Below are 50238 nucleotides of genomic sequence, written 5' to 3' on the forward strand. Positions count from 1 at the left end.
AATTCCGACCTATAACTTTGCGGTTGTGGTGGACGATTACAAGATGCGGATCAGCCACGTGCTGCGCGGCGAGGATCATATCTCCAATACCCCGCGCCAGCTGATGATTTATGAGGCGCTCGGCTGGGAGCCGCCGCTGTTCGGCCACATGACGCTGATCGTGAACGAACAGCGCAAAAAGCTGAGCAAGCGGGATGAATCGATTATCCAGTTCATCGAACAGTATGATCAGCTCGGTTATTTGCCGGAGGCGCTGTTTAACTTTATCGCGCTGCTCGGCTGGTCGCCGGAAGGGGAACAGGAAATCTTCACCCGTGAGGAGCTGGTCCAAGCATTCGATGCGGCGCGGCTAAGCAAAAGCCCGGCGGTATTCGATACGCAGAAGCTGGCTTGGATGAACAACGAGTATTTGAAGCAGGCGGAGCTGCCGCGTGTTGCAGCGTTATGCTTAACCCATCTGCAGCGTGAGGGCGTTGTGCCGCAGACGCTTGATGCGGCCGGTCACCAGTGGGTGAATGAGCTGGTTGCCCTGCATCAGGAGAAATTGCGCTGCGCGGCTGATATAGTACCGCTTACGGCATTGTTTTTCCAGGATGAGGTGCGGGATGAGGAAGAAGCGCAGACAGTGCTCGCTGAAGAACAGGTGCCTGCCGTACTAAGCGCTTTTCTGGGGCAGACGGAAGCGGCCGACGAGGAAGGCTTTACAGTGGATGGCATCAAAGCGATGATTAAAGCGGTACAACAGGAAACCGGCTTCAAAGGCAAACAGCTGTTCATGCCGATTCGGGCTGCGCTGACAGGACAGACGCATGGCTCGGATCTGAACCAGACGATCCGTTTGCTCGGCCGTCCAAAGGTCATCAGCAGGTTAAAGGCTAGGCTTGCGAGATAAGGTCGCCCGAATCTTGTCATCCGAATGGCAAACAGGTATACTATGGGTAAAATTAATCTCGTTAATCTATAAAAGGCTTTGATCAGGAGAAGTACGTTTACAAGGGATTCTCAGAGAGGACAACCGACACGCGAACCCTGCCAGATAAGGTTTAATGTGTCAGGCTGGAAGTTGTTCAATCCCCGAAGCGGAAATTGCACCTGGGAGCCGTGCTCCGATCCGATGGATATTCCATGGCAATGTTTTTCATTGTGATGGGAATCATGAGGGGTAGGCGGCAACGTATGGCTCGCGTTACGGGCTTAAGAGGATAAGGTTACAGCTGGTCTTGTTTCGTCATTCAATCGATGAAATGGGAGCGGGCTGCATTTCCTATCTAAGCAGAGTGGGACCACGATCGATACGTCTCTGCAGCCGATGGCTGCGGAGGCGTTTTTTATTCCTATAAACGGCATTTTAAGAAGTGAGGGGGATGGACAATGCTCGGGCACATCAAATCGGATATTCAAGCCGTATTCGAAAATGACCCTGCGGCACGCAATAAATTTGAGGTGATCTTCACGTACTCGGGATTGCATGCCATTTGGGCTCATCGGATCGCCCACGCCTTTTTTCGCCGCAGGTGGTTTGCGTTAGCCCGCATCATTTCGCAGATTAGCCGGTTTTTTACGGGGATCGAGATTCATCCGGGCGCGAAAATCGGCAAAAGGCTGTTCATCGACCACGGTATGGGCGTAGTCATCGGTGAGACGTGCGAGATTGGGGACGATGTCGTCATTTATCAAGGCGTTACGTTAGGCGGGACAGGGAAGGAAAAGGGCAAGCGCCACCCGACGATCGGCAATAATGTGGTCATTGCATCCGGCGCAAAGGTACTGGGATCATTCAAGGTAGGGGACAATTCGAATATCGGCGCGAACTCCGTCGTGCTGCGTGAAGTGACGCCCAACAGTACGGTGGTCGGCATTCCGGGCAGAATCGTGAAGAAAGACGGCAAGCGGGTGGAGGATCGTCTGGATCATACCCAGCTGCCCGATCCGGTAATCGAGACATTCAGGCACATGCAGAAGGAAATCAATGAGCTCAGAGCGGAGCTGGAAAAAATCAAACAGCCCGTAGGCAGTGGAGGCGAAACAGGAAAATGAAGGTGCAGATCTACAATACGCTGACCCGAGAGAAGGAAGAGTTTGTTCCGCAGCAGCCGGGAAAAGTGAAAATGTATGTATGCGGCCCGACGGTATACGATTATATTCATATCGGGAACGCAAGGCCGATGATCTTCTTTGATGTGGTCCGGCGGTATTTGGAAACAAAGGGGTATGAGGTTCAGTACATTGTCAATTTCACGGATGTGGATGACAAGCTGATCCGCAAAGCGGAGCAGATGGGAACGACCGTACCGGATGTAGCGGATACGTTCATCGATGCATTTAACGAGGATATTGAAGGACTGGGCGTAGGAAAAGCGACGATGAATCCGCGCGTGACGGATCATATCGAGGAGATTGTTGCTTTTATCGGCGGTCTGGTCGATAAGGGATACGCTTATCCGAGCGGTGGCGATGTTTATTTCCGGACCGCCAAGTTTGAGGAGTACGGCAAGCTGTCACATCAAAATATGCAGGAGCTGCAGCTTGGCATCCGGATCGAAATCGATGAGCGCAAAGAGCATCCACAGGATTTTGTGCTGTGGAAAGGCGCGAAGCCGGGTGAGATTAAGTGGGACAGTCCGTGGGGAGCAGGACGCCCTGGATGGCATATCGAATGCTCGGCGATGGCGCGCAAATATTTGGGTGATACGCTGGACATTCACGGCGGCGGACATGATTTGCAGTTTCCGCATCATGAGTGCGAGGTGGCGCAATCCGAATCGTTAACCGGCCATCCGCTCGCTAATTACTGGATGCATAACGGATATATTCATATAAACAATGAGAAAATGTCCAAGTCGCTGGGTAACGGCATAAGGGTGAAAGATCTGCTGGTTAGAGTAAAGCCCGCCGCTGTCCGTTATTTCATGCTTGCGACGCATTACCGCAGCCCGCTCAATTTTAACGATGAGACGATCGCCCAAGCGGAGAATAGCGTGGAGCGCATCCGCAACTGTGAAGCGAATCTGCGGCATCGGCTGCAGGCGTTAGGCGATAAGGCGGTAGAAGATGCAACATCTGCCCCTGTTGAACTAGCCGATCGAATTGCGGAAATCCGCGATTTGTTCCATGCGAAGATGAGTGATGATTTTAATACACCGGATGCCATTACGGCGGTATTCGAGCTGGTGAGTGAAGCGAATCAATATCTGAACCGCGAGGTAACACAGGCACAGAGCTTGCAGGCCTTGATCGGCTTGCTGCGGGAGATGGATGAGGTGCTTGGCCTTCTGCCGGCGCAGGCAGAAGAAGAGCTGCCGGGCGAAGAGGTGGACCGGTTGATCGAAGAGCGCATAGAGGCGCGCAAGACAAAAAATTGGGCGCGGGCGGACGAGATCCGCGATCTGTTGGCCGAAAAGGGAATTATACTGGAAGATACGCCGCAGGGAATTCGTTGGAGGCGTAAATGAGCGAAGAAGCGGGACTGTGGTTTCATGCGCCGGCAAAGGATCCGCAGCAGCTGAACCCTGTAGTGCTGGCCTATATAGGGGATGCGGTGTTTGAGCTGCTCGTCCGGCAGTACTTGGTTTCGCAGCCTAATCACAAGCTGCATCATCTGCACCGGCAAGCGACCTCCTGGGTATCGGCGAGGGCGCAATGCGCACTGCTGCAGCGATGGCAGCCGCTGTTGACGGAAGAGGAAGCTGATATTGTACGGCGAGGACGCAACGCCAAATCAGGCGCTCCGCCGAAAAACGCTGATATTCAGCAATACAGGCAGGCTACCGCGCTGGAGTGTTTGGTCGGCTATTTGTATTATCAGGGGCGGAGCGATCGACTGCGGGAACTGCTGGCTATCGCTTTCGAAGATGGTAACGGACAAGATTCAGAATGAGAAGTAAAGTGAGGAGGGCGCAAGATGACAGAACAGGAAAATCAAGAAGAATGGATTGCAGGTAAGCACCCTGTGTTGGAGGCGCTTCGTTCCGGCAGAGAGATCAACAAAATATGGATTGCCGATAACGCACAAAAGAATTTGACCCTTCCTATCGTAAATGAAGCGAAAAAGCTGGGCATCATCGTGCAATTCGTCGACAAGCGCAAGCTGGACCAAATGGCGGCCGGCGTCCAGCATCAAGGCGTTGTCGCCCAAGCGGCGGCTTATCGTTACGCTGAGGTGGATGAGATAATCGCGCTCGCCCGTTCAAAGGGAGAAGAGCCGTTCTTGCTGCTGCTCGATGAGATTGAGGATCCGCATAACTTGGGTTCGATCTTGCGTACGGCGGAATGCACGGGCGTTCATGGTGTGATTATCCCTAAGCGCCGTTCCGCTTCATTGACGGCAACGGTTTCCAAAACCTCGGCCGGCGCGGCGGAGCATGTGCTGGTTGCCCGGGTGACTAACTTGGCGCAGACGATTGAACGTTTGAAAGAGGACGGAATTTGGATCGCAGGAGCGGATGTTGCGGCCAAGCAGGATGTGTACAAATCTAACTTTAATATGCCGCTTGCCGTTGTGATCGGCAACGAAAGCAAAGGGATGGGAAGATTGATTCGCGAGAAATGCGATTTCCTCGTGAAGCTGCCGATGCTTGGCAAGCTGAATTCTTTAAATGCTTCCGTAGCGGCAGGCGTATTGATGTACGAGGTGGTTCGTCAGCGGTTAGGCAGCGGTAATTCTTCGGCAGCAAAATCGGGAGCCGATTCGGCCATGAGCCGGAGTGAATAACCGATGCAACGCCGTGAGGATGTGCTTCTGGTAGATGGCTATAATATGATCGGAGCGTGGCCGGAGCTCGAGCGGTTAAAAGAAACAGGGTTGGAAGAGGCTCGCGACCGGCTGCTCGATCAGCTGGCGGATTACCAGGGGTTTACGGGGATGCAGGTGTTTGTCATTTTTGATGCTCATCAGGTCCCGGGGCTGGGAGCCACGTATAAGCAGCACAAATTGACTGTCGTTTATACGAAGGAGAAAGAAACGGCCGATGAGTGTATTGAACGGCTTGTCGCCCAGCTCACCCGGAGAAGGCGGAATATTTATGTCGCAACCTCGGATCTTGTGGAACAGCATGTCGCTTTTGGCAAAGGGGCGCTGCGGATTTCCGCAAGGGAGCTGCTGATCGATATTGAGCAGAACCGTAAAGATATTGAACAAACGGTCAAAAACGATCAAAGCGGCAAACGAAACTCATTAGATAATGTAGTGAGTCTGGATGTTTGGACCCGATTGGAAAAAATGCGGCGCGGCAATAAATAAAAGGGCAGAAGCACGCTGGAGGGCTAGGACGTCGCGTGAGTGTTATTTAAGGTGACATCTTCTTGACGCTACACTGGCAGTAGGTTACAATTTTTCTATATAAAAGAGGTCAGGACGCCCAGACGCTTGTTGACGGTGCTAGGTTACATAATGTATACTGAGCCTATGTTTAATGATAGAGATTGGAACAGAGCAATGTACGCCTTGCAGGCCGGAGGGATAGTTCGTGAGCATCGACCTCAGAGATTTGAGTATGCACGAATATGACTGCAAAACGGACGAGGATGTCGTTGAGGCGGTGCGTGATGGGGATGGCGAAGCGCTGGAGTACTTGATCAACAAGTACAAGAACTTTGTGCGTGCCAAAGCCCGCTCTTATTTTTTAATCGGAGCAGACCGTGAAGACATTGTGCAGGAAGGCATGATTGGCCTGTACAAATCGATCCGTGATTTTAAAGGGGACAAGCTGGCCTCGTTTAAAGCCTTTGCTGAATTGTGTATTACGAGACAGATTATCACAGCGATTAAGACAGCTACCAGACAAAAGCATATTCCTCTTAATTCATACGTCTCTCTGGACAAGCCGATTTACGATGAAGATTCGGACCGGACGCTGCTTGATGTCATATGCGGATCCCGTGTTTCTGATCCCGAAGAACTGATTATCAACCAAGAAGAGTTTGTGGGTTTGGAAGACAAGATGGGTGAAATTCTTAGCGATCTTGAGCGGAAAGTCCTCATGCTTTATTTGGATGGCAGATCTTATCAAGAGATTGCAGTAGATTTGGATCGCCATGTGAAATCGATTGATAACGCGCTGCAGCGAGTTAAACGTAAGCTTGAACGTTATCTTGAAGTTCGGGACGTAAGCGGATAGTAGTGTTGATGTTTGATAAACGGTTATCTTGAATCATACAGCGGAAGGCTCGGAAGCGAGTCTTTTTTTATTTTTCGCCGGTATAGTGAGTGCGGTTTGAGAGTAGAAGGAAATGGATACAATGAGACTATGACTTTTTCGTTGACATGAAATATTGCTTGTGATAAAGTATTTTAGGTAGCTCAAAATATGCATATGTTTTGAATGAGTTATTGAATCTGCGCGATTCAACATAAACGTTTATGCAACAAGTATGCAACAAGCAGTCATGCAATGAAACGGTTAGTTCGGGAGGTGTACTTCAATGCGGGTTATTATCACGTTGGCTTGCACAAACTGCAAACAAAGAAATTATACGACCAACAAGAACAAACGGAATCACCCCGACCGCATCGAGATGAAGAAGTTCTGCAAGTTCTGTAACGAGCATACTCCTCATCGCGAGACTCGTTAGTTTATTGGAGGTGTGGACGTGGCATTTTTGGCTAGAATGAAACAAGGCTTCGGCTCTACATTTGCCTTCTTTGCCGACAGCTGGGCGGAACTGAAAAAAGTCCGCTGGCCAAACCGTAAAGAGTTGACAAGCTATACGATTGTCGTTCTGGTGACGATTGTGTTTGTGACGCTTTACTTCTGGCTTCTTGACATCGGGATCTCCGAATTGGTCGAACTGATTGTTTAAGAAGGGTCCAAAGGTGGCTTGTTATGGAAAAAAGATGGTATGTCGTTCACACGTATTCCGGTTATGAGAACAAGGTAAAGACGAATCTGGAAAAACGCGTTGAATCCATGGGCATGGAAGACAAGATCTTCCGCGTGCTCGTCCCTATGGAAGAAGAAGTGGTGAACAAGGATGGTAAGAAGAAGACCGTCATGCGTAAAGTTTACCCCGGCTACGTCCTTGTGGAAATGGTGCAAACCGATGATTCGTGGTACGTTGTTCGCAATACACCTGGAGTAACAGGGTTTGTTGGATCCACAGGTTCTGGCTCGAAGCCTACGGCTTTGCTGCCTGATGAAGTGGAACAAATTCTGAAGCACATGGGCATGGAAGAACCGAAACCGGTGATCGATTTCGATTTGAAGGAGACGGTTCGTGTCAAAGTGGGTCCTTTCGCCAACTTTGTCGGTACGATTGAAGAGATTCTGCTCGACAAAAGCAAGCTTAAGGTCCACGTTAACATGTTTGGAAGGGAAACCCCGCTTGAGCTGGATTATACTCAGGTGGAAAAGATATAATATCCGGTTTTCTAATATCGCAGCACAGGCTGTTCTGCGATGGTGGGAGGGAGCTAATCCCGTCTGACCACACTTTGGGGCAAGGAGGTGTGCAACATGGCAAAAAAGGTCATCAAGATGGTAAAACTGCAAGTGCCAGCAGGTAAAGCGAACCCGGCTCCGCCGATCGGTCCTGCACTCGGTCAAGCAGGCGTAAACATCATGGCGTTCTGTAAAGAGTTCAATGCTCGTACAGCGGACCAAGCGGGTTTGATTATCCCGGTCGTTATTTCGGTATTTGAAGACCGTTCTTTTACGTTCGAGACGAAAACACCGCCGGCAGCTGTTCTTCTTCGCGTAGCGGCAGGAATCGAAAAAGGTTCCGGAGAGCCGAACAAGAAGAAGGTCGCTTCGGTTTCCCGTGCGAAAGTGCGTGAGATCGCTGAGCAAAAGATGCCCGATCTGAATGCAGCGTCGGTTGAAGCAGCAATGCTTATGATCGAAGGTACTGCTCGCAGTATGGGTGTTACAATCACTGAGTAATCAACATTTGGTTTGAAACGGGCGCGGTATCACAGGTGTCCGGGCTCATGGACAAATTTGTTCATGCAGCGTGGGAGGATCATCCGCTAGGAGGATTTTCCGTTATGACCACACAAGGAGGAGAACAACGTGGCAAAACATGGTAAAAAGTATCAAGAAGCCGCGAAGCTGTTTGACAGCGAAGCGACATATGAGCCTTTGGAAGCCATTGAATTGGTGAAAAAAGCCGCATCTGCAAAATTCGACGAGTCCGTTGAAGTAGCAGTGCGTTTGGGTGTAGACCCTCGTAAACAAGATCAAGCGGTACGCGGTGTGGTAGTATTGCCGCACGGTACTGGTAAAACAAAACGCGTCCTCGTTTTTGCGAAAGGTGAAAAAGCGAAGGAAGCGGAAGCTGCTGGAGCGGATTTTGTCGGCGATGCTGACATGATCAACAAAATTCAGCAAGGCTGGTTTGAATTCGACGTTTGCGTAGCGACGCCGGATATGATGGCGGAAGTCGGTAAGCTTGGCCGTATTCTCGGGGGTAAAGGTTTGATGCCAAACCCTAAAGCCGGTACAGTAACGTTTGATGTTACTAAAGCTGTGCAAGAGATCAAAGCCGGTAAGATCGAATACCGTCTGGACAAAGCAGGTCAAATCCATGCGCCAATTGGTAAAGTATCCTTCGGTGCTGAACAATTGAACGAAAACCTTCGTTCTTTGGTTGACGCATTGAACCGGGCTAAGCCAGCTGCTGCAAAAGGGGTTTACCTGAAAAACATTGCTGTTTCTTCGACAATGGGACCAAGCGCCCGTGTTAACACAGCGGTTTACCGTTAATAGAAACGCAATTCGAAATCGAATATGCATGCCGTAGACAGTAGGTGCCATATGCGCTTAATTTCCTACCGAGGTGTTATGATATAATGTTTATTATACCGCTGCGTACATACGCGTCGGATAGATGAACGATCATGGCCTTCGCTCGGTTGCGGAGGCCTTTCTCATGCATCGGGAACGGAAGAAAGTCTTTATACGGGGTGTAGAACATTTTATAGGAGGTGTAAAGTTTGGCTAACGCAAAGATCATCCAAGACAAAGAGCAGGCTGTTTCTGAGATCGTGTCGAAACTGCGTGAGAGCAACTGCACAATCGTTGCGGATTACCGCGGATTGAACGTTGCGCAAGTAACGGAACTTCGTAAACAACTGCGTGAAGCGGGCATTGAGTTTCAAGTTTTGAAAAACTCTCTGATTCGTCGCGCAACTGAAGCTACTGAGCTGACACAACTTGATGAAGTGTTAACTGGCCCGACTGCCATTGCTTTCGGTAAAGAGGATGTTGTCGCTCCGGCGAAAATTCTTAGCGCATTCGCGAAAAAGAATGAAGCTTTGAAAGTCAAAGGCGGCGTCCTTGAAGGTCAAGTTGTTGGGGTAGAACAAATCAAAGCGCTGGCAGATCTGCCGTCCCGCGAAGGTTTGTTGTCCATGCTCCTCAGCGTACTTCAAGCTCCTGTACGCAACTTCGCGCTTGCAGTTAAAGCTGTTTCTGAGAAACAAGAGCAAGAAGCATAATTACACGATTACAAAATACAAACTACAATTTATGGAGGTTTAACCATGAGTAAAGAGCAAATCTTAGAAGCCATTAAAGGCATGAACGTTCTTGAGTTGAACGAATTGGTAAAAGCAATCGAAGAGGAATTCGGCGTAACTGCTGCAGCTCCAGTAGCTGTTGTTGCAGGCGGCGGCGCTGCAGAAGTTGCAGAGCAAAGCGAATTCGACGTTATCTTGACAAGCGCTGGCGGATCCAAAATCAACGTTATCAAAGTTGTTCGCGAGATCACTGGCCTTGGCTTGAAAGAAGCAAAAGATCTGGTTGACGGCGCGCCGAAACCAATCAAAGAAAAAGTAGCTAAAGAAGAAGCAGAAGCAGTAAAAGCTAAGCTTGAAGAAGCTGGCGCATCTGTAGAAGTGAAGTAATTTACAGATTAACCTTGCAAACCCCTTGAAGCGTTGCTTCAAGGGGTTTGCTTACGCTTATCTATAGGTTGATTGTACTTTATTCGTTAATGAAGGATGGAGGGAAATGATGTCAGACCACTACTACACTCGCAAACCGGAGACCCAGCATAATCGGCAAATCCATGAAATGGAGCTGAGAGGCACACGTTATCGTTTTGTGACGGATGCAGGCGTTTTCTCCAAATCGGGCATCGATTATGGAAGCCGCGTGCTTATTGATGCGCTCGAATTGCCAAAGGCGGCGCGGATTCTTGATGTTGGTTGCGGTTACGGACCGCTTGGTATCGTGTCGGCAAAGCTGGTGCCGCAAGGCAAAGTGACGATGATTGACATCAATGAACGTGCAGTAGAATTGGCTCGTGAGAATGCTGCGTTAAACGGGGTTCATAATGTGGAAATCATCCAGAGTGATTTGTTCGAAGCGGTACAGGGCCGAAAGTTTGATGTCATCATTACGAATCCGCCGATCCGAGCCGGTAAAGCGGTTGTGCATCAAATCTTCGAAGAAGGAGCTGCAATGCTCGGTCCCGGGGGGGCGATGTGGGTGGTCATTCAAAAAAAGCAGGGAGCACCATCTGCAGAGGCAAAGCTTGAATCGTTGTTTGAGCGAGTGGTCGAGGTGAAGAAAGACAAAGGCTACCGTATTTTTCGGGCAGAGAAGTAGGCGTTAGAAAAACGGCAATCGATTGTTGACTTGGAATCTCTGATGTGTTATTATTATAAAATGTCAGCATTAAACTGGGCCCAATCTCTTTAGTTCATTAAAATGTCAAGTATTATTTTTACATGCATTTTATGCATAAAAAATAACCATTGACGTATAATGCTTAGATTTTGGGCAAAATTACTTGATATGAGAAGATGTGGCCGAGATCGGCTGCGCCGACCGCTAGGAACATGCTCTTTTTTCGATACTCTTCGATAAGGGCTTTTCTTTATTGAAATATAAGAAAGTATATGATTAGTAATTGTACTGACTTATATTTCTACACGAAATGCGCTAACTCCTTCTGGAGATAGCAAAAGATGTTTACGCTTGAAACAGCTAACTGTTATATTTAAGCGTTGAAGCAGACATGAGGGGTGAGGTAAAGTTGGCAGGACAACTTGTTCAGTATGGCCGACGCACGCGTAGAAGCTACGCTCGCATTAACGAGGTGCTCGAGGTTCCAAACCTAATCGAAATCCAACAAAAGTCGTATGAAAAGTTTTTGGAGCGAGACCTGCTTGAATTGTTCCAAGACATTTCACCGATTCAGGATTTCACGGGCAATCTGTCGCTTGAGTTTATTGATTATAGCTTAGGCGAACCGAAATATTCGGTTGACGAGTCGAAGGAACGCGACGTGACGTATGCTGCTCCATTACGAGTAAAGGTGCGGCTCATCAACAAAGAAACCGGAGAAGTGAAGGAACAAGAAGTTTTCATGGGCGACTTCCCGCTGATGACCGAAACTGGCACATTCATTATAAATGGAGCGGAACGGGTTATCGTCAGCCAATTGGTGCGCTCACCCAGTGTATATTTCAGCACGAAGGTCGATAAGAACGGGAAGAAAACATACACAGCTACGGTTATTCCGAACCGTGGTGCTTGGCTTGAGCTGGAGACGGACGCGAAGGATATTATCTACGTCCGCATTGACCGTACCCGGAAGATTCCGGTAACGGTGCTTCTGCGTGCGCTTGGTTTTGGCACTGATGCCGAAATTCTTGATCTGCTCGGTCATGATGAGTATATCCGCAACACGCTTGATAAAGACAATACAGACTCCACGGAGAAGGCGCTGATCGAAATTTATGAGCGTCTGCGTCCAGGCGAGCCGCCGACATTGGATAATGCGAAGAGCCTGTTAGTTGCGCGATTCTTCGATCCAAAGCGCTATGATTTGGCCAACGTTGGCCGTTACAAAATAAATAAAAAACTTCACATTAAGAACCGTCTGTTCAATCAACGTCTTGCTGAGACGCTGGTCGATCCAAGCACAGGAGAGATCCTGGCGGAGAGCGGACAAATGATTGATCGTCGCCTGTTAGACGAGATTCTTCCGCTGCTTGAGACAAACGTCGGTTATAAGACGTATCATGTAGCTGGCGGTGTAATGGATGCTAGTAGTATTCCTCTACAAACGATCAGTGTATTCTCACCGGACGAAGACGGAAAAGTTATCAAAGTAATTTCTAACGGCTTGATTGACAAGGCGGTTAAACACATTACGCCTGCGGACATCATCGCCTCGATTAACTACTTCATCAACTTGCTGCATGGTGTTGGCAGCACGGATGATATTGACCACTTGGGTAACCGCCGCTTGCGTTCTGTCGGTGAATTGCTGCAGAACCAGTTCCGTATCGGTTTATCCCGAATGGAGCGCGTTGTACGCGAGAGAATGTCCATTCAAGACGCAAATGCGATCACACCGCAGGCGCTTATTAATATTCGCCCGGTTATCGCTTCAATTAAAGAGTTCTTCGGAAGCTCACAGCTGTCCCAGTTTATGGATCAGACGAACCCGCTTGCCGAGCTGACGCACAAACGCCGTTTGTCCGCACTAGGACCCGGTGGTTTGACGCGGGAGCGCGCAGGCTTTGAGGTTCGTGACGTTCATAACTCTCACTATGGACGGATGTGTCCAATCGAGACGCCTGAGGGACCGAATATCGGATTGATCAACTCCTTGTCCACGTTTGCGCGTATTAATGAGTATGGATTCATTGAGGCGCCTTATCGCTGGGTTGATCCGAAAACAGCTATTGTCACTGAGCAAATCTCTTATCTTACTGCGGATGAAGAGGATAACTATGTTATCGCACAAGCGAATGCGGAGCTGAACTCGGAAGGTAGGTTTGCCGAAGAAAGTGTTATCGTTCGTTACAACAAACAGAAGGATAACATTCTGACGATGCCGAGCGACCGTGTTGATTATATGGACGTATCTCCAAAACAGGTTGTATCGGTTGCGACTGCGCTGATCCCGTTCTTGGAGAACGATGACTCCAACCGCGCGCTGATGGGTTCCAACATGCAGCGGCAGGCGGTGCCGCTTCTTATTCCGAAAGCGCCGCTTGTTGGTACAGGTATGGAACACAAATCGGCAAAAGACTCGGGTGTTTGTATCGTTACGAAGCATGATGGAATTGTTGAACGCGTAACCGCAAATGAAATTCAGGTGCGTCGTGTGGAAACAATCGACGGCAAACAAGTAACCGGAGATCTGGTGAAACACAAGCTGCACAAATTTATGCGTTCTAACCAAGGTACGTGTATTAACCAACGTCCAATCATTCGCAAAGGCGAATTCGTGCCGAAAGGAACGATTCTTGCCGATGGTCCATCCACTGAGATGGGTGAGCTGGCGCTGGGCCGCAACGTTGTGGTTGCGTTTATGACTTGGGAAGGCTACAACTACGAGGATGCGATCCTGCTTAGCGAGAAACTCGTTAAAGAGGATGTATACACTTCGATTCATATCGAGGAGTATGAGTCCGAAGCGCGTGATACGAAGCTTGGACCGGAAGAAATTACCCGTGATATTCCAAATGTTGGCGAAGAAGCGCTGAAGAACTTGGATGAGCGCGGTATTATCCGTGTCGGTGCTGAAATCGGCGCAGGCGATATTCTCGTTGGTAAAGTAACACCGAAGGGCGTAACCGAATTGACGGCGGAAGAGCGTTTGCTGCATGCCATCTTCGGGGAGAAAGCCCGCGAAGTTCGCGATACATCGCTGCGCGTGCCGCATGGTACCGACGGTATCGTCGTTGATGTGAAAGTATTTACGCGTGAGAACGGCGATGAGCTGCCGCCAGGCGTTAACCAATTGGTTCGTGTCTATATCGCTCAAAAACGGAAAATCTCCGAGGGCGACAAAATGGCAGGACGCCATGGTAACAAAGGGGTAATCGCACGTATTCTTCCGGAAGAAGATATGCCTTTCCTGCCGGATGGCACACCGGTCGAAGTTGTTCTTAATCCGCTCGGCGTTCCGTCACGAATGAACATCGGACAGGTGCTGGAAGTCCACTTGGGTATGGCTTGTAAACATCTTGGCATTCATGCCGCTACACCGGTATTTGACGGTGCGCGCGAGTATGATGTGTTTGATACGATGGAAGAAGCTGGCATGCAGCGTAATGGTAAGACGATTCTTTACGATGGAAGAACCGGGGAATCGTTCGAACGTGAAGTTACGGTCGGCGTTATGTATATGATTAAATTGGCTCACATGGTTGACGATAAAATCCATGCTCGTTCCACTGGTCCTTACTCACTCGTTACACAGCAGCCTCTTGGCGGTAAAGCGCAATTTGGCGGGCAGCGTTTCGGCGAGATGGAGGTTTGGGCACTCGAGGCATACGGTGCAGCCTACACGCTGCAAGAGATTCTTACCGTTAAGTCTGACGATGTTGTTGGTCGTGTGAAAACGTACGAATCGATCGTCAAAGGCGAGAACGTGCCAGAACCTGGTGTTCCTGAATCGTTCAAGGTTCTTATCAAAGAACTGCAGAGCTTAGGTATGGACGTCAAGATCCTTACTGAGAACGAAGAAGAGATCGAAATGAAAGAAATGGACGATGAGGACGATGGAACCAGCGATAAGCTGAACCTCAACCTGGAAGGCGCGGAAGTAGGCGCGGAGTAACGATCGAAAGTAGATCTAAATTGACTGACACAGACTTAAGGAGGGTTGCTCCTTGTTGGACGTAAACAACTTTGAGTATATGAAGATCGGATTGGCCTCCCCGGACAAGATTCGTTCATGGTCCCGCGGAGAAGTGAAGAAACCGGAAACGATCAACTACCGTACGTTGAAACCAGAAAAAGAAGGCTTGTTCTGCGAGAAGATTTTCGGGCCGACGAAAGACTGGGAATGTCATTGCGGTAAATACAAGCGTGTTCGTTACAAAGGTGTGGTTTGTGACCGCTGCGGCGTTGAGGTAACTCGCGCTAAGGTTCGTCGTGAACGTATGGGTCACATCGAACTCGCAGCTCCGGTCTCGCATATCTGGTATTTCAAAGGCATTCCAAGCCGTATGGGCTTGGCGCTTGATATGTCCCCTCGTTCGCTCGAGGAGATCATTTACTTTGCATCCTATGTTGTAACGGATCCCGGCGATACGCCTTTGGAGAAGAAACAGCTTCTTTCCGAGAAAGAATACCGCAGCTACCGTGAAAAATACGGCTACGGTTTCCATGCCGGAATGGGTGCGGAAGCAGTCAAACGCCTTCTGCAGGATATCGACGTTGAGCGTGAGCTCGATATGCTGAAGGAAGAGCTTCGTACAGCACAAGGACAAAGACGTAACCGGGCAATTAAACGGCTTGAAGTCATCGAGGCTTTCCGCAACTCCGGCAATGAGCCGGAGTGGATGATCCTTGATGTGCTTCCGGTCATTCCGCCGGAGCTTCGTCCAATGGTTCAGCTTGATGGCGGACGTTTTGCGACATCTGACCTCAATGACCTGTACCGCCGTGTTATTAACCGTAACAACCGTCTCAAACGGCTGCTTGATCTTGGCGCGCCGGACATCATCGTTCAGAATGAGAAACGGATGCTTCAAGAAGCGGTTGATGCTTTGATCGATAACGGCCGCCGTGGCCGTCCTGTTACCGGTCCCGGGAACCGTCCGCTCAAATCGCTCAGCCATATGCTGAAAGGTAAGCAAGGACGTTTCCGTCAGAACCTGCTCGGTAAACGTGTTGACTACTCAGGCCGTTCTGTTATCGTAGTCGGACCAAGCCTGAAAATGTACCAATGCGGTCTTCCGAAGGAAATGGCGCTTGAACTGTTTAAGCCTTTCGTGATGAAGGAGCTTGTCAACAAAGGGCTTGCTCACAATATCAAGAGCGCCAAACGCAAAGTAGAACGGGTTAGCCCTGAGGTTTGGGATGTTCTTGAAGAAGTGATCAAGGAGCATCCGGTTCTGCTGAACCGTGCCCCTACGCTTCACCGTCTGGGTATCCAAGCTTTCGAACCGATCCTTGTTGAAGGACGCGCCATTAAACTTCACCCGCTCGTATGTACAGCTTACAACGCTGACTTCGACGGTGACCAAATGGCGGTACACGTACCTTTGTCGGCAGAAGCACAAGCGGAAGCCCGTCTGTTGATGCTTGCTTCGGGTAACATCTTGAATCCGAAAGACGGCAAACCGGTTGTTACTCCGTCTCAGGATATGGTTCTTGGAAGCTTCTACTTGACGATGGATAACAACGAAGCTAAAGGCAGCGGATCGGTGTTTGCGAACGTTAACGAAGCGATCTCCGCATACCAACGCGGTATTGTTTCGCTGCATGCCCGGATTGTCATTCCTGTCAAAGTGTTGAACAAGAAGACGTTCACAGAAGAACAACAAAAATCACTGCTGGTGACGACTGTCGGTAAGGTCATCTTCAATGAGATCTTCCCGGATACGTTCCCGTACATCAACGAGGCAACAAAAGCCAACTTGATCAACGGCACACCGGATAAATATTTTGTCTATGAAAAAGGTACCGATCTGCAAAAGTTCTTGAATGAAATTTCAATAGCCGGTGCAGTCGGCAAGGAATATCTCGGTCAAATCATTGCTGAGTGTTTCCGCCAGTACCATACAACACAAACATCGGTTATTTTGGATAAAATCAAGCAGCTTGGTTTTACCTACTCGACCAAAGCGGGTATTACAATTGCGGTCGACGATGTTATCGTTCCACAAGAGAAAATTAAAATTCTTGAGGAATCCGATGAGAAGGTTAAAGTGGTTACGAATCAGTACCGTCGCGGTCTGATTACGAACGACGAGCGTTATGACCGTGTTATCGGGATCTGGAGTAAAGCGAAGGATCAAATTACCGATATCCTCATGAAATCGATGGATCGTTACAACTCCATCATGCTCATGGTCGATTCCAAAGCGCGGGGTAACAAATCGCAGATCACACAGCTTGGCGGGATGCGCGGTCTGATGGCGAATCCATCGGGTCGGATCATCGAGTTGCCGATCAAATCGAACTTCCGTGAAGGCCTGACCGTATTGGAGTACTTCATCTCCACTCACGGTGCGCGGAAAGGTTTGGCGGATACAGCCCTTCGTACAGCGGACTCTGGATACTTGACCCGCCGTCTGGTCGACGTTGCGCAGGATGTCATCGTTCGCGAAGACGATTGCGGAACGGATAAAGGCTTTACCGTCAGCAAAATCCAAGATGGTAAAGAGGTTATCGAGGATCTGTACGATCGTATTGAAGGTCGTTACTCCTTTGAGACGGTTCGTCATCCGCAGACAGGTGAAGTTCTGGTTAACCGTAACGAATTGATTGATTCGAACAAAGCGGACGCCATTATTGAAGCTGGTGTTGAGAAGCTGCAGATCCGTTCTGTGCTCAGCTGCCGTGCTCGTCATGGGGTTTGTAAGATCTGTTACGGCCGTAACCTTGCTACTGGCAAACACGTGGAGATCGGTGAAGCAGTTGGTATTATCGCCGCCCAATCGATCGGTGAGCCGGGAACACAGCTTACAATGCGTACATTCCATACCGGCGGCGTTGCCGGAGACGATATTACGCAAGGTCTTCCGCGGATTCAAGAGCTCTTCGAAGCCCGGAATCCGAAAGGACAGGCGATTATCTCCGAGCTTGACGGGGTCATTAAAGAAATCCGTGAAGCGAAGGATCGCCGTGAGATCGAAGTGCAGGGAGAAGCGGAATCGAAAGTCTACGCTGTCACATACGGTTCCCGTATCCGTGTAACGGTAGGCCAGCATATTGAAGCCGGCGACGAGCTGACTGATGGTTCGATCGATCCGAAGGATATGCTTCGCATTAAAGGTATCCGCGGCGTTCAGAACTATATTCTTCAGGAAGTTCAACGCGTTTACCGGAATCAAGGCGTTGAGATTAACGATAAACACATCGAAGTTATGATCAAGCAGATGCTTCGTAAAATCCGGATTGTGGATGCGGGCGAAACGGTCTTGCTGCCGGGCGCATTTGTTGATATTCATGAATATGAATCAGCAAACCGCGATGCCATCTTCGCGGATAAAGAACCGGCAGTGGCTAAGCCTGTACTGCTCGGGATCACGAAAGCATCGCTTGAAACCGACTCCTTCTTGTCGGCAGCTTCCTTCCAAGAAACGACGCGTGTTCTTACGGACGCGGCTATTAAAGGGAAGGTTGACCAATTGCTCGGCTTGAAAGAGAACGTCATTATTGGTAAGCTGATTCCTGCAGGTACCGGGATGAACCGTTATCGCAGCATCCGCTTTGCCGGCTTCGAGGATGAACAGCAATTGAGCGATGAAGAGCAGCTGGAGACAGTTGAATCGTAATTAAATAAACAGAGTAGGGGATGTGGGTAAGGCTCACGTATGCTTGCCAACATCCCGTTTCTGTTTTGAAATATCTTTCTAACAAGATTATTTGATCAATTCACGGAATCAAAGCACATTTCATCTTGACATTATAGGGTATGAGGTGCTAATATATCGAAGTGTGCCTAAATGCTTGGATCCTGTGCTTGTTTTACTATATTAGAAGGATGAGATTCCATGCCATTTAAGATCGGCACGAAACAGACGACAAAGATGGTTGAGCAGCGTAAAGCAACGCTTGTCTACGTCGCTGAAGATGCAGATCCACGGATCACGGACAAGATTGTCCAGCAATGCAACAAAGCTGGCATTGATGTAACCTGGGTCGACACGATGAAGAACCTCGGGATTACCTGCGGGATTGACATCGGGGCAGCCATGGCTGCATTGGTTCCTGATGAAGAATAAGTAAATTCGTTTTTACCGGTAGGCTGAAAGTCGATTGGTAGAAACTTTTGTTTGTTTCTTTATGAACCGCCTGGATCTGTGGGCTTAGATTTTGGGTAAGGGCTACTACGCAAGACAGTTATGGGAAGGGGGTGGCAGCATGCCAACAATTAATCAGCTAGTTCGCAAAGGCCGTGAGGCTAAAGTGGTCAAGTCGAAATCTCCTGCACTGCAAAGAGGCTTCAACGCGTTGAAACGCGAAGAAACCGGTCAAAGCTCCCCGCAAAAACGTGGTGTTTGCACTCGTGTAGGTACGATGACGCCGAAAAAACCGAACTCCGCTCTGCGGAAATATGCGCGTGTACGTTTGACGAACCGCGTAGAGGTTACGGCTTACATCGGAGGGATTGGACACAACCTGCAAGAGCACAGCGTGGTATTGGTACGTGGCGGTCGGGTAAAAGATCTTCCGGGTGTACGTTACCACATCGTACGCGGTGCGCTTGATACTGCAGGCGTGAACAACCGTAAACAAGCTCGTTCCAAATACGGTACGAAGCGTCCGAAAGAGAAAAAGTAATTCATCATAAGGGTAAATGACTTATGAACGACAATGACTATTAGAAGAAAGGGGGATTTCCTCAATGCCACGTAAAGGTCCAGTAACAAAACGTGATGTATTACCGGATCCGGTATACAGCAGCAAATTGGTAACACGTTTGATCAACCGTATTATGATCGACGGTAAACGCGGTGTAGCTCAAACCATTCTTTATGATGCGTTCAATGTAATCCAAGAGCGTACGGGTAAAGATCCTATGGAAGTGTTTGAAGCCGCGATTAAAAATATTATGCCTGTTCTTGAAGTTAAAGCTCGCCGTGTCGGTGGTGCGAACTATCAAGTACCGATCGAGGTTAAACCAGAACGCCGTACGTCGCTTGGTCTCCGTTGGCTCGTGAACTATTCACGTAACCGCGGCGAGAAAACGATGGAAGAGCGTTTGGCAGCCGAGATCATCGATGCTTCCAACAACACAGGCGCATCGGTTAAGAAACGCGAAGATACACACAAAATGGCGGAAGCGAACAAAGCGTTTGCACATTACCGCTGGTAGGATTTAAAATACGAAAGGAGACAAATTCATGGCTAGAGAATTCTCCTTGAAAGATACGCGCAATATTGGTATCATGGCGCATATTGATGCCGGTAAAACGACGACTACCGAGCGGATCCTGTTCTACACAGGCCGTACCCACAAAATCGGTGAAGTGCACGAAGGTGCAGCAACGATGGACTGGATGGAGCAGGAACAAGAGCGCGGAATTACGATTACTTCCGCTGCTACGACTGCTCAATGGAAAGGTCACCGCATCAACATCATCGATACTCCGGGTCACGTTGACTTCACTGTTGAAGTTGAACGTTCCCTACGCGTATTGGACGGGGCCGTTGGGGTTTTCAGTGCGAAAGAGGGCGTAGAGCCGCAGTCTGAGACCGTATGGCGTCAGGCTGACCGCTATGGCGTACCGCGTATCGCATACGTCAACAAGATGGACATCATTGGCGCAGACTTCTTGAATGTTATCAAGAGCATGCGTGAGCGTCTTCAGGCTAATGCTGTTGCGATCCAACTCCCGATCGGCGCCGAGAATGATTTCATCGGTCTGATCGATATCGTTGACCGCGTAGCTTACAAGTACAAGGACGATCTTGGTAAAGATCCAGAGCAAATTGAAATTCCTGACGAGTATAAAGAGCAAGTTGAAGAACTTCGCTTGGAGCTCGTTGAGAAAGTCGCTGAACTGGACGAAGAGCTTACAATGAAATATCTTGAAGGAGAAGAAATCTCCGTACAAGAAATCAAAGCAGCTCTCCGTAAGGGCGTTTGTGATGTTAAGATTTTCCCTGTGGTATGTGGATCTTCTTATCGTAACAAAGGCGTTCAGATGGTTCTCGACGCAGTTGTTGATTACCTTCCATCTCCGATCGACGTACCTGACATTAAAGGTGTGCTTGAGGATGGAACGGAAACGATCCGTAAATCTGCTGATGATCAACCATTTGCAGCATTGGCGTTCAAAATTGCAACTGACCCGTTTGTTGGTAAATTGACGTTCTTCCGTGTGTATTCCGGCGTTCTGTCTTCCGGTTCTTACGTTCTTAATGCCACTAAAGGCAAACGTGAGCGCGTAGGCCGTATTCTCCAGATGCATGCGAACAGCCGTCAAGAGATTTCCGAGGTTTATGCAGGTGATATCGCTGCTGCGGTCGGTCTGAAAGACACGATTACAGGCGACACGCTTTGCGATGAAAAGAACCCGGTTATTCTCGAATCCATGAACTTCCCTGAGCCGGTTATCCAAATCGCAATTGAGCCGAAGACGAAAGCCGACCAGGACAAAATGGGTGTTGCACTTTCCAAGCTTTCTGAGGAAGATCCGACTTTCCGTGCCTACACTGATGAAGAAACAGGACAAACGATCATCGCTGGTATGGGTGAGCTTCACCTTGAAATCATCGTTGACCGTATGGTTCGTGAATTCAAAGTAGAAACGAATGTTGGTAAACCACAGGTTGCTTACCGTGAAACATTTAAAACTGCTGCTAAGGTTGAAGGTAAGTTCGTTCGCCAATCCGGTGGCCGTGGTCAATATGGTCATTGCTGGGTCGAGTTCGAACCGCAAGAGCCAGGTGCAGGGTTCGTATTTGAAAACAAAATCGTCGGTGGCGTAGTACCTCGTGAGTACATCCCTGCTGTTCAAGCTGGTATTGAAGAGTCGATGAAGAACGGCGTTATCGCTGGCTTCCCGCTCGTTGATATCAAAGCTAGAATCGTTGACGGATCCTACCATGATGTCGACTCCTCGGAGATGGCGTTTAAAATTGCCGGATCGATGGCGCTTAAAGCGGCTAAGGACAAATGTAACCCTGTTCTGCTTGAGCCAATCATGAAGGTAGAAGTTACAGTTCCAGAAGAGTACATGGGCGATGTTATGGGTATGTTGAACTCCCGTCGTGGTCGCATTGAAGGTATGGATTCCCGTGCAGGTGCACAAATTATCCGTGCTAAGGTGCCTTTGGCTGAGATGTTCGGTTACTCCACAACACTCCGTTCCGGTACACAAGGACGCGGTGTATTCGCAATGGAGCTTTCTCATTACGAAGAAGTTCCTAAATCGATCTCTGAAGAGATCATCTCCAAGACTAAAGGCGCTTAATTATAACGCAATTGAACCTTGGAATAACATTTTGCATTTGGCCAGACGTCGCTTGCTTACAAGCAGCGCTGTCGGGCCCACACATATAATTTCCTAATATTAAGGAGGAATAAGTTCAATGGCTAAGGCAAAATTTGAACGTAACAAACCGCACGTTAATATCGGTACAATTGGTCACGTTGACCATGGTAAAACAACTCTGACTGCTGCCATCACAACCGTTCTTTCCAAAAAATACGGCGGCGCAGCAATCGCATTCGACCAAATCGATAAAGCACCAGAAGAGCGCGAGCGTGGTATCACAATCTCCACTGCACACGTAGAGTACGAAACTCCTAACCGTCACTATGCACACGTTGACTGCCCAGGTCACGCCGACTATGTTAAAAACATGATCACTGGTGCAGCACAAATGGATGGAGCAATCCTGGTTGTATCCGCAGCTGACGGCCCAATGCCGCAAACTCGCGAGCACATCTTGCTTTCCAAGCAAGTAGGCGTTCCTTACATCGTAGTATTCTTGAACAAATGCGACATGGTTGAAGACGAAGAGTTGCTTGAACTGGTTGAGATGGAAGTTCGCGACCTTCTGAACGAGTATGAGTTCCCAGGCGATGACACTCCAATCATCCGTGGTGCAGCTCGTGAAGCTCTTACAAACCCAGACGGTCCTTGGGCCGACAAAATCGTTGAGTTGTTCGAGCAAGTTGACCAATACATCCCAACTCCAGAGCGTGACACTGACAAGCCTTTCCTTATGCCTGTCGAGGACGTGTTCACAATCACAGGTCGTGGTACAGTTGCTACAGGTCGCGTAGAGCGCGGTGTAGTTAAAGTCGGCGACGAAGTTGAAATCATCGGTTTGCAAGAAGAAACTCGCAAATCCGTATGTACTGGTGTAGAAATGTTCCGTAAATTGCTTGACTCCGCTCAAGCAGGGGACAACATCGGCGCATTGCTTCGTGGTGTTGAGCGTAAAGACATCGAGCGTGGCCAAGTTATTGCGAAACCAGGTTCCGTTAAACCGCACACTAACTTCACAGCTCAAATCTACGTTTTGACTAAAGAAGAGGGTGGCCGTCATAAGCCTTTTTTCACGGGCTACCGTCCACAGTTCTACTTCCGTACAACTGACGTTACAGGTATCATCAACCTGCCAGAAGGCACTGAGATGGTAATGCCTGGTGATAACATCACTGTTACAGTTGAACTGATCGCTCCTATCGCCGTTGAAGAAGGTACTCGCTTCGCGATCCGTGAAGGCGGCCGTACTGTAGGCGCTGGCGCAGTTGCATCCATCCAAAAATAAGCCGGTGCGGCATCAGCCGCCCTGCTTGACCAGAAGCCTCCACATTTGTGGGGGTTTCTTTTTTATGATCGCCATCCAGTGCTGCACCTCGAGCTCCTTTTCCGGAAAAAGTTGCAGCCTCAAGGGATGCGCAGCGTGCCTTCGTTCGGAAAAGAAGCGATATCCTCAAGGGATGCACGGCGTGCCTTCGTTCGGAAAAGAAGCGATAGCCTCAAGGGATACACAGCGTGCCTTCTTTCGGAAAAGAAGCGATAACCTCAAGGGATACGCAGCGTGCCTTCTTTCGGAAAAGAAGCGATAACCTCAAGGGATACACAGCGTGCCTTCGTTCCAGAAAAGCGGCAGCCTCCGCCTGCTGTTTAGCCTGTGTTCTTATTGAACTTATTATATAGTAACAACACAGGTTTAAAGGCAGGACGTAAACTCTCCGGCTGCTCGCTTTTCCCTGCACTGCGTCTCTTGTTGCACTGTAATCATAAAGCAGCTGCCCAGTAGCGACTCTCGCTTAGCTGTACCCGGTTATTTTTTGATTTCCTTAATTTCTTAATTGCTGCTATGTGTGTAATGGACATATTTGTCTTTTAGCGGCTGGAATGATCGGTGTTGGGAATTCTAACGGACATATGTGTCTCTAAGAAGACTATTTAAACAGAAAGCAGTCGTTTTTGTCCTGTAAAGGTCTAAAATGTCCGTTAGCAATTGAATCTTTCATTATATTTCCTCTAAGGGACACGTTTGTCCGTTACTGTAATGAGGCCAACGCCTGTGGAAATTCTCGGCGCGGTAAAATTGTAAATTCAATATACATTGGTGGATAGAATAAGCATGCCCGCATTATTAACCTCGGGTATGCTTTTATTCTTATAGAAGAAACACAATTTGCTGCGTAGTTAATTTGGAGTGTAAAGTTCAATAAAATACCATATATGTTATAATGCTTAAATTGAGTCTTGATGCATGGTGGTGAGATAATGTTATGGTTAAAGTCAAATAACACAAAACCGGGCACAGTGACAATAATCCCAGTGTTTAAGGGAGAGCAGCGAAGTTCCAACCGTTCTTGGGCAATATGTCTGGTTCAGCTGCATTAGGCTGCGAAGGGAACAAATGCTATATCGCTGTTGACGTGGTCTGCGAGAGAATGGCTGAAAAGTTCATGTTTTGAAGACTAATTATTAATGCCGCCGATTATAAAGACGGTATATTATTTTCGCCACTTGTGGAGAAATGGATACTGCGGCGAAGCAGCGGGAGATGCAATCCACCGTAAAGTTTATGTTCCGCCACCCCTTCGAAAAGGCCCCGAGTTTAACGGCGGAAGGAGGTTGTTGCGTGAGCCGCACTGCTGTGCGCAGTGTTATCCAAATTCGACACAAAAAAATCTTGCATTAGCCCGCAATTTTATGTATAATTGTGAACGTTGGTCTGTGACTGTGCGATGATGTGAGAGGTTGCCGACACACCCGGCCCCTTTGCCATGGGGCACCAGGTCGGGTTTTCTCACGGAGTATGTCCGATAATAAATTGGGCGATAGAAGGAGGGACTTATATGGCAAAGCAAAAGATTCGTATTCGTTTGAAAGCTTACGATCACAGAATTCTTGACCAATCAGCAGAGAAAATTGTTGAAACTGCAAAGCGTTCCGGGGCAGGTGTTTCCGGGCCAATTCCGTTGCCAACGGAAAAGCAAATCATCACCATTCTGCGTGCGGTACACAAGTACAAGGATTCGCGGGAGCAATTCGAAATGCGCACACATAAGCGCTTGATCGATATTGTAAACCCAACGCCGCAAACGGTTGATGCTTTGATGCGCTTGGACTTGCCGTCCGGTGTAGATATTGAAATTAAATTGTAATTCCAGTAGAACGGAATAGGAAAGGAAATGAGGTGTCAACATGAAAGGTATCTTAGGGAAAAAGCTTGGAATGACTCAAGTGTTTACCGCAGAGGGTAACGTAATTCCGGTTACGGTTATCGAAGCTGGTCCTTGTGTGGTTCTGCAGAAGAAAGACCAAGAGAATGATGGATACGAAGCGATCCAGCTTGGTTTCTCCGATAAGAAAGAAAAAAGAGCGATCAAACCTGAAATCGGCCATGCCAAGAAGGCGAACTCGACTCCTAAGCGCTACGTTCGTGAATTCCGCGGTGTAAACATCGGTGAATACGAAGTTGGTGCAGAAGTAAAAGCCGACCTGTTTGCCGAAGGCGAATTCGTTGACGTTACAGGTATTTCTAAAGGTAAAGGTTTTGCAGGCGTTATTAAACGTTGGGGACAAAGCACAGGCCCAATGTCACACGGTTCCCGTTACCACCGCGGACCAGGTTCGATGGGTTCCATCCAAGCGAACCGCGTGCCAAAGGGTAAACGTCTTCCAGGTCATATGGGTCATGATACAATCACGATTCAAAACCTTGAAATCGTCCGTGTAGATGCAGAACGCAATGTGTTGCTGGTTAAAGGCTCCATTCCGGGTCCTAAAAACAGCTTCGTGAAAGTAAAAACTACGGTGAAGAAATAAGCTTACAAGAAAGGAGGAACAAGCAATGCCAAAAGTAGCACTATTTAATGTGAGCGGCTCGCAAGTTGGTGAAGTTGAATTGTCCGATAACGTATTCGGCATCCAACCTAACGTTCACGTGTTGCACAGCGCAGTCGTTTTGCAGCAAGCTGCAGAACGTCAAGGAACGCATAAGACAAAAGGTCGCTCCGAAGTACGCGGTGGCGGTCGTAAACCTTGGAAACAAAAAGGAACTGGCCGTGCCCGTCAAGGTAGCATTCGCTCCCCGCAATGGGTAGGCGGCGGAACGGTTTTTGGACCGACTCCTCGCACCTATGGCTTCAAGTTACCGAAGAAAGTTCGCCGCTTGGCGATTAAATCCGCACTGTCTTCCAAAGTGATCGATAATGAAATTATCGTATTGGATCAGTTGTCGTTTGCTCAGCCGAAAACGAAAGAATTCGCTGGCATCCTCGGCAATCTGAAAGTAGCCCGCAAAGCACTTGTTGTTACAGCAGGTTACGAAGATAATGTAGCTTTGTCCGCACGTAATATTCCTGGAGTGAAGTTCGTCGCTGCAGACGGCATCAATGTTCTGGATCTTATGGTACACGACAAGCTCATCATCACGAAGGAAGCGGTCGAGAAAGTACAGGAGGTGCTTGCGTAATGAAGAATGCACGCGATATTATCAAGCGCCCGGTTATCACCGAACGCACGAGTGACTTCATGATGAACAAACGTTATGTTTTTGAAGTAGACATCCGTGCCAACAAAACTGCGATCAAACAAGCAGTTGAAGAAATCTTTAAAGTAAAAGTGACTAGCGTCAACACAATGCGCGTAGCGGGTAAACCGAAACGCCAAGGCCGTCACTCTGGGTATACTTCCGAATGGAAGAAAGCGATCGTTCAGCTCAGCGAAGACAGTAAAGAGCTTGAGTTTTTTGAAACGGTATAACGCACAGTAGACAAGTAAGGAGGGAATAAAAGTGCCAATCAAGAAGTATAAACCGACTTCTCCTGCTCGTCGTGGAATGTCCGTCTCTACATTCGAAGAGATCACGACAAGCACGCCGGAGAAATCGTTGCTTGCGCCGCTTTTCAAAAAAGCCGGCCGTAACAACCAAGGTAAAATTACGGTTCGCCATCATGGCGGCGGACATAAACGCAAATACCGGATCATTGACTTCAAACGTAACAAAGACGGTATCGTCGGCAATGTTGCTACAATTGAGTACGATCCGAACCGTACATCGAACATCGCATTGATACACTATGCTGATGGTGAGAAACGTTACATTATCGCTCCGAAAGGTCTGAAAGTCGGAGATCAAATCATGTCCGGTCCAACTGCCGACATTAAAGTGGGTAACGCTCTGCCAATGGAAAACATTCCTGTAGGTACAGTTATCCACAACATTGAGATGAAACCTGGTAAAGGTGGACAATTGGTTCGCGCTGCCGGTACTGAAGCTCAATTGCTCGGTAAAGAGGAAACTTATGCGGTTATTCGTTTGTCTTCCGGTGAAGTACGCCGCATTCTGAAAGTTTGCCGCGCTACAATCGGATCTGTAGGCAACGAAGATCACGAACTCGTGAAAATCGGTAAAGCAGGCCGTACCCGTTGGCTCGGCAAGCGTCCTGAAGTTCGCGGGGTAGTAATGAACCCGAACGATCACCCACACGGTGGTGGTGAAGGTCGCGCTCCGATCGGACGGAAATCGCCTATGTCTCCTTGGGGCAAACCGACCCTTGGTTTCAAAACGCGCAAGAAGAAAAAAGCTTCAAGCCAATACATTGTTCGTCGTCGTACGAAATAATAATTGCTCAAGCAGAAACGGCTGCCGAGCTCTGGCAGAGGCAGCGACGTTTCGCGGTGAAAGATTAACCGCGTGAGCAAACGGCTCACGTAATGTTTGGTGAAGGGAGGATCACACATGGGTCGCAGTTTGAAAAAAGGACCGTTTATTGACGGATACCTGCTGAAAAAGGTCGAGGATTTGAACGAAACAAACAAAAAGGTCGTTATCAAAACCTGGTCCCGCCGCTCAACTATTTTCCCACAATTCATCGGTCACACGTTTGCAGTGTATGACGGACGCAAGCATGTACCGGTATATGTTACAGAGGATATGGTTGGACACAAACTCGGTGAGTTTGCACCGACGCGTACGTACAAAGGTCATACCGATGATGATAAGAAAACGGGCAGAAGATAATCCTGCTCCCGAGTTAATTGTTACTGAGAGGAGGTTCAACCATGCAACAAGCTAAAGCCAGCGTCAATTTTATCCGCATTGCACCTCGTAAAGCGCAGTTGGTTGTGGATTTGATCCGCGGTAAGCAAGTTGGCGAAGCAATCGCGATTCTGCGTCATACGCCGAAGTCCGCTTCCCCAATCGTGGAGAAGCTTCTGAACTCCGCAATTGCTAATGCTGAGCATAACTATCAGATGGACGTTAATAAATTGGTTATCTCGCAAGTTTACGTTAACCAAGGTCCAACGATGAAACGTTTCCGCCCGCGTGCAATGGGACGCGCTAGCCGGATCAATAAAAGAACCAGCCACATTACATTGGTGGTATCCGAAAAATAAGGAGGGAAAACGTGTGGGTCAAAAGGTAAATCCAGTAGGTCTCCGAATTGGGATTATCCGCGATTGGGAGTCGAAATGGTATGCCGGCAAAGACTTTGGTGATCTTTTGCTGGAAGACGTGAAAATTCGTGAATACCTGAAAAACAAGTTGAAAGACGCTGCAGTATCCAAAATTGAAATCGAACGTGCGGCTAACCGCGTGAACGTTACGATTCATACTGCAAAACCAGGGATGGTTATTGGTAAAGGCGGATCTGAGGTTGAGAACCTTCGCAATGAGCTTGCGAAAATCTCGAACGGCAAAAAGATTCACATTAACATCTCTGAAATTAAACAATCCGATCTCGACGCTATTCTCGTAGCTGAGAGCATTGCGCAACAACTCGAGCGCCGGACGTCGTTCCGTCGCGCGATGAAACAAGCAATCCAACGTTCGATGCGTGCAGGCGCTAAAGGGATCAAAACCTCGGTTAGCGGACGCCTCGGCGGCGCTGAGATTGCTCGTACGGAAGGTTACAGCGAAGGAACGGTTCCGCTGCATACGCTGCGTGCCGATATTGACTACGGAACTGCAGAAGCGCACACGACTTATGGTCGCATTGGCGTGAAAGTGTGGATCTACCGTGGTGAAATCCTTCCAACTAAGAAGAAAGCTCCCCAGGAAGGAGGCAACTAATCATGTTGGTGCCTAAACGCGTCAAACACCGCAAACAACAACGCGGTCACATGAAAGGCCGTGCCAAAGGCGGTACTGAGGTTGCATTTGGCGAATACGGTTTGCAAGCTCTTGAGCCTGCATGGATCACAAACCGTCAAATCGAAGCAGCTCGTATTGCAATGACTCGTTATATCCGCCGTGGCGGTAAAGTATGGATCAAAATCTTCCCTGCCAAGCCGGTTACACAAAAACCTCTTGAGGTTCGGATGGGTAGCGGTAAAGGTAACGTGGAGAAATGGGTAGCGGTTGTCAAACCTGGTAAAGTTCTGTTTGAACTTGCTGGTGTATCCGAAGAAATCGCTCGTGAAGCAATGCGCCTCGCATCCCACAAGCTCCCGATCAAAACGAAGTTTGTGAAACGCGAAGAAGTGGGTGGTGAAGCAAATGAAAGCAAGTGATATTCGCAACCTGACCACTGCTGAGATTGAACAAAAAATTTCCGGCTTCAAGGAAGAGTTGTTCAACCTCCGTTTTCAATTGGCCACCGGTCAACTCGATAACCCAACTCGCATTCGTGATGTGCGTAAAGAAATAGCTCGTGCTAAAACCGTATTGCGTGAGAGAGAACTCGGAATCAGCAGCTAATCATCAATAACCTGAATCAGATGCCTTAAGCCGTTTTGGATTGGCTGAAGGAAGGAGGAAGAACATGAGCGAAGAGCGTAATGCCCGCAAAGTTCAAGTCGGAAAAGTCGTTAGCGACAAAATGGACAAAACAATCGTGGTGGCTGTAGAAACTTACAAAAAACATGATTTGTACCATAAACGCATCAAATACACGAAAAAATTTAAAGCGCATGACGAGAACAACCAAGCTAAGATCGGTGATACCGTCAAAATCATGGAAACTCGTCCGCTTTCCAAGGATAAACGCTGGAGACTTGTTGAAGTTGTTGAAGCAGCGATTATCATTTAATGTAATGTGCGTTCTTTAAAGCATTTTCCCGAAAGGAGGACGTTAAAATGATTCAACCATTTACACGTTTGGCGGTTGCCGACAACTCCGGCGCCAAAGAATTAATGTGTATTCGTGTACTGGGTGGCACGGGACGTCGTGTAGGCCACATCGGTGATTTGATCGTATGTTCCGTTAAACAAGCAACACCAGGCGGCGTTGTCAAAAAAGGTGACGTTGTAAAAGCGGTAATCGTACGTACAAAGCGTTCTGTGCGCCGTAAAGACGGTTCCTACATCGCATTCGACGAGAATGCAGCTGTAATCGTTAAAGAAGACAAAAGCCCTCGCGGCACTCGGATCTTTGGACCAGTTGCTCGTGAGCTTCGCGATAAAGATTTCATGAAAATCGTATCGCTTGCACCGGAAGTTATCTAATTAAGAACCCCAAGCGACATCTAAGGGGACCCATTAACGCAGTCGAAGTGAGGTGTGAGAAATGCCAAGGCTGAAAAAAGTGCTTGAATCCCATAACAACAAACTGCATGTAAAGAAAGATGACAATGTTATCGTCATTACAGGCAAAGATAAAGGGAAAAAAGGTCGCGTCATCGCTGCTTATCCGCGTGAGAATCGCGTGTTGATCGAAGGCGTGAACATGGTGAAGAAGCATTCCCGTCCGTCGCAGCAAAATCCGCAAGGCGGTATCATCGAGCAAGAGGCGCCGATCCATGTATCGAACGTCATGCTGGTGGATCCGAAGAGCGGTAACCCGACTCGCGTCGGTTATAAAGTGCTCGACAACGGTAAAAAAGTCCGGATCGCTCGTAAATCCGGCGAAGTCATCGATTAATCTGATGTGACGGAAAGGAGGTCCATGAATCATGGCAACAACAAGAATGAAAGATCGTTTCTTGAATGAAATTACACCTGCGCTGATGCAGAAGTTCAACTATACAACGGTTATGCAAGTGCCGAAGATAGAGAAGGTCGTCATCAACATGGGGGTTGGGGAAGCTGTTTCGAACTCCAAAGTGTTGGATGTAGCGGTTGAAGAGCTTCGTCTGATCGCTGGTCAAAAACCGGTTGTTACTCGCGCGAAGAAATCCATCGCTGGTTTCAAACTTCGTGAGAACATGCCGATTGGGGTTAAAGTAACACTGCGCGGTGAGCGCATGTACTACTTCCTCGACAAACTGTTTAACGTATCGCTTCCGCGCGTTCGTGACTTCCGCGGGATCTCAAATAAAGCTTTTGACGGCCGTGGTAACTACACACTGGGTCTGAAAGAGCAATTGATCTTCCCGGAGATCGAATACGATAAAGTTGATAAAGTACGCGGAATGGACGTCGTTATCGTTACGACGGCAAAAACGGATGAAGAAGCTCGTGAACTGCTGACCCAATTGGGCATGCCGTTTGCGAAGTAATCCACAGGAGGTGTAATACCAAGTGGCAAAAACTTCGATGAAAGTCAAGCAACAACGCACGCCTAAGTTTAAAGTGCGCGCCTATACGCGCTGCGAGCGTTGCGGCCGTCCGCACTCCGTTTTGCAAAAGTTTAAGATCTGCCGGATTTGTTTCCGTGAATTAGCATACAAAGGCCAGATTCCTGGCGTCAAAAAAGCAAGCTGGTAATCAGCCTAGTTCGGGAAGGAGGTTTACAAGAATGGTTATGTCTGATCCGATAGCAGATATGTTGACCCGCATCCGCAATGCGAATGTCGTGCGTCATGAAACCGTGGAAATGCCCGCTTCGAAAGTGAAGAAGCAAATCGCTGAAATCTTGAAGCGCGAGGGTTTCATCCGCGATGCTGAATATATCGAAGACAACAAACAAGGGATTATCCGTATTTTCTTGAAATACGGCCCGAACAACGAGCGTGTCATCACTGGCTTGAAACGTATTAGCAAGCCTGGACTGCGCGTTTATACGAAAAGCACTGAGGTTCCGCGTGTACTCGGCGGATTGGGAATTGCGATTATTTCCACATCCAAAGGGATCATCACGGACAAAGAAGCTCGTCAATCCAAAGCTGGCGGCGAAGTTGTCTGCTACGTTTGGTAATATAGATTCACAACGATTGGAGGTGTAACAATGTCCCGTATTGGTCGTAAACCCATCCAAGTGCCAACTGGCGTTAACATTACCTTGGATAACTCTGTTATTACAATTAAAGGACCGAAAGGCACGCTGTCCCGTGAACTTCACAAAGACATGAAAGTAGTCGTTGCTGAGAACGAGATCACGATCGAGCGTCCTTCCGATAATAAATTACACCGTTCCCTGCATGGCACGACCCGCAGTGTCGTTGCCAACATGGTGAGCGGCGTTACCGAAGGTTTCCAAAAATCTTTGGAGCTTGTAGGCGTTGGTTACCGTGCCAACAAAACCGGCGAGAAGGTAGTCCTGAACGTTGGTTACTCCCATCCGGTTGAGATCGTTCCGGATAACGGTATCGAGTTCGATGTTCCATCCAACACGAAAATTATCGTTAAAGGGATCGACAAAGAACTGGTCGGCGCAACAGCAGCGAAAATCCGCTCCGTACGCGAGCCTGAGCCTTATAAAGGCAAAGGGATCAAATATGAAGGCGAACGCATCCTTCGCAAGGAAGGTAAAGCCGGTAAGAAGAAGTAAGCAGCCGTTAGGCAAGCTTAACTCTTATATCGGTTAAGGCAGATGAAGGGAGTGAACCTTAGTGATTACTAAAGGCGATAAGAATAAAGCGCGTTTAAAACGACACCTGCGTGTTCGTAAGAAAATTACTGGAACAACACAACGTCCGCGTCTTTCTGTGTTTCGTTCCTCCAAACATATCTACGTTCAATTGATCGATGATGTTCAAGGCGTAACGCTGGCAGCAGCTTCTACGCAGGACAAAGCTCTGACTGATATCGGCAACGGCGGTAACGTCGAAGCAGCTCGTAAAGTCGGAACATTGATCGCAGAACGTGCAAAAGCAAAAGGCGTAAGCAAAGTGGTCTTCGACCGCGGCGGTTACTTGTATCACGGCAGAATTCAAGCGCTGGCAGACGCAGCTCGCGAAGCCGGTCTCGAATTCTAATTGAATTCACCTATAAGGAGGTAAAACGACTTGCGTGTAGATCCAAATACGTTAGAACTAACTGAAAAAGTTGTTCATATCAACCGCGTTGCCAAGGTTGTAAAAGGCGGTCGCCGTTTCAGCTTTAGCGCGCTTGTAGTTGTCGGCGACGGTAAAGGTTGGGTTGGCGCAGGGATCGGTAAAGCAGGCGAAGTACCTGATGCGATTCGCAAAGGTATCGACGATGCGAAGAAAAACCTGATCCATGTTCCACTCGTAGGAACAACCATCCCTCACTTGGTACTCGGACATTTTGGCGCTGGCGAAGTTCTTCTGAAACCAGCTTCCGAAGGTACCGGCGTTATCGCTGGTGGTCCTGTACGTGCCGTTCTTGAACTGGCCGGTGTAGGCGATATTTTGACGAAGTCTCTTGGTTCTTCCAACTCGATCAATATGGTCAACGCTACGCTCGAAGGACTTTCCCGTCTGAAGCGTGCGGAAGACGTTGCGAAATTGCGCGGAAAAACCGTTCAAGAGCTACTAGGTTAAGGAGGGGTTACGAATGGCGAAATTGCAAATCACCCTCGTTCGCAGTTTGATTGGCCGTAACGAGAAACAACGTTCAACCGTCAAAGCGCTCGGCCTGCGCAAGCTTCACCAATCCGTTGTCCACACGGACAACCCGGCCATCCGCGGCATGGTTAACCATGTCAATCATTTAATTAAAGTCGAAGAAGTTCAAGGCTAAAAGTCTTTGCATACGACATAAAGATTAAGGAGGTGCAACGATCGATGAAATTGCATGAGCTTTCACCAGCACCTGGCTCCAAGCAAGAACCAAAACGCAAAGGACGCGGTATTGGTTCGGGTAACGGAAAAACAGCAGGTAAAGGTCACAAAGGACAAAACGCTCGATCCGGCGGCGGTGTTCGTCCAGGATTCGAGGGCGGACAAAACCCGTTATATCGTCGCTTGCCTAAACGTGGTTTCAACAACCCGTTCCGCAAGGAATACGCTGTTGTGAACATTGAAGAGCTTAACAGCTTTGCAGCAGGTAGCGAAGTCTCTCCTGAGGTTCTCATGGAGAAAGGCATCGTAAAAAATCCACTTGATGGCATCAAGATTTTGGGTAACGGTGAAATCAAGGTTCAACTTACTGTAAAAGCAAACAAGTTCTCTCAATCTGCGGTAGAGAAAATCCAGGCTGCCGGCGGTAAAACCGAGGTGATCTAATTGTTCAAGACCTTGTCCAACATATGGAAAGTGGAAGATCTTCGCAAGAGGATTTTGTTTACCCTTTTCGTTTTGCTAGTCTATCGGATTGGTTCTTTTATTCCGGTGCCAAACATCGATAAGTCGGTTTTTGAAACAATCGATACACAGGGAGCGGACCTGTTTGGAATGCTTAATACGTTCTCTGGTGGCGCATTGTTTCAATTTTCAATCTTTGCAATGAGTATTTTTCCATACATCACTGCATCGATTATCGTGCAGTTATTGACGATGGATGTAATACCAAAGTTTGCTGAATGGGCTAAAGAAGGCGAGAACGGGAAACGCAAACTCGCCCAGATCACCCGTTACGGAACAATCGTTCTTGGTTTGATTCAAGCATACGCGACTGCGATCGGTTTTAACCGTCAATATCAGTATCAGTTTGTTATCGATCCAAGCTTTGCTACGTATACCATGATTGCTATTGTATTGACTGCAGGTACTGCATTCCTGATGTGGCTCGGTGAGCAGATTACCGAGAAGGGAATCGGGAACGGGATTTCGATTATTATCTTTGCTGGTATCGCGGCTGGTATTCCAGGACATATCCGTACGATCTATGCCGATCAATTCGTTGATGCGTCTGGTCAATTGTTCCTGAATATCGTAAAAGTCGCGTTGATCGTTATAGCGATTATCGCAATCGTTATTGGTGTCATCTTTGTCCAGCAAGGTATTCGTAAAATTCCGGTTCAATATGCAAAACGCGTTGTTGGCCGCAAAATGTACGGTGGACAATCCACTCACATTCCGCTGAAGGTCAATGGTGCGGGTGTAATCCCGGTCATCTTCGCGGTATCGCTGCTGATGTTCCCGGTAACACTAGCAGGTTTCTGGGCAGATCGGGCTTGGGCGCAATGGATAATGGCGAATATGTACTATGACCAACCGCTTGGTATGGTACTGTATGTAATCCTCATTATCGGTTTCACTTTCTTCTACACCTTTGTCCAAATTAACCCGGTCCAAATGGCGGATCAGATGAAGAAGAACGGCGGTTACATTCCAGGCATTCGTCCTGGCAAACCAACTTCTACGTATATCACTCGCGTGATGTCGAGGATCACCCTCTCGGGTGCGCTCTTCTTGGCTCTCATTTCCGTACTTCCGGTGTTTTTTGGCGCACTGGCCGGCTTACCGCGTACGGTACAGCTTGGCGGGACCTCACTCCTGATCGTCGTCGGCGTTGCGCTTGATACGATGAAGCAGATTGAGACCCAGTTGATCAAACGCCACTATAAAGGGTTTATCAATAAATAACGATAGGTTCTTAAGCGGGTTGGCGCGTATGGCTTGTCATGCGTCATTAACCCGCCTGAGCCTATTGTGCTTAAAGCGAGGAATACGGAGATGAACATCCTATTCATGGGTCCCCCTGGGGCTGGTAAAGGAACGCAAGCTGAACGGATCGTTGAGGAATTTCAAGTTCCGCACATCTCTACCGGAGATGCGTTTCGTCTGGCAATGAAGCAAGGCACACAGCTTGGCCAGAAAGCCAAGGAATATGTGGATCAAGGCTTGCTTGTACCTGATGACGTGACGAATGGTATCGTTCGCGAACGTCTTCAACAAGATGATTGCAGCAAAGGTTTCTTGCTCGACGGTTTTCCAAGAACATTGTCACAAGCCGAAGCGCTTGATGAAATGCTGAAGGATATGGACCGGAAGATCGATCATGTCGTTAACCTGAAGGTTGATCGCAGCTTACTGCTTGCCAGATTGACTGGACGCCGCATTTGCAAATCTTGCGGATCGACATATCATGTTCTGTTCAACCCACCGGCACAAGAGGGCATATGTGACAAGTGTAACGGCGAGCTGTATCAGCGTTCAGATGATACGGAAGAAAAAGTCGGAACACGTCTTGATGAGTATATTTCCAAAACAGCTCCGCTGCTCGCCTATTACGAGGAAAAAGGATTGCTTCGTGAAGTGGACGGGGAGAAGGAAATCGATACGGTGACATCGGAAATTGTATCCTGTCTGCGAGGGTTATCGTAATGATTATCTGCAAGTCCGAAGTGGAACTGGGTTTCATGAGGGAAGCAGGCCGCATCGTAGCGGATACGCACCGATTATTGGCACAGGCGATTACACCGGGCATAACAACCCGGGAGTTGGATCGGATAGCTGAAAACTATATTCGCAGTCAAGGTGCCGTGCCTTCCTTCAAAGGTTACAATGAATTTCCTGCCAGCATATGTGCTTCTGTGAACAATGAGTTAGTGCATGGTATCCCCGGAGCTCGTAAGCTGAATGACGGAGATATTATCAGCATTGACATCGGCGCACAATTTCAGGGCTATCATGGAGACTCGGCTTGGACTTATGGTGTAGGCCAAATTTCCGAGGAGGCTGCCCGTCTTCTCCGGGTAACGGAGGAGTCGTTGTATGCCGGATTGGAGCAAGTTAAGCCGGACACCCGCTTGTTTACTGTCTCGCATGCAATTCAGAAAGTAGTGGAAGATGCGGGCATGTCGATCGTTCGCGAGTATGTTGGTCACGGAATCGGTGCGGATCTTCATGAAGAACCGCAAATTCCGAACTATGGCATACCTGGCCGCGGTCCGCGTTTGAAGCCCGGTATGGTACTTGCGATTGAACCGATGGTTGTGATCGGTGAGCGTTATGTACGTACCCTTGAGGATAACTGGACGGTTGTCACTGAGGATAATACATGGTGCGCTCATTTCGAACATACCGTAGCGGTAACTGCGGACGGTTATGAAATATTGACCCGTTCCGGTTCCTAGGCGGTGGCAAGTTCTTTGCAAACATTGCCTCAAATCGGTCAAATCGTTAAAGTGCTGCGGGGTAAGGACGAGGGCGGTTACGCGATCGTTATCGGTGTGGTTGATGAACGTTTCGCTATCATAGCGGACGGATTCAAACGTAAGTTTGATCAACCGAAACGCAAGAACCTGCTGCATTTGGAATTGCAACCCGACGTAAGCAGCGAAGTGGCGGATAGCATGCGTGAGACCGGCAGAGTAACGAACGGAAAACTGCGCTTTGCGATTCAGAAGTATATAGAACGGAAAGGAGAATGACTGTGGCTAAAGAAGATGTGATTGAAGTCGAAGGGACGGTAATCGAACCGCTGCCCAATGCCATGTTCAAGGTGGAACTGGAGAACGGACATCAAATTCTCGCCCATGTTTCCGGTAAACTCAGAATGCACTTTATTCGCATCCTGACAGGAGACAAAGTGGTCATACAGTTGTCGCCTTATGATTTAACAAGAGGTCGTATCACCTATCGGAAGTAGGGTGAAATTTCATCCTGCTGTCGAAGTATTCGGGAGGTAATCACAATGAAGGTCAGACCTTCGGTCAAGCCGATCTGCGAAAAATGCAAAGTCATTCGTCGCAAAGGCAACGTTATGGTGATTTGTGAAAATCCTAAACACAAACAAAAACAAGGATAAATACAGAAGGAGGGATAACGGAATATGGCTCGTATAGCTGGTGTAGACTTACCGCGTGACAAACGCGTCGAAATCGCCCTGCAATACATTTTCGGGATTGGTAAAACAACTGCCCAGAAAATTCTTGCGACTACAGGCATCGATGCACAAACTCGCGTGCGCGATTTAACGGAAGACGAAGTTAGCAAACTGCGTGAAACGATCGACAAATCGGTCAAAGTGGAAGGCGACTTGCGTCGTGAAATTTCGTTGAACATTAAAAGGTTGATTGAGATCGGCTGCTACCGTGGCATCCGTCATCGTCGTGGTTTACCTGTTCGTGGTCAACGTACTAAAACAAATGCTCGTACACGGAAAGGTCCACGTCGGACCGTTGCGAATAAGAAGAAATAATAAGGGGGGATAACTGAAATGGCAAAACCGAAAAAAGTGGTTCGTACCAAACGTCGTGACCGCAAAAATATTGAATCGGGCGTTGCGCACATCCGCTCAACGTTCAACAATACGATCGTTACGATTACCGATCCGCACGGCAACGCGATTTCTTGGGCAAGTGCTGGTAACCTGGGCTTCAAAGGTTCCCGTAAAAGCACGCCGTTTGCAGCGCAAATGGCAGCCGAGTCCGCCGCTAAAGCCGCAATGGAACACGGTATGAAAGCTGTTGAAGTCATGGTAAAAGGACCGGGTGCTGGCCGCGAAGCCGCAATCCGTTCGCTTCAAGCCGCTGGTCTTGAAGTTAACCTGATTAAAGACGTTACACCGATTCCGCATAACGGATGCCGTCCGCCAAAACGCCGTCGCGTATAGTTCTATTGATGTGGTATCAAATATCTGCAACTTGTGAATAATGGTTGTGAAGGTTAGGCATACTACATGATTTGACCTAAAGAACGGGATGGATACGGAGCGACGTTTTGAAGGAGGGTTAAAATTAGTGATTGAGATCGAAAAGCCGAAAATCGAAACCGTAGAACTGAATGAAGATGGCACATACGGACGTTTTGTAGTTGAGCCGTTGGAGCGCGGTTATGGTACGACACTGGGGAATTCGCTTCGCCGGATTCTGCTGTCGTCGCTGCCAGGAGCCGCGGTTACATCGGTACAAATTGACGGAGTGCTTCACGAGTTCTCGACGGTAGCCGGAGTACTCGAAGATGTTACGGAGATCATACTGAACCTTAAAGGCCTCTCGTTGAAAATACATTCCGACGAAGAGAAAGTGTTGGAGATTGATGCGGAAGGCGAAGGGAACGTAACGGCCGGCGATATTCGTGCGGATAGCGATGTTGAGATTCTCAACCCTGATCTTCATATCGGTACATTGGCCTCCGGAGCGCGGCTGCATATGCGGATTTTTGCTAATCGCGGACGCGGTTACGTGCAGGCGGATCGTAATAAGAGAGAAGATCAGCCAATCGGCGTCATTCCTGTGGATTCGATCTACACGCCGATTACTCGCGTCAACTACAGCATTGAAAACACTCGCGTCGGTCAAGTGACCAACTATGACAAGCTGACCCTCGAAGTTTGGACAGATGGAAGCATTCGTCCTGAAGAAGCAGTAAGCTTGGGCGCAAAAATCTTGACTGAGCATCTGGACTTGTTCGTCGGATTGACGGATGAAGCCAAAGATGCTGAAATTATGGTCGAGAAGGAAGAAGATAAGAAAGAAAAAGTACTCGAGATGACGATCGAGGAACTGGATCTTTCCGTTCGTTCCTACAACTGTCTGAAACGTGCAGGCATCAATACCGTTCAAGAGCTGATTACGAAAACGGAAGAAGACATGATGAAAGTCCGCAACTTGGGCCGCAAGTCTTTGGAAGAAGTACAGGAAAAGCTCGAGGAGCTTGGTTTGGGCCTCCGCATGGAAGACTGATGGTGTGAGTCTCTCACACATCTTTGAAAAGGAGGGGAAATTCGATGGCATACCAAAAGTTGGGGCGTGACGCTAGCGCACGGAAAGCATTGTTCCGTGATCTGGTAACCGACCTGTTCCTTTATGAGCGGATCGAAACGACTGAAGCAAAAGCGAAAGAAGTTCGTTCTATCGCTGAAAAACTGATTACTAAAGCTAAAAAAGGTGATCTGCATGCTCGTCGTCAAGTGGCTGCTTATGTGCGTCGCGAAACCATTGACGGTGAACAAGACGCAATCCAAAAGCTGTTCTCCGAGCTGGCTAGCCGCTACTCGGAACGTGCGGGCGGATATACACGCATTATGAAGCTGGGTCCTCGTCGCGGTGACGCGGCTCCTATGGTTTATTTGGAATTGGTGGATCGTGCTTAATTGAGCGGACTGAAAGGGTGGACCAAACGGCCACCTTTTTTTTCTGCCAACCGGGTTGATAGTTCCCTGTGAATTCCGCGGCTGCGACAATGACGGGGTTCCAGCTGCTGTTAAAACAGTGTTCCCTTGATCAGTCAAGGCGGTAGGAACACCGTTGTAAAGGCAGGACGTACTGCAAGAAGCGGTGAAAGGCCCTCTGAACCACGCAGGGAAAGTCGATGAATGGATAGAGGGAAAGCTGCAAGGAGGATTAGAATGCGCAACATCTGTATGACGGTTAGTTATGATGGGACGGAGTATAACGGCTTTCAGAGCCAGCCAATCGGCAGAACGATTCAGGGGGAGATTGAGAAGGCGATTCATGCGCTGACCGGTGAGGATGTAAAGATTCACGGATCAGGACGCACGGATGCCGGTGTGCATGCCCGCGGGCAGGTATTCAATTTCCTGACGGAATCGCAAATCCCGGTCGGCAAATGGGCCATTGCCGTGAACTCGCGCCTTCCTGACGATATCGTGATACGCGGAGCGGAGGAAGTGCCGCTCTACTTTCATGCCAGGCGTTCTGCCAAGCGCAAGACGTACCGTTATTCGATCCGGATGGGCAGGTACCCGGATGTATTTAACCGTCGCTACGAGTTCCATCATTATAATCCTTTGCAGCTCGATCCGATGCGTGAAGCCTTGGAATACCTGATTGGTGAACACGACTTCACGACATTCACTTCCATTCACTCGACGAAGAAAAGCCATGTCAGGACGATATACGAGGCCAAGTTGGTAGAAGCGGATGGAGTTGTTCATACGTATTTTACCGGTAACGGTTTTTTGTATAATATGATCCGGATTATTATGGGAACTTTGATGCGGATCGGTGAAGGAAAGATGTCCGCAGCAGATATGCCGAGCATCCTTGCAGCATGTGATCGGACGAAAGCCGGACCAAAAGCGATGGCTCACGGCCTCACATTGTGGGAAGTGGAATACACGTCAAAATGATCAAGAGAAATGAATAAAATTCGCTTGCTCATCACGATTATTTGTAGTAAAATATAACTTGTGCTTTCTTAGTGGCTCTCCCACAGCCCCGACTAAGTTAGCCTCCAACAAAGCAAGTTACAACGAGATACACTTAACTTAAAACAATGAAGCTTATTTAAGAATACATGCGATTTGTTTGATCGAATGAAGGAGGATCATCCCATGCGTACCACGTATATGGCCAAGCCTAATGAAGTTGAGCGCAATTGGTACATCATTGATGCCGAAGGCAAAACGCTCGGTCGTCTGGCAAGCGAAGCGGCAGCGCTGATTCGCGGCAAACACAAACCGCAATTCACTCCACACGTTGATACTGGTGACTTCGTAGTCGTCATCAATGCGGAGAAAATCGTTCTGAGCGGAAAGAAACTTCAGGACAAAATGTACTACCGTCACTCCCACTATCCGGGCGGATTGAAAGTGACGTCAGCTCAGGATATGCTCGCTAAGAAACCTGAGCGCGTTGTTGAACAAGCTGTTCATGGCATGCTGCCTAAGAACCGTTTGGGCGACAAAATGAAGCTCAAGCTGAAAGTCTATGCCGGACCGGAACACCCACATCAAGCACAAAATCCTGAAGTTTACGAACTTCGCGGGTAAGAAAGGGAGGACAGTTTCATGGCTCAAGTACAATACTATGGAACAGGTCGTCGTAAACACTCGGTCGCACGTGTGCGTCTTGTTCCGGGTGAAGGACGAATCATTATTAATAAACGTGAGCTGGATGAATATTTCGGTCACGAAACATTGAAATTAATCGTTAAACAACCACTCGCTTTGACAGAAACACTGTCCAAGTATGACATTCTTGTTCTTGCACATGGCGGCGGAACAACTGGCCAAGCCGGAGCAATCCGTCACGGCATTTCCCGTGCGCTTCTGAAAGCCGATCCGGAATTCCGTCCAGCACTGAAACGTGCCGGATTCCTGACTCGTGACCCACGGATGAAAGAACGTAAGAAATACGGTCTTAAAGCGGCTCGCCGCGCACCTCAGTTCTCGAAACGTTAATATTGTACACCGTACCTTCTCTGTAGCCACGGAGAAGGTATTTTTTATTGTTTTTAACTGAACAAAATGATTGCTCAATCGCCCTGGAAGACGTATAATACTTATAAAGCATACAAAATTACTAGGGATTAAAAATGGAGGTTATTCGAATGAATCTGTTTGTAAAAGAAGCGCTCGTAAAGCAGAAGGCGGAAGAGCTCGAAAATGCATCGCCCGAAGCTATTTTACAATATGCGGTTGAGACGTTTCCGAATATCACATTGGCGTGCAGTTTCGGTGCGGAAGATGTTGTGCTCGTCGATATGCTTCAGAAAATCAGTCCCAAAACTGACATTTTCTACTTGGATACGGATTTTCATTTCAAAGAAACCTATGAAACCCGTGATCGCTTGGAAGAACGCTATAACCTGAAGTTTGTACAGGCGAAAACTTTGGTAACACCGGAAGAGCAAGCTGCAAAGCATGGTGAGGCGCTATGGAAGAGCGATCCGAACGCGTGCTGCAACATCCGTAAAGTCGAGCCGCTCACTCAAATTTTATCGAAATACGAAGCATGGATTACCGGGATCCGCCGCGACCAAGCGCCTACTCGGGCCAATGCGAAGAAGATTGAATATGATACAAAGTTCGGTTTGATTAAGTTTAACCCGATTGCTGGCTGGACATCCGAAGATGTATGGAATTATATCCGTGCTAACGATGTGATCTACAACCCGCTGCACGATAACCATTATCCAAGCATCGGCTGTGAATATTGCACGCGTCAAGTTATGCCAGGTGAAGATCCGCGCGCGGGTCGTTGGTCCGGCAATGACAAAACAGAGTGCGGATTGCATAAATAAAGGATAAACTTAGGAGGCTCAAGCAGCATGAGTACAATTTTGCCGCATGGCGGCGTATTGATTAACCGTGTCGCAGAGGGAGCAGAGCGCGAGTCGCTGCTTGCTGAAGCTGGCAATTTAAAATCGATCAACATTAATGCATGGACAATTTCCGATCTTGATCTGATTGGCGTAGGCGCGTTCTCGCCGTTAACCGGCTTTTTGAACGAAGAGGACTACAAATCGGTTGTTGAACGGATGCGCCTGGCAAACGGTACAGTATGGAGTATTCCGATTACGTTGGCTGTTGATGAAGCAAAAGCTTCCGAGCTGTCGATCGGTGACCGCGTATCGCTTGTTGGAGAAGAAGACGGAGTTACTTATGGTCTGATTGATGTGGAGAGCATTTATAATGTCGACCAAAAGGTGGAAGCGGTAAATGTGTTCAAGACCGATGATCTGGAACATCCAGGCGTGCAAAAGCTATTCTCACGGCCTTCAACCTATGTTGGCGGAACAATCACCGTATTGAACCGTCCGAAGCCGGAGCGTTTCGAAGAGTACTACTTCGATCCTTCGGAAACTCGTCGTTTGTTCGCTGAGAAGGGCTGGCGCTCCGTTGTCGGCTTCCAAACCCGTAATCCGGTACACCGTGCGCATGAGTACATTCAGAAGTGCGCAATGGAAATCGTAGACGCGTTGTTCCTTAACCCGCTTGTCGGGGAGACGAAGTCGGATGATGTTCCGGCTAACGTTCGGATGAAGAGTTATGTCTCGCTGCTCGAGAATTACTATCCGGAAGATCGTGTGTTTCTGGGCGTATTCCCGGCGGCTATGCGTTATGCTGGACCGCGCGAAGCGATCTTCCATGCGATGGTTCGCAAAAACTATGGCTGTACGCACTTTATCGTCGGACGCGACCATGCTGGCGTAGGTGACTACTATGGCACTTACGAAGCGCAGGATCTTCTCAAGTCCTTCCCTGCTGAAGATCTCGGAATTACGCCTTTGTACTTCGAGCACAGCTTTTTCTGTACGAAATGCGGAAACATGGCTTCAAGCAAAACATGTCCGCATGACAAGGAGCATCATTTGACGCTGTCCGGTACGAAAGTACGCGCTATGCTGCGCGATGGAGTCGTCCCACCGCCGGAATTCTCGCGTCCTGAAGTCGCGAAGATTCTGATCGAGGGTATGGCTGAGCATTACGTGCTGTAATTAAGACCTATATCGTTTGCATAATGAACCGCCTCGTCCCATATAGATGGTAAAGAGCGCGAAGGCCAGTCTGACTAAAGAAGTCGGATGGGCCGCGCGACCTTTGCAAATCGTTATGGACGGGGTGGTTTTTTCTATGCGCCGAGGATTGAGAAGCCGGGTGGTCATCTGGTTGAATTATCGGGGAGCGCTGCGAATCAGCACCGGCATGGTGATGGTTCTGTTGACTGTGCTTCTGCTCACGCAGGATATGCCTTCCTCACGCACTTGGACGTATTGGACACTGCCGTTATCAGGCAAGGTCATTGCTATCGATGCGGGACATGGAGGTATTGATGGCGGAGCGGTCAGCAAGCAGGGATTGGTGGAGAAAGATTTGAATCTGGCGATAGCGCTTTATTTACGTGATTATTTGCAGGAAGCTGGGGCCTTGGTCTATCTGACACGTGAAGGGGATTATGATCTGGCGCAGGAGGGTACACCAGCGTACAAACGGAGGAAGACAGAGGATCTTTTGCAGCGTGTTCAGATGATAAAAGATTATAAGGCCGATGCCGCGATCAGCGTTCATATGAACAGCATTCCGCAGGAGCGCTGGTCAGGGGCGCAAACGTTCTATTATCCGAACCATCCCGATAATGAATCTCTTGCCGCACTCATTCAAGAGGAAATTAAGCGCAACCTGGAGAACACGAGCCGAGCGGCCAAAACGGTGAATACGGTTTATTTGCTAAAGGCGATCGAGGAAATTCCAACCGCTTTGGTAGAGGCCGGATTTTTATCCAATTCATCCGAAGCGCAGCGTTTGGGCGATGCTGAATATCAAAGGCAGGTAGCGGCATCGATCTACCAAGGCATTTTACGGTTTTTTTCCGGAGAGCGGAAGAGTCCGCCGCAATCATGATGGCAAAAAGTCCAGTCCAACACTGGCTGTATCGCTTGGAGATGAGTGAATATATGATATAATGGAAGGCATTAAGTGTTGGGATCAAGACTATGGCGGCGAGCAGAAAAGGTGTGAGGAATAACGATGGTGACACGCGAGCAAGTTATGGAAGCGATTGGACCGGTTATCCGTTCCAAAGAAACGGCGGATCTGGTCATGATCCGCGATATCATGGTGAAGGACCGTCAACTATCGATGACGGTCCTGCTCTCCAGCGACGAAGCAAAGCCGTCGCTGGAAGCCGCGCTGCGCGAGGCGCTTGCTCCGCTCGGGGCCGAAAACGTGCACTTCCGTTTTCGTGCCATGAGCGAGCAGGAGCGCGCGGAAGCGCTCGAGCAGCGCGGCTCAGCGCCTGCAGCGGCAGGCGCTGGCAGCGCTGGCGCCAGCACGCCGCGCAGCGCCGCTGCAGGCGCTGGCGCCCCCCGCGGCACAGCCGGGGGCGGACAAGCGGCCGCCGGCCAGCCCGTGAAGGGGCATGGCGCCGGCATGGACGTGCACCCGCTGCTGCGGGAAGGCAGCGGTGTGCAGTTCATCGCCGTCGCCAGCGGCAAAGGCGGCGTAGGCAAGTCTACGGTGACCGTCAATCTGGCGGTCGCCTTGGCCCGCAAGGGCAAGCGTGTCGGCATTATCGATGCCGACATTTATGGCTTTAGCGTGCCGGATATGATGGGTATCGAAGATCGTCCGGAAGTGGTTAACAAGCGCGTCATTCCGATTGAGAAGCATGGCGTGAAAGTGATGTCGATGGGCTTCTTCGTCGAGGATAACAGTCCGGTCGTATGGCGCGGCCCGATGCTCGGTAAGATGCTGCGCAATTTCTTTGCAGAGATTGAATGGGGAGAGCTTGATTACTTGCTGCTCGATCTGCCGCCGGGAACGGGCGATGTGGCGCTTGACGTGCATCAAATGATCCCGCAAAGCAAAGAGATCATTGTCACGACGCCGCATGCTACGGCAGCCTTTGTAGCGGCAAGGGCCGGCGCAATGGCGATCAAGACAGAGCATGAAATACTCGGTATCATCGAGAATATGTCCTATCATGAGTGCAGCCACTGCGGAGAGCGCGAATATATATTCGGCCGGGGAGGCGGCGCGCGTCTGGCCGAGTCGCTCAATTCGGAGCTGCTTGCTCAGATTCCGCTCGGCGCGCCGGATAATCATATCTCGGAGCCGGATTTCTCGCCGTCTGTTTACAAAGCCGAATCGGCGACAGGACAGATTTATTTGGACATTGCACAGAAAATACTGGATCAATATGAACAGGCCGCTGAATAGCAGCTCACAATAATCCAATAAATAAAAAGGGCTACATAAGTAGCCCTTTTTATTATGCTTCCTCGCCGCCGTCCGTTCCTCCGTCCCCTCCGCCTTGATCTCCGCCTCCGCCCCCGTCTCCGTCACCAGATGGTTTATCTACCTTTTGATCAGGCTTAGGTTTCAATTCGTCTTGAACTGCTTTTTTTAGTAATTCTAGGATTTCCAGACGAACGAGTGGGCTTTGCATGCTTTCATGCATGATCGTTGCGACTTGTTTCCGGTACTGCGTGCTTTGCAGCACATCGAGAATCATCTTATCCATTTCAGGATTTTTCAAGACGGTGATGAGGTCCTGCTGATAGGCGGGATCCTTCATGAGATCTTTGTGAATTTGTTTGTTTTGCTTGTTTACCGCCTTCGCGAACTCGCCGGCAAACCTGGGATCGGTCATCAGCTTCTGGATGACCTGATCATAATCCGGTGACACGAGCACTTCTTTTACCGCTAATCTCACTTGCTCCTGATCCTGAACAGATAACATGCCCATTTGGCTGCCGCTGCTTCCGCTCATTTGAACCGCGGATTCCTGCAGTGCTTTTTGAGCGTCTTCTGTTTTTAATATGTCGATTACCATGGATTTCATATCTTTGTAGCTAAGTTGTTGGCTGCCTCCCGAGGGCTCAGCGCCGCAGCTTGTCAGCATCAGCAGCATCAAGATGGCAAACGCCAATATAGGCCACCGGTTTTGCATGATACGCTTGTCTCCCTTCTATGCGGCCTGCGGCAAGATTAGTCATAAATATGCCGGACTGCAGCTTGCGTTTCATGCCTGTAGTATATGTCATTGTTCACGGGATTATCATGGACAGGACGTAGCTTTTTGTTGCGGAAGTGGTAAAATAAAGGGTATGCCAACGTATAGGCTTACGATGAATTTCCTGCATAATGCTTATTGGGAGGTAAAGATTGCGTGAACATAAGAAAATGGTTCTTCTTATTTTGGAGTTGTATGGCGGTGGGGGCTGTTACAACAGCGATTACGGGATCCATCATGCAGTGGACGGATCAGTCATTTGGCTTTATGGGGCTCGAAGCAGCCGGATTTAATGCATTAATGATGGCTTTGGTCGGCACGATGATCGGCGCATTCAGCCAGATGGGCTTTTTTGCCTACTTGACGTTGAATTACATCGCGCTTAGCGTATTCCGCAAAAAATATCTATGGAATGCACTGCAAGCCTATACCACGATCTTTGCTGTATTTCTGCTCGGATATGTGCTGTATGAGAATCGGGCAGCTCTGAACAACTGGATGTTCTGGGCGCTGCCGCTTGTATTGGCGGTGTTCTCCTGGATTGTAGGTGTGATAAAAGTAAAGCAAACGAACCGCTCGGCATTTATTCCGACATTGTTCCTAATGTATGTGGGGACTACACTGGAGGCTTGGCCGGCACTGGGCGGCGAGAACAATGCTTCGGCAGTTATTTTTATGTTTATTCCGTTGTTTGTTTGTAATGCCTACCAAATTTTGCTGCTGCACCGTATTCTTAAACCGGCAGCGACCGACTCCGCCTCAGAGGCGAAACCGGTCGCATAAGTTCATTTGGTTCAAAAATCTGTGACGTCCAGCGGTAACAGGGTCGATTTGTCTTGTACCGGTTTGCCGCTGATTTCTGTTTGATTGATTAATTTGCTAACCGTTACAAAATCATAACCTTTTGCGCGCAATTGATCGATGATGACAGGGAGTGCTTCATGCGTCTGTTTGGAAGAATCGCTTGCATGCATCAATATAATATCGCCGGGGTGAGCTTTGCTTACGACGCGATTGATAATCTTTTCTGTGCCGATGTTCATCCAATCCAGGGAGTCTGTATCCCATTGAATGACTTTGTAGTTTAACTCCTCGGCAATTCTGAGCACGCGTTTATCAAAATCGCCATTAGGCATACGAATCAGATTCGGATTTTTTCCCGTTACCTCGCTTATAATTGCATGAGCCGTTTGAATTTGGCTGCGTATTTCTTCATCGCTCAGCTTGCTGTAAAAGTCATGTTTATGGCCGTGACTTCCGATTTCGAACCCGGCATCCACAATTTTTTTGACGATTTTGGGATGGGATTCGCTCCAGGGGGAGGAGACAAAGAATGTTGCGTCCTTCACGCCTTTTTCTTCCAGTACTTTCAGAATGGGTTCTGCCCGGGTATCCCCCCAACTGATATCAAAGGTAAGCGCCACGACTTTTTTATCTGTCGGCACACTGAAAATTGCGGCTGGCTGCTGCGGGGAGAAGACCGTGATGTTATCCTTTTCGGCGTACACGACACCGGCTGTGAAGAGCAGTGCGACTATAATCAGAAAATAACGTTTGACTCGCCGTCCATTAATAACATAGAACATATTCATTGAGGCAGGCTCTCCTTTCCTTTGGGGCTTGTTTAGTACCAATGTATGCTCGTACCAGACAGTTATTCATCATTGGGACAAATTGATATGAATTCTAGAAAGGAGATATATCATGTTTTCATGGAAAGCGATCATTGGCCATTTTAAAGACATGCGAGCTTACTTTGCCTTTGCAACGATCTTATTTTTTGCAGGAATGGTTGTCGGAGGGACGAACCAGCAGTTGGAAATGTTCATGAACAGTCAGCTTGAAGGTTTGATCCAGCTTGCCCAAACGGCTCAAAACAGCAGTAATCCCACTCTTTTTATGTTTGTACTGATCTTTTTGAACAATGCGGTCAAATCAATTCTGATTATGTACTTAGGCGTTCTCTTCGGTGTGATCCCGATCTTCTTCATACTTGTTAATGGGATGCTGCTCGGTTATTTATTTACGGTGATCAATCAGCAGGGCGGCGATTTGTTTACCCTGATCGTCAAAGGAATACTGCCGCATGGCATTATCGAGATACCGGCCATCATCGTTGCTTGCGCTTACGGGATCCGATTTGGCATGCTGACGCTGCAGGGGGCGGGTAACCTTGTGAGAAAAAAACCGGGATTTGGCACGGTATATGAACAATTTCTTATCCGCACGGTTCCAGTCATGGTTATTCTTGTTATCTCGCTGCTGGTTGCGGCTGTAGTTGAGAGCACCTTTACACTTTGGCTGCTTCAGGCCTAAAGGTTAATTTAATAAAACTTCCAAAATCTGAGCATAACAATACAAGCGGCGTTTTTTGCGGGATCGATCGCAGGCGCTGCTTTTTTGTAAAGTTCGAAACGAAATCCATCCATTCCGTTAAATCCGGGAAGGCGGGGAGGACGTTTACGCTGTTTGTTCGATTCTGGAAGGAGGCCGGCGCAAGTAATGCTTGGTATACTGTTCAGTGACAAAGAATGCAGGGAGCTTGACTATGTATTACGCAAAGAGTTGGACGAGATGTTATTGGACCTGAATGATTCAAGAATGGATGGAGAGATTAAACAAGCCATCGCAAAGCGGTATAAAGTGATTTTTCGCATGTATGCACGAATAGCCACACCAAAGGAACTGTCTCGTTATGCCTTGAATATCAAGGTGCATCGCTAAGAAATAGCAGGTTATTTCTCTCGTTTTAGAAAAAAACAAAAAAGTTAGGCACAGGTCTTGACGACTTAGATCGATATGTGGTAAATTAGCATTCGTCCCATTGAGGACAAGACTTCTCAAACAAACAACGGAAAATTACCACTTGCAATGTTTGAGAGACCTGTGATATATTATAAAGGTCGCCGCTGAGAAGGTGGTCGACAAAAAGAAACAATATTTGTTCTTTGAAAACTGAACAACGAGCGAAATGCCCTATAGCTCTGAGAGCTATAGAAAAGCAATAAACGTAATGAGCAATCAGCTCACATTCGGTGCTTTTATCCATCGGCTTTCAGCCGAGAGATAAAGACGCCTTTTATGGAGAGTTTGATCCTGGCTCAGGACGAACGCTGGCGGCGTGCCTAATACATGCAAGTCGAGCGGACTTGATGGAGTGCTTGCACTCCTGATGGTTAGCGGCGGACGGGTGAGTAACACGTAGGCAACCTGCCTGCAAGACCGGGATAA

At 48.5% G+C, this 50238-nt stretch carries 65 protein-coding genes, 1 rRNA gene and 1 other annotated feature (1 of these 67 running past the window's edge); of the genes, 64 read left to right on the forward strand and 2 right to left on the reverse strand.

Features of this window, described 5'->3' with window-relative positions:
* The 60 genes from gltX to salA form a co-directional block, all read left to right on the forward strand.
* Positions 1 to 892: the 3' portion of a glutamate--tRNA ligase gene (gltX, locus tag IEW11_RS12360; protein WP_188531363.1), read on the forward strand. Its footprint begins 575 nt before the window's first position; 892 of the gene's 1467 nt are visible here — the last part of the coding sequence; the start codon falls outside the window, past its left edge; its stop codon occupies positions 890 to 892.
* 479 nt (positions 893 to 1371) lie between these two features.
* A complete protein-coding gene (gene cysE / locus IEW11_RS12365; RefSeq protein WP_188531364.1) occupies positions 1372 to 2037 on the forward strand; it encodes a serine O-acetyltransferase in 666 nt (221 codons plus the stop codon).
* Positions 2034 to 3452, forward strand: a complete 1419-nt coding sequence (gene cysS, locus IEW11_RS12370) for a cysteine--tRNA ligase (RefSeq protein WP_188531365.1) — start codon at positions 2034 to 2036, stop codon at positions 3450 to 3452. Before cysE ends, cysS begins: the two co-directional genes overlap by 4 nt.
* On the forward strand, positions 3449 to 3877 hold the full coding sequence (locus IEW11_RS12375; protein ID WP_188531366.1) for a Mini-ribonuclease 3: 429 nt from the start codon (positions 3449 to 3451) through the stop codon (positions 3875 to 3877). The genes cysS and IEW11_RS12375 overlap by 4 nt, the downstream gene beginning before the upstream one ends.
* Positions 3878 to 3901: 24 nt before the next feature.
* Positions 3902 to 4711, forward strand: a complete 810-nt coding sequence (rlmB, locus tag IEW11_RS12380; protein ID WP_188531367.1) for a 23S rRNA (guanosine(2251)-2'-O)-methyltransferase RlmB — start codon at positions 3902 to 3904, stop codon at positions 4709 to 4711.
* A gap of 3 nt (positions 4712 to 4714) precedes the next feature.
* Positions 4715 to 5239 carry an NYN domain-containing protein gene (locus tag IEW11_RS12385; RefSeq protein ID WP_188531368.1) on the forward strand — a complete coding sequence of 175 codons (525 nt, stop codon included), beginning with the start codon at positions 4715 to 4717 and terminating at the stop codon, positions 5237 to 5239.
* 226 nt (positions 5240 to 5465) lie between these two features.
* Positions 5466 to 6116 carry an RNA polymerase sporulation sigma factor SigH gene (sigH, locus tag IEW11_RS12390; protein ID WP_188531369.1) on the forward strand — a complete coding sequence of 217 codons (651 nt, stop codon included), beginning with the start codon at positions 5466 to 5468 and terminating at the stop codon, positions 6114 to 6116.
* Positions 6117 to 6420: 304 nt separating this feature from the next.
* Positions 6421 to 6570 carry a 50S ribosomal protein L33 gene (gene rpmG, locus IEW11_RS12395; protein WP_081666981.1) on the forward strand — a complete coding sequence of 50 codons (150 nt, stop codon included), beginning with the start codon at positions 6421 to 6423 and terminating at the stop codon, positions 6568 to 6570.
* Between the two features lie 18 nt (positions 6571 to 6588).
* On the forward strand, positions 6589 to 6798 hold the full coding sequence (secE, locus tag IEW11_RS12400) for a preprotein translocase subunit SecE (RefSeq protein ID WP_188531370.1): 210 nt from the start codon (positions 6589 to 6591) through the stop codon (positions 6796 to 6798).
* Between the two features lie 23 nt (positions 6799 to 6821).
* The gene (nusG, locus tag IEW11_RS12405; RefSeq protein WP_188531371.1) at positions 6822 to 7355 is read left to right on the forward strand and encodes a transcription termination/antitermination protein NusG; all 534 of its coding nucleotides are present in this window, start codon (positions 6822 to 6824) and stop codon (positions 7353 to 7355) included.
* 96 nt (positions 7356 to 7451) lie between these two features.
* Entirely contained in the window at positions 7452 to 7877 is a 426-nt protein-coding gene (gene rplK, locus IEW11_RS12410) for a 50S ribosomal protein L11 (RefSeq protein WP_188531372.1), read from the forward strand.
* A gap of 129 nt (positions 7878 to 8006) precedes the next feature.
* Entirely contained in the window at positions 8007 to 8699 is a 693-nt protein-coding gene (rplA, locus tag IEW11_RS12415; protein ID WP_188531373.1) for a 50S ribosomal protein L1, read from the forward strand.
* Positions 8700 to 8712: 13 nt separating this feature from the next.
* Positions 8713 to 8874, forward strand: a sequence feature (ribosomal protein L10 leader region).
* 55 nt (positions 8875 to 8929) lie between these two features.
* Complete coding sequence (rplJ, locus tag IEW11_RS12420; RefSeq protein WP_188531374.1) at positions 8930 to 9433, forward strand: 50S ribosomal protein L10; 504 nt, start codon at positions 8930 to 8932, stop codon at positions 9431 to 9433.
* A gap of 45 nt (positions 9434 to 9478) precedes the next feature.
* Complete coding sequence (gene rplL / locus IEW11_RS12425; RefSeq protein WP_188531375.1) at positions 9479 to 9841, forward strand: 50S ribosomal protein L7/L12; 363 nt, start codon at positions 9479 to 9481, stop codon at positions 9839 to 9841.
* A gap of 109 nt (positions 9842 to 9950) precedes the next feature.
* The gene (locus tag IEW11_RS12430) at positions 9951 to 10547 is read left to right on the forward strand and encodes a class I SAM-dependent methyltransferase (RefSeq protein WP_188531439.1); all 597 of its coding nucleotides are present in this window, start codon (positions 9951 to 9953) and stop codon (positions 10545 to 10547) included.
* Positions 10548 to 10959: 412 nt separating this feature from the next.
* Positions 10960 to 14523 (forward strand): DNA-directed RNA polymerase subunit beta, encoded by a 3564-nt coding sequence (rpoB, locus tag IEW11_RS12435; RefSeq protein ID WP_188531376.1) that lies wholly within the window; start codon positions 10960 to 10962, stop codon positions 14521 to 14523.
* A gap of 52 nt (positions 14524 to 14575) precedes the next feature.
* Positions 14576 to 18193 carry a DNA-directed RNA polymerase subunit beta' gene (gene rpoC / locus IEW11_RS12440; RefSeq protein WP_308422729.1) on the forward strand — a complete coding sequence of 1206 codons (3618 nt, stop codon included), beginning with the start codon at positions 14576 to 14578 and terminating at the stop codon, positions 18191 to 18193.
* A gap of 219 nt (positions 18194 to 18412) precedes the next feature.
* The gene (locus IEW11_RS12445; protein ID WP_188531377.1) at positions 18413 to 18643 is read left to right on the forward strand and encodes a ribosomal L7Ae/L30e/S12e/Gadd45 family protein; all 231 of its coding nucleotides are present in this window, start codon (positions 18413 to 18415) and stop codon (positions 18641 to 18643) included.
* A 139-nt stretch (positions 18644 to 18782) separates the two neighbouring features.
* Entirely contained in the window at positions 18783 to 19202 is a 420-nt protein-coding gene (rpsL, locus tag IEW11_RS12450) for a 30S ribosomal protein S12 (protein ID WP_188531378.1), read from the forward strand.
* Between the two features lie 64 nt (positions 19203 to 19266).
* Positions 19267 to 19737, forward strand: coding sequence for a 30S ribosomal protein S7 (gene rpsG / locus IEW11_RS12455; protein WP_188531379.1), 471 nt, complete (start codon positions 19267 to 19269; stop codon positions 19735 to 19737).
* Between the two features lie 28 nt (positions 19738 to 19765).
* Positions 19766 to 21841, forward strand: a complete 2076-nt coding sequence (gene fusA, locus IEW11_RS12460; RefSeq protein ID WP_188531380.1) for an elongation factor G — start codon at positions 19766 to 19768, stop codon at positions 21839 to 21841.
* A 118-nt stretch (positions 21842 to 21959) separates the two neighbouring features.
* Positions 21960 to 23150: an elongation factor Tu gene (gene tuf, locus IEW11_RS12465; RefSeq protein WP_188531381.1), complete on the forward strand. Its 1191-nt coding sequence runs from the start codon at positions 21960 to 21962 to the stop codon at positions 23148 to 23150.
* Positions 23151 to 24699: 1549 nt separating this feature from the next.
* Positions 24700 to 25008: a 30S ribosomal protein S10 gene (rpsJ, locus tag IEW11_RS12470; protein ID WP_005544556.1), complete on the forward strand. Its 309-nt coding sequence runs from the start codon at positions 24700 to 24702 to the stop codon at positions 25006 to 25008.
* Positions 25009 to 25048: 40 nt separating this feature from the next.
* Positions 25049 to 25672 (forward strand): 50S ribosomal protein L3, encoded by a 624-nt coding sequence (rplC, locus tag IEW11_RS12475; RefSeq protein WP_188531382.1) that lies wholly within the window; start codon positions 25049 to 25051, stop codon positions 25670 to 25672.
* A 25-nt stretch (positions 25673 to 25697) separates the two neighbouring features.
* Positions 25698 to 26321 carry a 50S ribosomal protein L4 gene (gene rplD, locus IEW11_RS12480; RefSeq protein ID WP_188531383.1) on the forward strand — a complete coding sequence of 208 codons (624 nt, stop codon included), beginning with the start codon at positions 25698 to 25700 and terminating at the stop codon, positions 26319 to 26321.
* Positions 26321 to 26611, forward strand: a complete 291-nt coding sequence (rplW, locus tag IEW11_RS12485) for a 50S ribosomal protein L23 (RefSeq protein WP_188531384.1) — start codon at positions 26321 to 26323, stop codon at positions 26609 to 26611. Before rplD ends, rplW begins: the two co-directional genes overlap by 1 nt.
* Before the next feature lie 31 nt (positions 26612 to 26642).
* Positions 26643 to 27473 carry a 50S ribosomal protein L2 gene (rplB, locus tag IEW11_RS12490; RefSeq protein ID WP_188531385.1) on the forward strand — a complete coding sequence of 277 codons (831 nt, stop codon included), beginning with the start codon at positions 26643 to 26645 and terminating at the stop codon, positions 27471 to 27473.
* A 117-nt stretch (positions 27474 to 27590) separates the two neighbouring features.
* Positions 27591 to 27872 (forward strand): 30S ribosomal protein S19, encoded by a 282-nt coding sequence (rpsS, locus tag IEW11_RS12495; protein ID WP_111145628.1) that lies wholly within the window; start codon positions 27591 to 27593, stop codon positions 27870 to 27872.
* A gap of 41 nt (positions 27873 to 27913) precedes the next feature.
* Positions 27914 to 28249 carry a 50S ribosomal protein L22 gene (gene rplV, locus IEW11_RS12500; protein WP_188531386.1) on the forward strand — a complete coding sequence of 112 codons (336 nt, stop codon included), beginning with the start codon at positions 27914 to 27916 and terminating at the stop codon, positions 28247 to 28249.
* 13 nt (positions 28250 to 28262) lie between these two features.
* Positions 28263 to 28925, forward strand: a complete 663-nt coding sequence (gene rpsC / locus IEW11_RS12505) for a 30S ribosomal protein S3 (protein WP_188531387.1) — start codon at positions 28263 to 28265, stop codon at positions 28923 to 28925.
* A 2-nt stretch (positions 28926 to 28927) separates the two neighbouring features.
* The gene (gene rplP / locus IEW11_RS12510) at positions 28928 to 29365 is read left to right on the forward strand and encodes a 50S ribosomal protein L16 (RefSeq protein ID WP_188531388.1); all 438 of its coding nucleotides are present in this window, start codon (positions 28928 to 28930) and stop codon (positions 29363 to 29365) included.
* Positions 29352 to 29552, forward strand: coding sequence for a 50S ribosomal protein L29 (gene rpmC / locus IEW11_RS12515; protein WP_188531389.1), 201 nt, complete (start codon positions 29352 to 29354; stop codon positions 29550 to 29552). The genes rplP and rpmC overlap by 14 nt, the downstream gene beginning before the upstream one ends.
* A gap of 64 nt (positions 29553 to 29616) precedes the next feature.
* Complete coding sequence (gene rpsQ, locus IEW11_RS12520) at positions 29617 to 29883, forward strand: 30S ribosomal protein S17 (protein ID WP_188531390.1); 267 nt, start codon at positions 29617 to 29619, stop codon at positions 29881 to 29883.
* A 47-nt stretch (positions 29884 to 29930) separates the two neighbouring features.
* Complete coding sequence (gene rplN, locus IEW11_RS12525) at positions 29931 to 30299, forward strand: 50S ribosomal protein L14 (RefSeq protein WP_188531391.1); 369 nt, start codon at positions 29931 to 29933, stop codon at positions 30297 to 30299.
* 61 nt (positions 30300 to 30360) lie between these two features.
* A complete protein-coding gene (gene rplX, locus IEW11_RS12530; RefSeq protein WP_229725217.1) occupies positions 30361 to 30714 on the forward strand; it encodes a 50S ribosomal protein L24 in 354 nt (117 codons plus the stop codon).
* A gap of 31 nt (positions 30715 to 30745) precedes the next feature.
* On the forward strand, positions 30746 to 31291 hold the full coding sequence (gene rplE / locus IEW11_RS12535) for a 50S ribosomal protein L5 (RefSeq protein WP_188531392.1): 546 nt from the start codon (positions 30746 to 30748) through the stop codon (positions 31289 to 31291).
* 22 nt (positions 31292 to 31313) lie between these two features.
* A complete protein-coding gene (locus IEW11_RS12540; protein ID WP_013312154.1) occupies positions 31314 to 31499 on the forward strand; it encodes a type Z 30S ribosomal protein S14 in 186 nt (61 codons plus the stop codon).
* A gap of 31 nt (positions 31500 to 31530) precedes the next feature.
* On the forward strand, positions 31531 to 31929 hold the full coding sequence (gene rpsH, locus IEW11_RS12545; protein WP_188531393.1) for a 30S ribosomal protein S8: 399 nt from the start codon (positions 31531 to 31533) through the stop codon (positions 31927 to 31929).
* 30 nt (positions 31930 to 31959) lie between these two features.
* Positions 31960 to 32502, forward strand: coding sequence for a 50S ribosomal protein L6 (rplF, locus tag IEW11_RS12550; RefSeq protein WP_188531394.1), 543 nt, complete (start codon positions 31960 to 31962; stop codon positions 32500 to 32502).
* Between the two features lie 61 nt (positions 32503 to 32563).
* Complete coding sequence (gene rplR, locus IEW11_RS12555) at positions 32564 to 32929, forward strand: 50S ribosomal protein L18 (protein WP_188531395.1); 366 nt, start codon at positions 32564 to 32566, stop codon at positions 32927 to 32929.
* A gap of 30 nt (positions 32930 to 32959) precedes the next feature.
* The gene (rpsE, locus tag IEW11_RS12560; protein ID WP_188531396.1) at positions 32960 to 33457 is read left to right on the forward strand and encodes a 30S ribosomal protein S5; all 498 of its coding nucleotides are present in this window, start codon (positions 32960 to 32962) and stop codon (positions 33455 to 33457) included.
* Positions 33458 to 33470: 13 nt separating this feature from the next.
* Positions 33471 to 33656, forward strand: a complete 186-nt coding sequence (gene rpmD / locus IEW11_RS12565; RefSeq protein ID WP_188531397.1) for a 50S ribosomal protein L30 — start codon at positions 33471 to 33473, stop codon at positions 33654 to 33656.
* 44 nt (positions 33657 to 33700) lie between these two features.
* Complete coding sequence (gene rplO / locus IEW11_RS12570; protein ID WP_188531398.1) at positions 33701 to 34141, forward strand: 50S ribosomal protein L15; 441 nt, start codon at positions 33701 to 33703, stop codon at positions 34139 to 34141.
* Positions 34142 to 35443: a preprotein translocase subunit SecY gene (gene secY, locus IEW11_RS12575; RefSeq protein WP_188531399.1), complete on the forward strand. Its 1302-nt coding sequence runs from the start codon at positions 34142 to 34144 to the stop codon at positions 35441 to 35443.
* A gap of 90 nt (positions 35444 to 35533) precedes the next feature.
* Entirely contained in the window at positions 35534 to 36184 is a 651-nt protein-coding gene (locus IEW11_RS12580) for an adenylate kinase (RefSeq protein WP_188531400.1), read from the forward strand.
* Positions 36184 to 36936, forward strand: a complete 753-nt coding sequence (map, locus tag IEW11_RS12585) for a type I methionyl aminopeptidase (RefSeq protein ID WP_188531401.1) — start codon at positions 36184 to 36186, stop codon at positions 36934 to 36936. Before IEW11_RS12580 ends, map begins: the two co-directional genes overlap by 1 nt.
* 15 nt (positions 36937 to 36951) lie before the next feature.
* On the forward strand, positions 36952 to 37233 hold the full coding sequence (locus IEW11_RS12590) for a KOW domain-containing RNA-binding protein (RefSeq protein WP_229725219.1): 282 nt from the start codon (positions 36952 to 36954) through the stop codon (positions 37231 to 37233).
* A 2-nt stretch (positions 37234 to 37235) separates the two neighbouring features.
* Positions 37236 to 37451, forward strand: coding sequence for a translation initiation factor IF-1 (gene infA, locus IEW11_RS12595; protein ID WP_035121186.1), 216 nt, complete (start codon positions 37236 to 37238; stop codon positions 37449 to 37451).
* A 45-nt stretch (positions 37452 to 37496) separates the two neighbouring features.
* The gene (gene rpmJ / locus IEW11_RS12600) at positions 37497 to 37610 is read left to right on the forward strand and encodes a 50S ribosomal protein L36 (protein WP_003333770.1); all 114 of its coding nucleotides are present in this window, start codon (positions 37497 to 37499) and stop codon (positions 37608 to 37610) included.
* 24 nt (positions 37611 to 37634) lie between these two features.
* Entirely contained in the window at positions 37635 to 38003 is a 369-nt protein-coding gene (gene rpsM / locus IEW11_RS12605; RefSeq protein WP_188531403.1) for a 30S ribosomal protein S13, read from the forward strand.
* Positions 38004 to 38021: 18 nt separating this feature from the next.
* Positions 38022 to 38417 (forward strand): 30S ribosomal protein S11, encoded by a 396-nt coding sequence (gene rpsK, locus IEW11_RS12610; RefSeq protein WP_134756119.1) that lies wholly within the window; start codon positions 38022 to 38024, stop codon positions 38415 to 38417.
* A 127-nt stretch (positions 38418 to 38544) separates the two neighbouring features.
* Positions 38545 to 39489 (forward strand): DNA-directed RNA polymerase subunit alpha, encoded by a 945-nt coding sequence (locus tag IEW11_RS12615; protein WP_188531404.1) that lies wholly within the window; start codon positions 38545 to 38547, stop codon positions 39487 to 39489.
* Between the two features lie 44 nt (positions 39490 to 39533).
* Positions 39534 to 39899: a 50S ribosomal protein L17 gene (rplQ, locus tag IEW11_RS12620; RefSeq protein WP_188531405.1), complete on the forward strand. Its 366-nt coding sequence runs from the start codon at positions 39534 to 39536 to the stop codon at positions 39897 to 39899.
* Positions 39900 to 40154: 255 nt separating this feature from the next.
* The gene (gene truA, locus IEW11_RS12625; RefSeq protein ID WP_188531406.1) at positions 40155 to 40898 is read left to right on the forward strand and encodes a tRNA pseudouridine(38-40) synthase TruA; all 744 of its coding nucleotides are present in this window, start codon (positions 40155 to 40157) and stop codon (positions 40896 to 40898) included.
* A 204-nt stretch (positions 40899 to 41102) separates the two neighbouring features.
* Positions 41103 to 41540 (forward strand): 50S ribosomal protein L13, encoded by a 438-nt coding sequence (rplM, locus tag IEW11_RS12630; protein WP_188531407.1) that lies wholly within the window; start codon positions 41103 to 41105, stop codon positions 41538 to 41540.
* Between the two features lie 18 nt (positions 41541 to 41558).
* Entirely contained in the window at positions 41559 to 41951 is a 393-nt protein-coding gene (rpsI, locus tag IEW11_RS12635; RefSeq protein ID WP_188531408.1) for a 30S ribosomal protein S9, read from the forward strand.
* Between the two features lie 149 nt (positions 41952 to 42100).
* Entirely contained in the window at positions 42101 to 42793 is a 693-nt protein-coding gene (locus IEW11_RS12640) for a phosphoadenylyl-sulfate reductase (RefSeq protein WP_188531409.1), read from the forward strand.
* A 27-nt stretch (positions 42794 to 42820) separates the two neighbouring features.
* The gene (gene sat, locus IEW11_RS12645) at positions 42821 to 43990 is read left to right on the forward strand and encodes a sulfate adenylyltransferase (protein ID WP_188531410.1); all 1170 of its coding nucleotides are present in this window, start codon (positions 42821 to 42823) and stop codon (positions 43988 to 43990) included.
* Positions 43991 to 44126: 136 nt separating this feature from the next.
* Positions 44127 to 44894 (forward strand): N-acetylmuramoyl-L-alanine amidase CwlD, encoded by a 768-nt coding sequence (cwlD, locus tag IEW11_RS12650; RefSeq protein ID WP_188531411.1) that lies wholly within the window; start codon positions 44127 to 44129, stop codon positions 44892 to 44894.
* 126 nt (positions 44895 to 45020) lie between these two features.
* Positions 45021 to 46211 carry an iron-sulfur carrier protein/transcriptional regulator SalA gene (salA, locus tag IEW11_RS12655; protein WP_188531412.1) on the forward strand — a complete coding sequence of 397 codons (1191 nt, stop codon included), beginning with the start codon at positions 45021 to 45023 and terminating at the stop codon, positions 46209 to 46211.
* A gap of 52 nt (positions 46212 to 46263) precedes the next feature.
* On the opposite strand, the gene gerD is transcribed toward salA, so the two are convergent.
* Positions 46264 to 46944 carry a spore germination lipoprotein GerD gene (gene gerD, locus IEW11_RS12660; RefSeq protein ID WP_188531413.1) on the reverse strand — a complete coding sequence of 227 codons (681 nt, stop codon included), beginning with the start codon at positions 46942 to 46944 and terminating at the stop codon, positions 46264 to 46266.
* 219 nt (positions 46945 to 47163) lie between these two features.
* On the opposite strand from gerD, the gene IEW11_RS12665 reads away from it, so the two are divergent.
* Positions 47164 to 47790: a KinB-signaling pathway activation protein gene (locus tag IEW11_RS12665; protein WP_229725221.1), complete on the forward strand. Its 627-nt coding sequence runs from the start codon at positions 47164 to 47166 to the stop codon at positions 47788 to 47790.
* A gap of 11 nt (positions 47791 to 47801) precedes the next feature.
* On the opposite strand, the gene pdaB is transcribed toward IEW11_RS12665, so the two are convergent.
* Positions 47802 to 48599 (reverse strand): polysaccharide deacetylase family sporulation protein PdaB, encoded by a 798-nt coding sequence (gene pdaB, locus IEW11_RS12670; protein ID WP_188531414.1) that lies wholly within the window; start codon positions 48597 to 48599, stop codon positions 47802 to 47804.
* Positions 48600 to 48711: 112 nt separating this feature from the next.
* Between pdaB and IEW11_RS12675 the strand changes: the two genes are divergently transcribed.
* From IEW11_RS12675 to IEW11_RS12685, 3 genes are all read left to right on the forward strand, one after another.
* Entirely contained in the window at positions 48712 to 49323 is a 612-nt protein-coding gene (locus IEW11_RS12675; protein ID WP_188531415.1) for a stage II sporulation protein M, read from the forward strand.
* A gap of 186 nt (positions 49324 to 49509) precedes the next feature.
* Positions 49510 to 49731 (forward strand): hypothetical protein, encoded by a 222-nt coding sequence (locus IEW11_RS12680; RefSeq protein WP_188531416.1) that lies wholly within the window; start codon positions 49510 to 49512, stop codon positions 49729 to 49731.
* Positions 49732 to 50085: 354 nt separating this feature from the next.
* Positions 50086 to 50238 (forward strand): 16S ribosomal RNA (locus IEW11_RS12685); the annotation flags it as partial.

It is taken from the genome of Paenibacillus abyssi (assembly GCF_014640295.1).
Taxonomy (GTDB): Bacteria; Bacillota; Bacilli; order Paenibacillales; family Paenibacillaceae; genus Paenibacillus_D; species Paenibacillus_D abyssi.

Excerpts from the sequence above, each read along its gene's own strand:
- cysE (WP_188531364.1), top strand. The coding sequence starts at position 1,372 with ATGCTCGGGCACATCAAATCGGATATTCAAGCCGTATTCGAAAATGAC.
- cysS (WP_188531365.1), top strand. The coding sequence starts at position 2,034 with ATGAAGGTGCAGATCTACAATACGCTGACCCGAGAGAAGGAAGAGTTT.
- IEW11_RS12375 (WP_188531366.1), top strand. The coding sequence starts at position 3,449 with ATGAGCGAAGAAGCGGGACTGTGGTTTCATGCGCCGGCAAAGGATCCG.
- rlmB (WP_188531367.1), top strand. The coding sequence starts at position 3,902 with ATGACAGAACAGGAAAATCAAGAAGAATGGATTGCAGGTAAGCACCCT.
- IEW11_RS12385 (WP_188531368.1), top strand. The coding sequence starts at position 4,715 with ATGCAACGCCGTGAGGATGTGCTTCTGGTAGATGGCTATAATATGATC.
- rpmG (WP_081666981.1), top strand. The coding sequence starts at position 6,421 with ATGCGGGTTATTATCACGTTGGCTTGCACAAACTGCAAACAAAGAAAT.
- nusG (WP_188531371.1), top strand. The coding sequence starts at position 6,822 with ATGGAAAAAAGATGGTATGTCGTTCACACGTATTCCGGTTATGAGAAC.
- rplK (WP_188531372.1), top strand. The coding sequence starts at position 7,452 with ATGGCAAAAAAGGTCATCAAGATGGTAAAACTGCAAGTGCCAGCAGGT.
- rplL (WP_188531375.1), top strand. The coding sequence starts at position 9,479 with ATGAGTAAAGAGCAAATCTTAGAAGCCATTAAAGGCATGAACGTTCTT.
- IEW11_RS12430 (WP_188531439.1), top strand. The coding sequence starts at position 9,951 with ATGTCAGACCACTACTACACTCGCAAACCGGAGACCCAGCATAATCGG.
- rpoB (WP_188531376.1), top strand. The coding sequence starts at position 10,960 with ATGAGGGGTGAGGTAAAGTTGGCAGGACAACTTGTTCAGTATGGCCGA.
- IEW11_RS12445 (WP_188531377.1), top strand. The coding sequence starts at position 18,413 with ATGCCATTTAAGATCGGCACGAAACAGACGACAAAGATGGTTGAGCAG.
- rpsL (WP_188531378.1), top strand. The coding sequence starts at position 18,783 with ATGCCAACAATTAATCAGCTAGTTCGCAAAGGCCGTGAGGCTAAAGTG.
- rpsG (WP_188531379.1), top strand. The coding sequence starts at position 19,267 with ATGCCACGTAAAGGTCCAGTAACAAAACGTGATGTATTACCGGATCCG.
- fusA (WP_188531380.1), top strand. The coding sequence starts at position 19,766 with ATGGCTAGAGAATTCTCCTTGAAAGATACGCGCAATATTGGTATCATG.
- tuf (WP_188531381.1), top strand. The coding sequence starts at position 21,960 with ATGGCTAAGGCAAAATTTGAACGTAACAAACCGCACGTTAATATCGGT.
- rpsJ (WP_005544556.1), top strand. The coding sequence starts at position 24,700 with ATGGCAAAGCAAAAGATTCGTATTCGTTTGAAAGCTTACGATCACAGA.
- rplC (WP_188531382.1), top strand. The coding sequence starts at position 25,049 with ATGAAAGGTATCTTAGGGAAAAAGCTTGGAATGACTCAAGTGTTTACC.
- rplD (WP_188531383.1), top strand. The coding sequence starts at position 25,698 with ATGCCAAAAGTAGCACTATTTAATGTGAGCGGCTCGCAAGTTGGTGAA.
- rplW (WP_188531384.1), top strand. The coding sequence starts at position 26,321 with ATGAAGAATGCACGCGATATTATCAAGCGCCCGGTTATCACCGAACGC.
- rpsS (WP_111145628.1), top strand. The coding sequence starts at position 27,591 with ATGGGTCGCAGTTTGAAAAAAGGACCGTTTATTGACGGATACCTGCTG.
- rplV (WP_188531386.1), top strand. The coding sequence starts at position 27,914 with ATGCAACAAGCTAAAGCCAGCGTCAATTTTATCCGCATTGCACCTCGT.
- rplP (WP_188531388.1), top strand. The coding sequence starts at position 28,928 with ATGTTGGTGCCTAAACGCGTCAAACACCGCAAACAACAACGCGGTCAC.
- rpmC (WP_188531389.1), top strand. The coding sequence starts at position 29,352 with ATGAAAGCAAGTGATATTCGCAACCTGACCACTGCTGAGATTGAACAA.
- rpsQ (WP_188531390.1), top strand. The coding sequence starts at position 29,617 with ATGAGCGAAGAGCGTAATGCCCGCAAAGTTCAAGTCGGAAAAGTCGTT.
- rplN (WP_188531391.1), top strand. The coding sequence starts at position 29,931 with ATGATTCAACCATTTACACGTTTGGCGGTTGCCGACAACTCCGGCGCC.
- rplX (WP_229725217.1), top strand. The coding sequence starts at position 30,361 with ATGCCAAGGCTGAAAAAAGTGCTTGAATCCCATAACAACAAACTGCAT.
- rplE (WP_188531392.1), top strand. The coding sequence starts at position 30,746 with ATGGCAACAACAAGAATGAAAGATCGTTTCTTGAATGAAATTACACCT.
- rpsH (WP_188531393.1), top strand. The coding sequence starts at position 31,531 with ATGGTTATGTCTGATCCGATAGCAGATATGTTGACCCGCATCCGCAAT.
- rplF (WP_188531394.1), top strand. The coding sequence starts at position 31,960 with ATGTCCCGTATTGGTCGTAAACCCATCCAAGTGCCAACTGGCGTTAAC.
- rpmD (WP_188531397.1), top strand. The coding sequence starts at position 33,471 with ATGGCGAAATTGCAAATCACCCTCGTTCGCAGTTTGATTGGCCGTAAC.
- rplO (WP_188531398.1), top strand. The coding sequence starts at position 33,701 with ATGAAATTGCATGAGCTTTCACCAGCACCTGGCTCCAAGCAAGAACCA.
- IEW11_RS12580 (WP_188531400.1), top strand. The coding sequence starts at position 35,534 with ATGAACATCCTATTCATGGGTCCCCCTGGGGCTGGTAAAGGAACGCAA.
- map (WP_188531401.1), top strand. The coding sequence starts at position 36,184 with ATGATTATCTGCAAGTCCGAAGTGGAACTGGGTTTCATGAGGGAAGCA.
- rpmJ (WP_003333770.1), top strand. The coding sequence starts at position 37,497 with ATGAAGGTCAGACCTTCGGTCAAGCCGATCTGCGAAAAATGCAAAGTC.
- rpsM (WP_188531403.1), top strand. The coding sequence starts at position 37,635 with ATGGCTCGTATAGCTGGTGTAGACTTACCGCGTGACAAACGCGTCGAA.
- rpsK (WP_134756119.1), top strand. The coding sequence starts at position 38,022 with ATGGCAAAACCGAAAAAAGTGGTTCGTACCAAACGTCGTGACCGCAAA.
- rplQ (WP_188531405.1), top strand. The coding sequence starts at position 39,534 with ATGGCATACCAAAAGTTGGGGCGTGACGCTAGCGCACGGAAAGCATTG.
- truA (WP_188531406.1), top strand. The coding sequence starts at position 40,155 with ATGCGCAACATCTGTATGACGGTTAGTTATGATGGGACGGAGTATAAC.
- rplM (WP_188531407.1), top strand. The coding sequence starts at position 41,103 with ATGCGTACCACGTATATGGCCAAGCCTAATGAAGTTGAGCGCAATTGG.
- rpsI (WP_188531408.1), top strand. The coding sequence starts at position 41,559 with ATGGCTCAAGTACAATACTATGGAACAGGTCGTCGTAAACACTCGGTC.
- IEW11_RS12640 (WP_188531409.1), top strand. The coding sequence starts at position 42,101 with ATGAATCTGTTTGTAAAAGAAGCGCTCGTAAAGCAGAAGGCGGAAGAG.
- sat (WP_188531410.1), top strand. The coding sequence starts at position 42,821 with ATGAGTACAATTTTGCCGCATGGCGGCGTATTGATTAACCGTGTCGCA.
- cwlD (WP_188531411.1), top strand. The coding sequence starts at position 44,127 with ATGCGCCGAGGATTGAGAAGCCGGGTGGTCATCTGGTTGAATTATCGG.
- salA (WP_188531412.1), top strand. The coding sequence starts at position 45,021 with ATGGTGACACGCGAGCAAGTTATGGAAGCGATTGGACCGGTTATCCGT.
- gerD (WP_188531413.1), bottom strand. The coding sequence starts at position 46,944 with ATGCAAAACCGGTGGCCTATATTGGCGTTTGCCATCTTGATGCTGCTG.
- pdaB (WP_188531414.1), bottom strand. The coding sequence starts at position 48,599 with ATGAATATGTTCTATGTTATTAATGGACGGCGAGTCAAACGTTATTTT.
- IEW11_RS12675 (WP_188531415.1), top strand. The coding sequence starts at position 48,712 with ATGTTTTCATGGAAAGCGATCATTGGCCATTTTAAAGACATGCGAGCT.
- IEW11_RS12680 (WP_188531416.1), top strand. The coding sequence starts at position 49,510 with ATGCTTGGTATACTGTTCAGTGACAAAGAATGCAGGGAGCTTGACTAT.